Raw genomic sequence first — 57671 nt, forward strand, 5'->3', positions numbered from 1 at the left:
TCCGAGACTGAATCAATTGCGACGCCCAAGCTGGCCAGCGCGGAACCTTCCAAAGACGCAAGCGCGCCCGCATCGCCGGCCAAGATCGACGCGCGCGCGCTTGATACGACGCCCGTTGGATCCATAAGCGCAGCCCCGGCGGCCAGCGGCCCAACGGCAAAGTTCCTGTCGCCTGCCCCTGCCGACCTCGTGGCCTCAATCCCGGCCGCAGCGCCGCAAGCTTTGCACGACGCGGCCGCCGCCGGAGATCCGGCCGCGCAGTTCGAGCTTGCCTCCCGCCTCGCCGATGGGCGCAACATGACGCGCGACCCGCGTGCGGCCTTCCTATGGTTCGACAGGGCGGCGGCGCAGGGTCTCGCACCGGCGCAATACCGGCTGGGCTCCCTCTACGAAAAAGGCACAGGCGTCGGGCGCGACGCGCCGCTCGCCATGGCCTGGTATAAAAAAGCCGCTGAGGCGGGCAATGCGCGCGCCATGCACAATCTTGCGGTGCTCATCGCCGAGGGGGGCGGCAGCATCAAACCCGATTATTCCGAGGCGGCGAACTGGTTCCAGAAAGCGGCGCAACTGGGCGTCAAGGACAGCCAATATAATCTGGCGATCCTCTATGCGCGCGGAATGGGGCTCGCTCAGGATATCAACCAATCCTGGCTCTGGTTCTCTCTGGCGGCCCAGCAGGGCGATCTCGACGCGGCCAAGAAACGCGATGAAGTAGCCGCCAAGATGGACGCCAAGGCGCTCGCCGCTGACGCGGTCGCGCTGGCCAATTTCCATACGACGCCGCCCAACCCTGCGGCCAATGACGTTCCCGTTCCTCCCGGAGGCTGGGACCTCGGCAAGATAGGAGCGCCGCCCACGCCGCCGCAGGCGACCAATTCCGCGTCTCACGCGTCTCACGCGGCCGCCACGCCATTGTGACGAGACGCGGCCTCAACCGGCGCGCCTCGGCCGGATGGGGGCTGGGCGGAGGCAATTGACCAAACCGCGCCATTCGCCTCGACATATTTACAGGCGCCCCCTATGAAATGCCGCTGCGACGCCCGGGCGGTTTGATTTGCGCGGCCCGCAAAATCGAGGATGACATGCCGCCCTCTCCGGCCGCCGCCACGCCGCGCTTGCAGCTTCGCCTGATGGGCACCAGCGATCTTCACGCCAATATTTTCGCCTATGATTATTACCGCGACCGGCCCGACGACCGGGTTGGTCTCGCGCGGACCGCGGGCCTCATCGCTACGGCGCGCGCGGAAGCGGAAAATTCGCTCCTGCTCGACAATGGCGACATCATCCAAGGCACGCCGCTGGGCGATTATGTCGCGCTATCCAAAGGCCTGAAAAAGGGCGACATTCATCCGATGATCGCCGCCATGAATGTGCTTGGCTATGCCGCCTGCACGCTTGGCAATCATGAGTTCAACTACGGGCTTGATTTCCTCGACGTCGCTCTGGCGGGCGCGAACTTCCCAGCCGTCTGTTGCAACATATTCAAGCAGGACGGAACGTTCTACGTTCAACCCTGGCTCGTGCTCGAACGCGCCTTCCGCGATGAGTCGGGCGTCGAACAAAAGCTGCGCGTCGGAATCATCGGCTTCACGCCGCCGCAAATCATGCAGTGGGATCAGAGCCATCTTGCCGGCCGCGTGACGACGACGGGTATTGCTGAAGCCGCGCGGCTCTACGTGCCGCAGCTCCGCGCGCGTGCGGATATTGTCGTCGCGCTGTGCCATTCCGGCATATCGCGCAAAAGCCCGCCTCAGCCCGGCGAAGAAAATGCCGCGCTCGCGCTCGCGCGGGTTCCCGGCGTCGACGCGATTTTCTTGGGCCACCAGCACCTGCTGCTGCCCGGCGCGGATTTTGCCGGCATCGAGGGCGTCGATGTCGCGGCGGGCGCGCTCTATGGCGTTCCCGCCTTCATGCCGGGCTTCTGGGGCAGCCACCTCGGCCTCATCGATCTTACTCTCGAGCGGCAGGATTCAGGCTGGCGCGTCGTCGCCGCCAAGGTCGAGGCGCGTCCTATCTACGCGCGCGATGACCGCGCCGTAACGCCACTGGCCGTCGCCGACCCGAAAGTGCTCGCCGCCGCGCAGCAGGCCCATGACGAGACGCTCGCCTATGTGCGCTCGCCGGTGGGCGACATCGCTTCGCCGATCCAATCGTTCTTCGCGCTCGTCGCCGACGATCCTTCCGTCCAGATCGTCAATTCGGCGCAAAGCTGGTACATCCGGCGCCTCGCAGCGACCATGCCGGCGCTGAAGGGTCTCGCTATTCTTTCGGCGGCGGCGCCGTTCAAATCGGGCGGACGCGGCGGCCCGGACTATTATACGGACGTTAAAGCGGGCGCGATCGCGATCAAGGATGTCGCGGACATCTATCTTTATCCCAACACCATGCGCGCGGTGAAGGTCGACGGCGCGACGTTGCGCGAATGGCTGGAGCGCTCGGCCGGAATCTTCCGGCGCATCGATCCGGCCTCGGTCGTCGAGCAGCCTTTGATCGATCCCACCTTCGCTTCCTATAATTTCGACGTGATTGACGGCGTGACTTACGCGATCGACGTGACGCAGCCCTCTCGCTACGATTTCGAAGGCGCGCTGGTCGCGCCGCAAGCCCATCGGATCGTCGATCTCAATTTCGAGGGCAAGCCGATCGATGAGGCTCAGCTTTTCATCGTCGTCACCAACAATTACCGCGCCAGCGGCGGCGGCAATTTCCCCGGCTGCGACGGATCGACCGTCGTGCTTGAGGCGCCTGACGCCAATCGCGAAGCGCTGGTGCGCTATATCGTCGAGACCCGGCATGTCGAGCCCAAGGCCGACGGCAACTGGCGCTTTGCGCCCTGGCCGAAGAATGTCGTGGCGACATTCGAGACCTCGCCCGCCGCGGCCGCCGCCGCCGCGCCTGCCGGCGTCAAGCTCACGCCGATGGGCGCCGCGCCTGGCGGCTTCGTCAAATATCGCGTCGAGCTGGCCTGAGAGGTCATTTTCCGCTTTCCCGGCCTCCGGCGATTTTAGCGGCGGTCCGATCCGCGATGAGACGCGCCAGACGCGGTCCGATGAGAAGGATGACGACAAAACGGGCCGTCTGCAGCGCCATGACGAAGGAGATGTCGACTTTGCTCGATGCGGCGATGATCGCGATCGAATCCATCCCGCCGGGACTTGTCGCGAGATAGGCGGTCAGGGGGTCGATGCCCAGCGTTTTCACAAGAAGGAGGGCGAGGCCGCAGCAAAAGGCGATCAGCGCGAGGATGGAGAGAACGATTTGCGGCAGTGCGCGCGAGGCATGGCGAAGGATGCGCCGGGTGAAGCCGAGGCCGATATTCCAGCCGATCAACGCATAGCTTATCGCGAGCAGCCATGGCGGCAGTTCGATCTGGACAAGCCCCGAAATATGCAACGCGGCGCCGGCCGCCATCGGCAGGAGGAGTGCGCCGGCGGGAATGCGCAGGGCCTGCCCGAGAAAGACGCCGACCACGGCGATGGCGAAGGTCTCCAGGAAGGGCAGCCAATCGATCGGCGGAAACCAGGCGATTGTGGGAGCGGCCGCCCCGGAAACGTTTATCCAGAGCCGCGCGATCGCCGAAGCGGCGATCGCGACGAACACCACACGCAGATATTGCATGAGGGCGACGAGTTGCGCATCCGCGCCATAGGCTTCGGCCATCAACATCATCGCGGTGGCCGCGCCTGGCGATGAGCCCCAGACCGCCGTCGTTCCCGGCAACACGCGCCATCGGCTCATCAACCAGCCCAGCACGCTGCTCGCGGCGATGACGACGAGCACAATCCCGAAAAACAGCGGCCACTGCTTGAGGAAAGCCTGAATGATCTGCGGCGAGATGACGCTGGCGATCAGGCAGCCGACGATTCCCTGCGCGCCGAGATAGGGCGTCCGCGGCACTCGGATCGCTCCGCCGTTCACGCCGAGCACGATGCCGGCGATCATCGGACCCAGCAAGCGCGCAGCGGGAATGCCGGCTATCTCCAGGAGAACGGACAACGTGACGGATAGGGCGACGAGGAGGCTCCAGAGCGCGACGATCGGAAGCCGCGTCAGCAGCCCTGCCGTGGAAGCGTCAGGCTGTGCGCTCATAAGGCATGGTCCAGGTTAGGCTCACTGAAGCGAAAGCGTGGCCGACGAAGCGACCCTGCCGATGCGGGGAATAATTTTTTCGATCGAGAAAGCATGCATTTCCGCTGACAGGCTTGCTACGGCGTCTTCCACGAGGACGAGATCATAACCGTGTTCCCACGCTTGTCGCGCGGTCGATTCCACGCCGAAGTTCGTCGCAATGCCGCCAAGGACAATCGTCCTCACGCCACGACGTCGCAATTGGAGATCCAGTTCCGTTCCATGGAAAGCGCCCGATTGTCGCTTGACGATGAGGATGTCGCCGGGACCGGCGAGGCCTTCGGCTAGATCGCTCCATCCCGCGGGCAAGCCGTCGGCTGGGCGCGGCATTGACTGGTCGACCAGCCGGCGCAGGGCGTCAGCAGAATCAGGCGACCAGTCGACCCGCACCAGAACAACGAGGGCGCCCGCAGCTCGAAAACGGCGGGCGAGCTCACTCCCTCCGGCGAGAACCTCCGCCCCGGTACGAGGCGCGAGCGGCACGCCGACAATCCCATTCTGAAGATCAATGAGCACAAGAGCGGTGGTTTGCGGATTGAGCGTGATCACCGGGGATGCTTTTCAGAGTCGATCGTCCCGCCCCCCTGCGTCGCGGGTGCGTTATCCGGCCAGGACTGTTATATGAGGATAGATTCGTAAAACGGATATATGAGGATGCCCTCACAAAAGTCAAGCGCCCCTTCGATCGCCCGCGAGCCTCAGCGTGACCGCGGCAGGCTGAGAGTCGCGACGCTGATCGAGGCGGCGGCCGCCGTATTTGCCGAGAAAGGCTTCGACGGCGCGACAATGACCGAGATCGCCGCGCGCGCGGCGACCGCGATTGGTTCGCTCTACCAATTTTTCCCGAATAAGGAGGTCTTGGCGGATGCGGTGCTCGCTCGCCACGGCGAATTGCTCGACGCATCGCTTGGCGAAATCGAAGCGCGCGTGAAGAGCCTTTCTGCAGTCGCTTTGGCCGATGCGCTTTTCGATCTCATGCTTGAACGCAAGGCCGAGCGGGCCGCCGCCATCGTCTTGTTAGACGCGCGAGACGACGCGGCGATTCAGCGCGCAGAACTGCGCGAGCGGATGCGTCGGGGCATCGCGGGCCTTTTGCGCGCGGCCGCGCCCCGGCTTTCCGCCGATCAGGCCAGGACCATGGCGATCGCCCTGTTGCAGACGCTCAAAGGGGTTTCGGCGCTGTCGCGTGAACTGGAGGGAGAAAAGCGATCCGCCGCATTGGCCGAATTGCGCGACATGGTCCGGCTCTATGTCTCGAACAAGCTTGGCGGTTGACGCCTGACGGCGGTGCGCTAATCGCGAATCCATTGGATTTAGGACGTCACCTCGCGATTCGGGAATTGTCCGCCGCCCGCATTTGCGCCCATTCAGGGCGCAGGATCGACATGACCAGTTCGTCGCGATTGACGCCGTTAAAGTATGCGCTGCCCCGTGATACACCCTCCACCTGGAAGCCGCTGTTCTCATAGACGCGGCGCGCGCGCGCGTTTTCAGGAAACAGCCCGAGCGAAAGCCGATAGGCGCTTGTCTGGGCGAACACGGCGTCCATCACCGCGCGCAGCAAAGGCTTGCCGAGCCCCTGGCCAGGCCGCACGACAGCGAAGCGTTTGATATGCGTGACCCGTTCGGGCGCCCCCCAATCGCGTAGGATCGTAAAGCCGATAGCCTCGCCGCCGAGCTTGCCGATGAAATAGGCGAAGCGCGCGTCGCCGAGCGCGGCGCGATGCCAAACCTCGTCCGAGCGCCCGAGCAGAAGCTCATAACCTTCGATGCGCTCTGTGGCCATGATGAAGGGGATATCGGCGGCGGTCGGGCGGATGAGTTGCACAGACGCAGCGGTCAATGTCGCGTCCCTCTCACTGCGCCAACGTGTCAGCCGGCAATTGAATGGCTCTTCCGGCCGTGGCGCCGAGAGAAGCCGCCTGATCCTTAAGTGTTTCGCGCGTACCTGAATCGAAAATAGATACCGGCGCAGAGACCGCCAACACGGCCGCTTTCCCGACAGTGTCGGTTGCGCCCTCAACAACGCCGCCGAGGCGCTCGCCCAATGTTTGTTTGGAATCATTGAGCCTTTGCCCAGAGGCGAGCCGCAGCCCGATCGCCTTGACAACCTCGCTTTGGGAAAACTTGCCATGATTCAAGGGATCGTCCGAACTCAGAGCGGTCAGATCGACCACGTCGACATGCGCCTTTGCAAGCATTGAGCGATAGGGCTCGGCGCCCGGGTCCACCGCGCCAAGGCGCGGTTCGCCGCCGGCGAACTTTCGCGACAGATCGAGCGCGTGGTCGTCCTGCGAAACGAACAGCGTGATGGGGACGCTCCGGGCCGAGGCTTCGATTTCGGCGACATCGCGGCGGAAGACGTCCACGTCGATGTCGGGCGCCGCGAGCATGATGTCCTTAATTTTGGGAGAGAGGGCGCGATTGCGGATCGCCATCTGCCGTATCGCCTCGATCGCGACGAAATTGCCCATCGAATGGGCGAGGATCGAGATCGATGCGACATTCGCGTCCTTCACCATCCCCTGCAACACCGCTTCGAGCGCATCGCGCGAATAGGTGGCGCTCTCGCGGTCATAGGCGTAGTCGAACAGTTTTCCGCGCGACGGCCACGTGAAGAGAACGGGCACGACGGGCGCGCCCGCGTCGTGCGCGATCTGCGCGAAGCGATAGACCGCCTCCTCGAAGCGCGTATTGTAGCCATGCACGAACAGCAGCACATGGCGCGTCGGACTCGCGTGCAGGCGATTGTCGAACGCAGCAGTCGCCTGTTTGAGATCGAGCCGGTCGGCGCGCAGCGTGACGAAGTCATGTGCGGCATCGCCAGGGATCGTGGACGGCCATTGCACTTCGCCGATTTTTCTGGCCGCGTCCGGCGGAATCGAAATGGCGATGTCGGCGAACGAGAGGCCATGTCCACGCTCTCCGCCGAACATGACGCCGGCAGGCGCGGCGTCATCGGAGCGCGTCGTCGCGACCAGCATATCGACCGAGCTTGCCCCCGGCGCGCTGGCGGACACCGCGATCAGATTCCCGCTCGGCCGGCTCGCGCAGCCCATCAGCGTGAAGACAACGATCGCCGCCGCCGCGAGTGGAAAGGCCTTGGTCAAAACATCTCCGTAAGCCACCGGCGAAAGTTAGTGCGGCGCACATCGTAGAGCAATGACGCAAAAATAGAACGCCTTGGCGGCGCTGCGAAGCGTTAAATAAGGACCGCCAGGCGAGAACGCCACTTCAGATCGCGCGCCAAACCGCAGCCTTCGCTAGTACGAAGGCTGCCTTTTCTGGGCGAATGCAAAGCATTCGCCGCTCGGGTTTTGCGGAAGAGAGGATGCCGTGTCGGCGCACGTTCCGCTGGAATCGGGTTCAACCGGCGGCCAGCGCCTCGCGTCCCATCGCGTAATGGATCGTGATGGGCGCTTGGGCGGCGGGCTTGGCGTCCTTCTTCATGGCGACGAACCAGTAGATCGCTGCGAGTATGATCAGCACGATGACAACGATCGCCCACATGGGAAAGCCACTCGAAGCTCCGGCGGCGCGCGCCTGGGTGACGGCGGCGCCAGCCGCGCTCGACGCCATAGCCGCCCCTGCGGCGCCCAGCCCCTGCAAAAGGCCTGAGGAGCTAAGCGACTTTACCAGATCAGCGGGCATCGCCGCCGATATCGCGCTTTTCTGGCTCGCGAGCAGGTTGCCGATGGCGCCGCCATCTGACCATGTCGATGGGTCCTGCTGGCCAAGCGCGCCAATCAGCGCGTGAGTGACTGCGCCAATCGCCAATTGGGCGTTCGCCGGCGTGGCGCCCGAATGCTGGCTGAGCGCGGCGGCAAGGCTCGAGAGCCCGCTCCCACCGATCAGGGCGCTGAGCTTGCCCGCGCCGTCAGTCAATAACTGGCTTTGACCCGATCCGAGCGCACTCGTCAGTTTCGTCGTCAAATCAGGGTCGGCGTTAGAGACGGCGTCGGCGATTTTCTGAGCGCCGCCAGGCGACGACGCGGCGCTAGCCAGTGACGCGACGACAGAGGGCACGGCGCCTCCGACAAGCTCCTCCGCCGTCGTTTGATCGAGGCCGGTCATGCCAGCGATCTGGCTGATCATTTGCGGCGTGACAGATTGAGAAACGAGACCGATGAGATCGACAGCCATTTTGAACTCCTGTCAATGAAAGCGGAGACGCCGATGTCTCTCCTAATCGATAGATTGATGAAAATATGTGACGCCGGCGCAAATGCGCGCCGCCTGCATCTAACGACGCAGGGGGACTCTAAACGAACAATGCGACAATCGCAGCTGGAAAATATCGACGCTCGCGACCGATGATTCGCCCGCGCGGCCGGTTCACGCCGCCCGCCGCTCCCAAAGCACGATGCTTGTATAGGCGAACACCTCCGCCCCATGCTGATTGAGGCCTGTATGGCGGCTCGTCACCAGACCCCATTGCGGGCGCTTCGTTTCACGCATGGTCTCGACGCGGCTCGAATAGGCCACCGTGTCGCCGGCGCGCACGGGGGCTGGCCAACGCATATCGCGAAAGCCCGGCGACACCCCGAGCTTGGGCAATTGTTGGCCCAAAGCCGCATGACTCGCGCGCGCGCGATCGCGCCAATCGATCAGAAGTCGCATGCACACGCTGGCTGTATGCCAGCCCGATGCGATCAGCGAGCCGTACATCGACGCCTTGCCGCCTTCCTCGCTCAAATGAAAGGGCTGCGGATCATAGAGCACGGCAAAGGCGATGATCCCTTCGCGCGTGAATGTATGAGCGCCCAGCGTGCTGACGTCGCCAATTCTTATGTCGTCATAGAACAGGCTCATGCCGCCGCCTCTTCGCCTACCGGGCGGCGTTTGAACAGGATGACGTTCTTCTGCGTCATGGTGACTTCGCCGAGCTGGTTGAGAACTTCGAACGAAAAATCGACGATGCCAAGTTTCGGCTTCGACGCGGAAGGGCGCGCGCTGACCGTCGTGCGCCGCACGGAGAGCCTGTCGCCAGGGCGAACGGGTTTGAGCCAATTCACTTCGGCGATGCCCGGCGATCCCTCGCCCGCCGAGCGATTGAGGAAATAGTCGCAGCTCATGCGCATCAACATGCCTGCTGTATGCCAGCCGGACGCGATAAGTCCGCCGGCCATCGTCTCGCGTCCGGCGGCGTCATCGAGATGAAACGGCTGCGGGTCGAACTGCTCGGCAAAGGCGACAATCCGTGCGGCGGAGACTTCCATGTCGCCATATTGGACGATTTCGCCGGGCGGAAAATCCTCGAAATACAGCAGGTCCATCGTTTGTCTCCTGGCCTGGTCAGTTAGCGAATCTAAAATGCAACACATCGCCGTCGGCGACGATATAATCTTTGCCCTCCAGCCGGAACTTGCCGGCTTCGCGCGCGCCCGATTCTCCTCTGCCGCTGACATAATCATCATAGGCGATAGTTTCCGAGCGGATGAAGCCTTTCTCGAAATCGGTGTGGATGACGCCCGCCGCCCGCGGCGCCCTGGAGCCCTTTTCGACTGTCCACGCACGGGCCTCTTTAGGGCCCACGGTGAAGAAGGTCACGAGATGCAGGAGCGCATAGCCCGCGCGGATCACGCGGTTGAGGCCGGGTTCGGCAAGTCCGACCGCGTCGAGATAATCCTTCTGGTCCGCCTGCGGCAGTACGGCGATTTCACTCTCGATCTTGGCCGAGACGACCACCGCCACCGCGCCCTCCTTGGCCGCCTGCTCGCGCACCTTATCGGAAAAGGCGTTGCCTTTATCCGCGCAGGCTTCCTCGACATTGCAGACATAAAGCACCGGCTTGGAGGAGAGCAAGCCGAGCGATTGAAACAGGCTCCGCTCTTCGGGGCCGACGCCCGCCAGCCGCGCGGGGCGGCCCTCGCGCAACTCGGCGAGGCAACGCTGGACGAGCGCGAGCGTCTCTTTGGCTTCCTTGTCGGCGCCCTTGGCCTTTTTCTCGAACTGCACGACACGCCGCTCAAGGCTGTCGAGATCGGCGAGCATCAGCTCGGTCTCGATCGTCTCGATGTCGGAGAGCGGATCGATGCGGCCCTCGACATGGGTGATGTCGCCGTCCTCGAAACAGCGCACGACATGGGCGATGGCGTCGCATTCCCTGATATTGGCGAGGAACTGATTGCCTAAGCCCTCGCCTTTCGAAGCGCCGCGCACGAGACCGGCGATATCGACGAAGGTGAGTCGTGTCGGGATAATCTCCTTCGAGCCCGCGATTTCGGCGAGGGTCGCCAGCCGCGCATCCGGCACCGCGACATCGCCGACATTGGGCTCAATGGTGCAGAAGGGATAATTGGCCGCCTGCGCCGCCGCCGTCTGCGTCAGCGCATTGAAAAGCGTCGACTTGCCCACATTGGGAAGGCCAACAATGCCGCATTTGAAGCCCATAGCCGGGTGCTCTTGAAGGTTGTGCCGCGTTCAGGCCGCGCTATGCGGGGCGGCGGCGAAAAAGGCAAGGGGAGGGCGCGCGAGCCGCCGCCGCGCCCGTCATCATGGCCGATTGGCCGTGCTGTCCTACATAAGTCCGGCTCAGCCAAAACTTGCGCCCCAGCGTCTCGCCCTCTATAAGCCGCAGCCTCGCGCCCAATCCGACACCCCTGGAGGCAGGGCGCGGTCAACTCTAAAAAGGAATGTTCGACATGGCAGCGACGAAGCAACTCGCGGCCGTGGCGCGCAACGGGATCGGCAAGGGGGCCGCCCGTTCTGTTCGCCGCGAAGGCCGCGTACCCGGTGTAATCTATGGCGGCGGCGAGGCGCCCGAGCCGATCTCGGTCGACTATAAGGACCTCAACAAACTAGTCTATGCCGGCCATTTTCTGACGACGATTTTCGAACTTGACCTCGCGGGCCGCAAGGAGCGTGTTCTGCCGCGCGACTATCAGCTTGACGTCGTCAGCGACAGGCCGCTGCATGTCGATTTTCTGCGGCTCAAGGCCGGTTCGCGCGTGCGTATCCAGACGCCCGTCCATGTCATCAATCAGGATCAGTCGCCCGGCATAAAGAAGGGCGGCGCCGTCAATCTGGTGCTGCATTCGCTTGAGCTTTGGGCGCCGGCGGATGCGATTCCCGATTCCGTCACGATCAGTCTGGCTGGTCTCGATTTTCACGATTCGGTGCATATTTCGACGGTCAAGCTCCCCGAGGGTTGCAAGCCGGTCAACACCAAGACCGACCTGACGGTCGTCACGATCGTGCCGCCGACCGTTTACCAGGACGATACGCCGGCGCCGGTCGCCGCCGTCACCTCGGGTGCGCCCGCAGCGGGAGCCGCCGCGCCTGCCGCTGGCGCTGCGCCTGCCAAGGGCGCCGCCGCTGCTGCGCCCGCTAAGGGAGCCGCGGCCGCGCCGGCCAAGGCGCCCGCCGCCAAGAAATAAGGGCGGCTTTAACTCGCCCTTCCTTTCAAGGCCCGTCCGCCCTCAAGCGGGCGGGCCTTTTCTCTAAAGGCCGCCCATGCTGCTTATCGCAGGCCTCGGCAATCCCGGCGCGCGCTACGCCCGTAACCGTCATAATATCGGCTTCATGGCGATCGAGGCGATCGCCGCCGAGCATCGCATCGGCCCGTTCAGAGCACGCTTTCAAGGCGCGGTCGCCGAAGGGTTGATCGGCTCGGAGCGCGTTGCGCTGCTCGCGCCGCAGACCTTCATGAATGAATCGGGCCGCAGCGTCGGCGAAGCCATGCGCTTTCACAAAATCGGCCTCGATGCGGTCGTCATCTTGCATGACGAACTCGATCTCGCGCCCGCCAAGGTTCGTGTGAAGGTCGGCGGCGGCAATGCCGGCCACAATGGCTTGCGCTCGATCAGCGCCCATATCGGCAATGATTACAAACGCGTTCGTCTCGGCATCGGCCATCCCGGCGACAAGGCGCTCGTCTATCAATTCGTCCTGAGCGATTTCGGCAAGGCCGAGATGGCCTGGGTCGGCGCTGTTTGCGATTCCGTGGCGCGTTTCGCGCCATTGCTCGCCCAGGGGCAGGATGCGAGCTTCCAGAACAAGGTCCATCTCGCCGTCGACGCGGTAGGTTTTGGCGACAAGAAGGACGAGGCCTGACGGTCGGATCGTTTTGAACAGCGCTGCTTGGCGCCGCCCACGGTTCGTGCTTTTTACCCGCTTGCCTCACGCCTCAACCGGATGATCCCATGCCGACCGCAGACCGCCTCCTCGTTCTCGTGCGCCACGGCCAGAGCGACTGGAACCTCAAGAACCTGTTCACAGGATGGAAGGATCCCGATCTTTCTCCCAAGGGCGTCGAGGAGGCGACAGCGGCGGGGCAAAGGCTGAAAGCGCAAGGACTCTCGTTCGATCTCGCCTTCACTTCGGCGCTCATCCGCGCGCAAAATACGCTGAAACTCGTGCTCGGCGAGCTTGGTCAGCCGAATCTTGCGACCACCGCCGATCAGGCTCTGAACGAGCGCGATTACGGCGATCTGTCCGGCCTCAACAAGGACGATGCGCGCAAACGCTGGGGGGAGGAACAGGTGCACATCTGGCGGCGTAGCTATGACGTCGCGCCGCCAGCGGGCGAGAGCCTCAAGGACACGGTCGCGCGCGTGCTGCCCTATTATTGCCAGCACATCCTGCCGCCCGTGCTGGATGGCCGACGCGTTCTCGTCGCCGCTCATGGCAACAGCCTGCGCGCGTTGGTGATGGTGCTCGACCGGTTGACGCCGAAGACGATTCCCTCGATGGAGCTCGATACCGGCGTGCCGCTGGTCTATCGGCTGAAAGCCGATTCGACGGTGGAATCGAAAGTCGTGCTCGGGGCGTGAAGGAAGCCGTGCCCGCTTCCATCGAGATTGTTCCGGGCATCGCTCATTATCCCGGTTATCTCGATCGGGCCGCTCAGGAGGCCTTGCGCGACGCGTTGCGGGAAATCGTGCGCGCCGCCCCTTTGTTTCAGCCGCGCACGCCACGCACCGGCAAGGCGTTTTCGGTGCGCATGACCAATTGTGGACCGCTGGGTTGGGTTTCCGACGTCGCCGGCTATCGCTATCAGCCCCATCATCCCGACACCGGCGCGCCTTGGCCCGATATGCCGGAGATCGTCGTGCAGGCCTGGGCGGAATTGGCGGCTGACGCACCGCGGCCGGAGGCGTGTCTTGTCAATTTCTACGACCAGGGCGCGCGCATGGGGCTACATCAAGATCGCGACGAGCAGGATCTGTCCGCGCCTGTGCTCTCGTTGTCGCTCGGCGATTCCTGCCTCTTTCGGGTTGGCGGAATCCAGCGCGCCGCGCCGACGCGCTCGTTCCGTCTGCAATCAGGCGACGCGCTGACGTTGGCCGGCCCCGCGCGCCTTGCTTTTCACGGCGTCGATCGGATCATGCCAGGCACATCGACGCTTCTGACGCCAGGCGGGAGAATCAATCTGACGCTGCGGCGGGTGACGCGGATTGGCTAAGACGTCGGCGGTCTCCGGGAGGCAAAAAAACATCGTGGCATAAACGCCCAAAGCCTACCCCTGACGGCATTTAGCCGCCCGGGTTCGACAAAAAGCCGGCCTATCGACGTTCCGCATAGCCATTACAAATGACAAAATATGTCACTATAAAGATCAATTTTATGTGCTGCTGGGGAGTGTATGATTTGCGCATTGATGATCTAACCGGCTGATATTAGGTTGAACTCTCGAATGACGAAGCAAGCTCCAGGGCGAAAGCGCCGGCTTCTTGATCGAAAGTCCGACTTGAACTCGTCGCATTGTTGAAGTGAAAGCTGGAACAGAACCTGGCGAATTCCGTGGGCGGGATGGCCGCCCCAAAACAAGGATTTTGAGGCTCATGGCGCGTAAGAAGATTGCTTTGATCGGGGCGGGACAGATCGGCGGCACGCTGGCCCATTTGGCGGCGCTGAAGGAATTGGGCGACATCGTTCTGTTCGATATCGTCGATGGCGTTCCTCAAGGCAAGGCGCTCGACCTTGCCGAATCCGCGCCGGTCGACGGCTTCAACGCGAAGATTTCGGGCGCCAGTTCCTATGCCGATATCGCGGGCGCCGATGTCGTCATTGTCACCGCCGGCGTGCCGCGCAAGCCCGGCATGAGCCGCGACGATCTGCTCGGCATCAATCTCAAGGTTATGGATTCGGTTGGCGCCGGCCTTAAGGCCCATGCGCCCGACGCTTTCGTCATCTGCATCACCAATCCGCTCGACGCCATGGTCTGGGCGCTGCAGAAGGCGTCCGGCCTGCCCGCCAAGAAGGTTGTCGGCATGGCCGGCGTGCTCGATTCCTCGCGCTTCCGCCATTTCCTCGCCGACGAATTCAAAGTTTCGGTTGAGGATGTCACCGCTTTCGTGCTCGGCGGCCATGGCGACGACATGGTGCCATCCGTCCGCTATTCGACAGTGGCCGGCATTCCGCTGCCCGATCTCATCAAAATGGGCTGGACCACGCAGGAGCGGCTTGACGCGATGGTCGAGCGCACCCGCAAAGGCGGCGGCGAAATCGTCAATCTGCTTAAGACCGGCTCGGCCTTCTATGCGCCCGCCGCCTCCGCCATCGCTATGGCCGAGTCCTATCTCAAGGATCAGCGCCGCGTCCTGCCCTGCGCGGCGCAATTGTCCGGCCAATACGGCGTCAAAGATATGTATGTTGGCGTTCCCGTCGTGATCGGCGCCGGCGGCGTCGAGCGCATTGTCGAAATCGCTCTCGACGATGCGGAAAAGGCGATGTTCGCCAAATCGGTCGCCTCGGTGAAGACGCTGGTCGACGCCTGCAAAACGATCAACCCGGCTTTTGCCGTCTAAACGCCGGCAGCCCAAGGCAAAGCCGGCGACGTAAATCCTTCCCACCCGAGCGCTTCTCATGAACATCCATGAATATCAGGCCAAAGCGGTCTTGCGCGAGTTTGGCGCGCCGCTCTCCAAGGGTAAGCCAGCCTTCACCCCTGACGAGGCGGTCGCCGCCGCCAATGAGCTTGGCGGCTCGCTCTGGGTGGTCAAGAGCCAGATTCATGCGGGCGGGCGCGGCAAGGGTCGCTTTAAGGAAGCCTCGGCGGGCGAAAAAGGCGGCGTGCGCCTCGCTCGTTCGATCGACGAGGTCAAGAGCTTCGCCAAGGAAATGCTCGGCGCGACGCTGGTGACGGTGCAAACCGGTCCGGCGGGCAAACAGGTCAATCGCCTCTATATCGAAGAAGGCGCCGCGATCGATAAGGAGTTCTATCTCTCAGCCTTGGTCGACCGGGTCACGGCGCGCGTCGCCTTCGTGCTGTCTACCGAAGGCGGCGTCAATATCGAGGACGTCGCGCATCACACGCCGGAGAAGATACATTCCTTCTCGATCGATCCGGCGACCGGCGCGATGCCCCATCACGGGCGTGCGGCGGCGCGGGCTCTGGGCCTGACCGGTGATCTCGCCAAACAGACGGAAAAGCTGATCGCGCAGCTCTATGGCGCCTTCATCGCCAAGGACATGGCGATGTTGGAAATCAATCCGCTGATCGTCACGGCGCAGGGCCAGCTCAAGGTGCTCGACGCCAAGGTCTCGTTCGACGACAATTCGCTCTACCGTCATCCCGACATCGTCGCGCTGCGCGATGAAAGCGAGGAGGACGCCAAGGAGATCGAGGCGTCCAAGCACGAACTCAATTACATCACGCTCGACGGTTCGATCGGCTGCATGGTTAATGGCGCCGGCCTCGCCATGGCGACGATGGACATCATCAAGCTCTACGGCGAAAGCCCCGCGAACTTTCTCGACGTCGGCGGCGGCGCCTCCAAGGATCGTGTGACGGCGGCGTTCAAGATCATCACCGCCGATCCGCATGTGAAGGGCATTCTGATCAATATTTTCGGCGGCATCATGAAATGCGACGTGATCGCCGAAGGCGTGATCGCGGCGGTCAAGGAAGTCGGCCTGCAAGTCCCGTTGGTCGTGCGGCTGGAGGGCACCAATGTCGAGCTCGGCAAGAAGATCATCCGCGAATCCGGACTGAACGTCATCTCGGCTGATGATCTCGACGACGCTGCGCAGAAGATTGTGAAAGCGGTTCAGGCCGCTCGTAAGGGAGCGGCCTGATGTCCGTTTTGATCGACAAGAACACTCGCGTCCTTACGCAAGGCTTCACCGGCAAGAATGGCACGTTCCATTCCGAACAGGCGCTTGCCTATGGCACGAAAGTCGTCGGCGGCACGTCGCCAGGCAAAGGCGGCTCGACGCATCTTGGCCTGCCGGTTTTCGACACCGTCGCCGAAGCGCGGGAGAAAACGGGCGCCGACGCTTCTGTTATTTATGTGCCCCCGCCCGGCGCGGCGGACGCAATCTGCGAGGCGATATCGGCCGAAATCCCGCTAATCGTTTGCATCACCGAGGGTATTCCGGTCCTTGACATGGTGAAGGTCAAGCGCGCCCTGCAGGGATCGAAATCGATCCTCGTTGGCCCCAATTGTCCCGGCGTCATGACGGCGGGCGAATGCAAGATCGGCATCATGCCCGGTAATATTTTCAAGCGCGGCAATGTCGGCATTGTCTCGCGCTCGGGCACGCTTACCTATGAAGCAGTGTTTCAGACGACTCAGGAAGGCCTCGGGCAGACGACGGCGGTAGGCATCGGGGGCGATCCCGTCAAGGGTATGGAATTCATCGATGCGCTGGCGCTGTTTCTCGCCGATCCCGAGACAAAGTCGATTGTCATGATCGGCGAAATCGGCGGCCAGGCGGAAGAAGACGCCGCGCAATTCCTGAAGGATGAGGCAAAACGCGGCCGCGCCAAACCAATCGTCGGCTTCATCGCCGGGCGCACGGCCCCTCCGGGACGCCGGATGGGTCATGCCGGCGCCATAATTTCGGGCGGTAAGGGCGGCGCCGAAGATAAGATCGCGGCGATGGAAAGCGCCGGCATTCGCGTTTCCCCCTCGCCGGCGCGGTTGGGCAAAACGCTCGTCGATTTGTTGAACGGCAAATGATCGGGCGGCCGACAAGGCCGCGACGAAGGATCGGATAATTCTGCGATGACCAGGCAAGATTTCAATCAGGCGTTGTTGCAAACCTCGTTCCTCTATGGCGCTAATTCGGCCTATATCGAGGAACTCCAGGCCAAATACGAAAAGGATCCGGCCTCGGTCGAGCCAGACTGGCGCGACTTTTTCGCGGCCCTTGGCGACGATCCCGCCAGCGTCGAAAAGACAGCGCAAGGCGCGTCATGGAAAAAGGCCAACTGGCCGCTGACGCCCAAGGGCGATCTCATTTCCGCGCTCGACGGCGACTGGCCGGCGGCCGAAAAGATTATTGGCGAGAAGTTGCGCGCCAAAGCGCCGTCGACGGCCGGCGAAGACGCTCTGTCTGAGGCCGACCTGCAGCGCGCCACGCGCGAGAGCGTGCGCGCGCTGATGATGATCCGCGCCTTCCGCATGCGCGGTCATTTGCACGCCAACCTCGATCCGCTCGGCCTTGAGGCGCAAAAGGATCACGAGGAGTTGCATCCTTCGAACTATGGCTTTGCCGAAGCCGACTATGGCCGCAAGATTTTCATCGACAATGTGCTGGGGCTCGAATACGCGACGATCCCGGAAATGCTTGCCATTCTGCGCCGCACTTATTGCGGGACGATTGGCTATGAGTTCATGCACATTTCCGATCCCGCCGAGAAGGCCTGGATGCAGGAGCGCATCGAGGGGCCGGACAAGGAGATTACCTTCACCAGGGAAGGCAAGCGCGCCATCCTTAACAAGCTCGTCGAAGCGGAAGGTTTCGAGAAATTCTTTGACATAAAATATACCGGCGCCAAGCGTTTCGGCCTCGACGGCGCCGAGGCGATGATTCCCGCGCTCGAGCAGATCATCAAGCGCGGCGGTGCGCTGGGCCTCAAGGAAATCGCTTTTGGCATGGCCCATCGCGGGCGTCTCAATGTGCTCAGCCAGGTGATGGGCAAGCCTCACCGCGTAATCTTCCACGAATTCAAGGGCGGATCGGCTTCCCCCGACGAAGTCGACGGCTCAGGCGACGTCAAATATCATCTGGGCGCCTCGTCGGATCGCGAGTTCGACGGCAACAAGGTGCATTTGTCGCTGACGGCCAATCCGTCGCATCTCGAAATCGTCGATCCCGTCGTGCTCGGCAAAGTGCGCGCCAAGCAGGACCAACTCAACGATTACATCGAGCGCGTGAAAGTCCTGCCCTTGCTGATCCATGGCGACGCGGCTTTCGCGGGTCAGGGCGTCGTCGCCGAATGTTTTGGCCTCTCGGGCCTGCGCGGCCACCGTACCGGCGGCTCGGTCCATTTCATTGTCAACAATCAGATCGGCTTCACCACCTATCCCCGCTATTCTAGATCCTCGCCCTATCCTTCCGATGTCGCCAAACTCGTCGAGGCGCCGATTTTCCACGTCAACGGCGACGATCCCGAAGCGGTCGTCCATTGCGCCAAAATCGCGATCGAATACCGGCAGAAATTCCATAAGCCTGTCGTCATCGACATGTTCTGCTATCGGCGCTTTGGCCATAATGAAGGCGACGAGCCGGGCTTCACGCAACCACTGATGTATCGGATCATCCGCTCACATCCGACGACTCTCGAGATATACGCGAAAAAGCTGATTGGCGAAGGGCTCGTCACCGAAGGCGAAGTCGACAAATTGCGCGGCGATTGGCGCCATCGGCTGGAGGCGGAACTTGAAGCCGGTCAGGGCTACAAGGCCAATAAGGCCGATTGGCTCGACGGGCGCTGGGCCGGCCTCAAGGCGGCGCAGGACATGATCGACGACGACCGGCGCGGTCTTACCGGCGTCGACATCGAGAAGATCAAGCAGATCGCGGTGCGCATCACGACGACGCCGGCGGGCTTCAGCGTCCACAAGACGATCCAGCGCTTTCTCGACAATCGCCGTCAAGCGATCGAGACGGGCGAGGGCCTCGATTGGGCGACGGGCGAGGCGCTCGCCTTCGGCTGTCTGCTTGACGAGGGCTATCCCGTCCGCCTGTCGGGCCAGGACAGCGAGCGTGGCACATTCTCGCAGCGCCATTCCGTCCTGATCGATCAGCAGACGGAAGCGCGCTACATCCCGCTCAATCATATTCGCGACGGTCAGGGCCGCTTCGAAGTCATCAATTCGATGCTTTCGGAAGAAGCCGTGCTCGGCTTCGAATATGGATATTCGCTGGCCGAGCCGAAGGCTTTGACTCTGTGGGAAGCGCAGTTCGGCGACTTCGCCAATGGCGCGCAAGTCGTCTTCGATCAGTTCATCTCGTCGGGCGAGCGCAAATGGTTGCGCATGTCCGGCCTCGTCTGTCTGCTGCCGCATGGTTATGAAGGGCAGGGCCCCGAGCATTCCTCGGCTAGACTTGAGCGCTTTCTGCAAATGTGCGCCGAGGACAATATGCAGGTGGTCAATTGTACGACGCCCGCCAATTATTTTCATGTGCTGCGCCGGCAGTTGAAGCGCGAAATCCGCAAACCGCTGATTGTGATGACGCCCAAATCGCTGCTGCGCCATAAACGCGCGGTGTCGATGACGAGCGAAATCGCCGCCGGCACGTCGTTCCATCGTCTGCTTTGGGATGGCGCGGAATCGCATAAGGGCGAGAAGATCAAGCTCGCCAAAGACGAGAAAATCCGGCGCGTCGTGCTGTGCTCCGGTAAGGTTTATTACGACCTCTATGAGGATCGCGAGAAGCGCGGCGTCGACGATGTCTATCTTCTGCGCGTCGAGCAAATCTATCCCTTCCCATTGAAAGCCCTGGTCAAGGAATTGTCGCGCTTCAAAAAGGCCGAGATTGTCTGGTGCCAGGAAGAGCCCAAGAACATGGGCTCGTGGAGTTTCGTCGAGCCCTATCTCGAATGGGTGTTGGGACAGGTCGGCGGCAAATCGAAACGCGCGCGCTATGCTGGACGTCCCGCTTCCGCCGCGACAGCGACCGGCCTCATGTCCAAGCATCTGGCGCAGCTGAAGGCCTTCCTCGACGAATGTTTCGCTGAGTGAGGATTTTCCAGGAACGAACTGCCTTGTCGGCGATCTAACCTTCCAACAGGAGCCGCTTGGCGGCTAAAGTGATGAAATGGCGACTGAAATCCGCGTTCCGACCCTTGGCGAATCGATCACCGAGGCGACCGTCGGCAAATGGTTCAAAAAGGCCGGCGATGCGATCAAGGCCGATGAACCGCTCGTCGAACTCGAGACGGATAAGGTGACGCTGGAGGTCAATGCGCCGGCATCGGGCGTCCTCTCCGAAATTGCCGTGCCGACCGGCGAGACGGTCGCAGTCGGCGCTTTGCTTGGTATGGTCGGAGCGTCGGGCGCCGCCCCGGCGCCGAAGCCCGCTGCGGCTGCGCCCAAGGACGTCAATGGCGTTGCGCCCAAGGATGTGAACGGCGTCGCGCCCAAAGCGCCAGCGCCTGTCGCGACGGCGATGCCGCCCGCGCCCTCCGCCGCCAAAATCGCCGCCGAACAAGGCGTCGATCTTAGCGCGGTCGCCGGCAGCGGTAAACGCGGGCAAGTCCTCAAAGGCGATGTGCTCGCCGCGCTCGCCAGTTCCGCGCCGGCCGTCCCCATAGCGGCGCCAGCGGCTCCCGCACCTATCGCGGCGCGTGCGTCGATTCCCGACGACGCCGCGCGCGAAGAGCGCGTGCGCTTGACCAAATTGCGACAGACCATCGCTCGTCGCCTCAAGGAGGCGCAGAACAACGCCGCCATGTTGACGACCTTCAACGAGGTCGACATGAGCGAAGTGATGGCCTTGCGCGCAAAATACAAAGAGGTCTTCGAGAAGAAGCACGGCGCCAAGCTCGGCTTCATGGGCTTCTTCGTGAAGGCCTGCGTCCAGGCGCTCAAGGACGTCCCCGCCGTCAATGCGGAGATCGACGGCGCCGATCTTGTGTTCAAGAATTATTATCACCTCGGCATTGCAGTTGGCACGGACAAAGGACTCGTCGTGCCGGTCGTTCGCGACGCCGACCGCCTCGGCATAGCGGGAATCGAAAAGGCGATTGCCGACTTCGGCAAGCGCGCACGCGACGGCCAGCTCAAGATCGACGAATTGCAAGGCGGCACTTTCACGATCACCAATGGCGGCATCTATGGCTCGTTGATGTCGACGCCGATCCTGAACGCGCCGCAGTCGGGCATCCTAGGCATGCATAAAATTCAAGAGCGGCCCATGGTCGTCAATGGCAAGATCGAGGCGCGGCCGATGATGTATCTCGCGCTGTCTTACGATCACCGGGTCGTTGACGGCAAGGAGGCTGTGACCTTCCTGGTTCGCGTCAAGGAAGCGCTCGAAGACCCCGCTCGGCTCGTGTTAGACTTATAGAGCGCCGTCGCAATGGCGTCCGACAAGGAGGGGGAACGTCATGTCTTCGATTGAACTGATCTGCCTGGAACTCAGCGTTCTGCTTTTCATCGCGCATGTCGTTTGTCAGGCCGTCCTCGCACAGGGTGAGTTCGGCCAGCCGTTTCTCTTCAGCCCGCGCGACAATCCGCCTGCGCCCACTGGCGTCGCGATCGGCCGGGCGACACGCGCCCTTGCCAATTTTGTCGAAAATTATGGCGCTTTCGTCGCCATGGATCTGGCGCTGATTGTCACCGGACATACCGGCGGCTGGGGCGCGGTCGTTTGGATCGCCGCACGCATCGTCTACCTCCCGCTCTACCTTGTCGGCATTCCAGTCGTGCGCACTTTGTGCTGGACCGTCTCGATTATCGGTCTTCTCATGATGGTCGCGCGGCTCGCATTTTCATAAAACCGGCGGGTGGGCGCACTACGGCGTTTGACCTTATCCAAGTCAGCCAAGATCGAACGCAACGCTCAACCCTCCCTCTCGCCCTTTGAACAGCAGAAAGCACCTATGGCTTACGATCTTGTCGTCATCGGCTCGGGACCTGGCGGTTATGTCTGCGCCATCCGCGCCGCTCAGCTTGGGCTGAAGGTCGCCGTCGTCGAGAAGCAAAAAACCTTTGGCGGAACCTGCCTCAATATCGGCTGCATCCCATCGAAGGCTTTGCTCTACGCGTCGGAAATGTTCGAGGAAGCCGCGCATGGCATGGCGGCGCTCGGTGTGGTCGTCGGCGCACCCAAGCTCGATCTACCCGCGATGATGAAGCACAAGAGCGATACGGTGACCGCGAACGTCAACGGTGTCGCTTTTCTGTTTAAGAAAAACAAGATCGAGGCGTTCATCGGCGTGGGCCGAATCGTTGCCGCGGGCAGCGTCGAAGTCAAAGGCGCCGACAGCAAGACGACGATGCTGGAGACCAAGGCGATCGTCATCGCCACGGGCTCGGATGTGGCCCGGTTGCCCGGCGTCGAGATCGATGAAAAAATAATCGTGTCATCGACCGGCGCGTTGAGCTTGTCGAAGACGCCGGCCAAAATGCTCGTCGTTGGCGCGGGCGTCATCGGCCTCGAACTCGGGTCGGTCTGGGCGCGTCTCGGCGCCGACGTCACCGTCGTCGAATATCTCGATCGTATCTTGCCGGGCATGGACGGCGAGGTCGCCAAGCAATTTCAGCGCCTGCTGGAAAAGCAGGGATTCAAGTTTCACCTCGGCCATAAGGTCGCGAGCGTTGCGAAGACGGCGACTGGCGCCAAAGCAATCATTGAGCCTGCCAAGGGCGGCGAGGCGCAAACGCTGGAGGCCGATATCGTGTTGGTGGCGATCGGCCGGCGGCCGTACACCGAGGGGCTTGGTCTCGAGGGCGTCGGCGTCGCGCTGGAGCGAGGCCAAGTCGTGATCGATAATCATTTTCAGACCAATGTGCCGGGCATTTATGCGATCGGCGATGTCGTGCGCGGTCCGATGCTTGCCCATAAGGGCGAGGACGAGGGCGTGGCGGTCGCCGAAATTCTCGCCGGTCAGGCTGGCCATGTGAACTATGAGGCGATTCCGGCCGTCGTTTATACGTCGCCGGAAGTCGCCGTCGTCGGCAAGACCGAGGAAGAGCTCAAGGCGGCCGGGATCGCCTATAACGTTGGGAAATTTCCCTTCACCGCCAATGGCCGCGCCCGCGCGATGCGCCACACCGAAGGCTTCGTCAAAGTACTCGCCGACGCCGCGACCGACCGGGTCCTTGGCGTCCATATCTTAGGGTTTGGCGCGGGAGAGATGATCCATGAAGCGGTGGTGCTGATGGAGTTCGGCGGCTCCGCGGAAGATCTGGCCCGTTGCACCCACGCGCATCCCACGATGTCTGAGGTGATCAAGGAGGCGGCGATGGCGGTCGCCAAGCGGGCGATCCATATCTGACGGACGGGCCGATGAGCGCGCGCCTTCGACCGATCGCAACTTCGCGGGCTGCGCTATGGGCGGCCATAGCGGTTGCGGGCCTTATCATCGCGACGGCGACACTGGCGGTGCGCGCGGCCGATCGCTTGGTTCTGTGGCGCATCGTCCATGAAAAATGCGTCGTCGACCAGAGGGCCAATGGCGCGCCGGCGCCCTGCGCCTTGGTCGATATTTCCGGCGGCGAGGACAATGGCGTCGCGATTCTCAAGGACATCAACGGAATCGCTCAGCATCTGGCGATTCCGACCCGGCGCATCGCAGGCGTCGAAAGCCCAGACATTCTAGACGCTTCTTTGCCCAATTACTGGCGCGCCGCCTGGGCGGCCCGCTCCTATCTTAACGCGCGTCTCCCCCATGAATTGCCGCGCGACGCTATCGGGATGGCCATCAACGCGGCGAGCCGGCGTAGCCAGGACCAGTTGCACATTCACATCGATTGCGTCGCGCCCGACGTTCGCGACGCGCTTGGCGCCTACAACGGGCGCCTGAGCGCCGACTGGCATGTCCTGCCCTTCTTGCTCAAAGGGCGCCGCTATTGGGCGCGCCGGCTCGATTCGGTCGATCTGTCGGATGCGGCGCCCTTCCGGCTGCTGGCGGAGGGGGTCGAGGGCGCGAAAAACGATATGGCGCAGGAAACGCTGGTCGCCATCGGGGCGACCTTCGCGCCCGCCAGTCCCGGCTTTATCCTTCTGGCCGACCGCGCCGACCCCGGCGCCGGCGGCCATGGCGAGGACCTGCTCGACGCACGCTGCGCCATCGCCGGCGCGGCCTGACCACGGTTCATGGCAAGGTTTCTGGGCTCCGTTAACGATTTGAGGCGCAACTGTGCAGCAATCGTGGCTTGATTGTGGCGCCGCGCTTGCTTAGACTTTTGTAAGGGCGCGCTCGCTATTGCCGATGTGCCGGAATGGCGCAAGCGCCGCCCGCGTTCTGTTTGCGAGTTGCGTCATGCGTTCATTTCAGAGAGTTCTGCTGTCTCTTTTTGCGCTTTTTGCGATGTCGAGCCTCGCCCATGCGATGGTCAGGATCGACGTCGATCTTTCGTCCCAGACCATGAATGTCACGTCGGGCGACGGCGCCAACTACACTTGGCCGATTTCATCGGGGCGAGCGGGCCATTTGACGCCGCACGGCCAGTTTCGACCGCAACGGCTTTACGTGATGGTCCATTCAGCGAAATATAATAACGCGCCGATGCCGCATTCGATTTTCTTCTACGGCCAATATGCGATCCACGGAACGACCGCGGTCGGCGCCCTCGGTCGCCCGGCCTCGCACGGCTGCATTCGTCTGGCGCCCGCCAATGCGGCGACGCTTTTTGCGATGGTCCAGTCGCAAGGCGCGGCGATTTCGATTGTCGGCGCAATTCCGGGGGGCGGGGCGATGGCCCAACTGCATCATACCCATCGCAACGTCGCGGCGCTGGCTTATGCGCCCCACCACCGGGCGCGCTCGCTGAAGGAATGGGCTCGCGATCCCCTCGGCAACCGCTAAATCTCAAAAATCCGGTCCCGACGCCTGTCCGGCGTTGGGCCAATCGTCTTGACACGCAGGCCTTGAACTTCCCGCGTCGCTCTCCGCAATTGTCGTTACAATATCGCACCGCGAATCATCTGTCGCGTTTTGGCGCATTATGGGCTATCAGGCCGGGCGACCGCGCTTTACGTGATCCTATTGAGGAGGCCTTCGGTGCAAAGACGTAACTTCCTGGCCGGGACGGCCGGGCTTTTGGTTGGCGCGCTGGCGTCGCGCTTGGCGATGGCCGATGATGCGCCGGCCCCGGCTGCGGCGGCCCCCGCCGCCCCGGCGACTCCGGTAGCGCCCGCCGCTCCGGCGGCGCCTGCGACTCCTCCGGCCAAAGTGTTGCCAACGCCCTTCACCTTCGACCTCGCGCCGCCGACGGACAGCCGCGAAAAGTTCGTCGCCTGGGGCGTCGCCCAGCGCGAAGAGGATCCAAAATATCTTGGCGAACGGTTCGACCGCTTCGGCGCGCTCGTGCGCAACGAAGATCTCTGGGACGACCGCAACAAGAACGCGTTTCTGCTGACGCCGCGCGAAAAATTCGTGCGCGCGCCGAATCTCCCACGCGCCTATGAGCACGCCTTCCTCGACATCGGCTTTGGCGTCACTATTTCCGGGCCCCATATCGTCGGGCGCATGACCAACACGATCGACGTCAAGAAGGGCGAGAAGGTGCTCGAAATCGGCACCGGATCGGGCTACCAATCGGCCTATCTGTCGCATCTGACCGACAAGGTCTTCACCATCGAGATCATTAAGCCGCTGGCTGAGCGAACGCGCGCCACTTATGACGAATTGATCGCAGCCGGCTACAGCGAATTCAAAGCGATCAGCAGCAAGAACGCCGACGGCTATTATGGTTGGGAGGACGCAGGACCTTTCGACAAGATCATCGTCACCTGCGGCATCGATCACATCCCGCCGCCCCTGCTGCAGCAGCTCAAGCCGAACGGCATTATGGTCATTCCCGTCGGGCCGCCGGGCGCCCAGCGCGTGCTCAAGGTCGTCAAGACCCAGGGCGCCGACGGATCCATCACCGTCGCCCGTTCCGACATCTACGGCGGCAAGATCGTGCCCTTCGTGCCCTTCACCAAACTTGAAGGCGACGCGATCAAGGGGACGCATAACAATTGATGGCCGCGGTGATCGCGTGTGGGAGAAGGGCGCGCATTCCGCTGCCGAGGGCGGCGCTATGAACGACGGCTTCGCCGCGCCCGATCCGCTCGCTCTGACCCCCGTCGCCACTGAAGACATCGTTCTCGACGGGCGCGGGCGCCTGGCGCTTTATCTCGCCGTCGGCCTTGCCGCCGGCGCAGTTATCGCGCTGCAAATCGATATCATGCGCGTCTTCTCAGTCGGCTCCTGGGCGCATTTTGGCTCGCTGGTCGTCAGCCTCGCTATGCTTGGCTTCGGTCTGACCAGCGCCGTGATGTGCGTCGCCAAGGAATGGTTCCAGCGCCATTGGCGCATCGCCGCCACCGTCGCACTCGCCTTGTTCGGGCCGCTCGCCGTCGGCGCCAATCTCTATGTCCAGCAGCTCGGCTTCAACGCGATATTTCTGGTCTCTGATCCCGCGCAGAAGTGGAAGCTGCTCCAAATATTTCTTGCCGACCTCACGCCGTTTCTCGCCGGCGCCGTGTTCCTCGGCTGTGTGTTTTTGAAAAGCAACCGCACGTTTGGGCGCGTCTATTTCGCCGATCTGGCGGGCTCGGGCCTGTGCGGCCTGGTGTTTCTGGCGGCGATGTATCTTCTCAAGCCGGAAGACCTGATCGCCGCGCCGCTTGCATTGTGGTTCGCCGCGGGCATTGCCTGGTCCGTCGGCCCAGGCGGCCTGCGCACGATCGTTCCGCTTGTCGTCCTCGCGGCTATCGCTTTTGGCGGCCATTTCATCGCCGCGCCGGCGCTCGGCTGGAGTCGGCTCGCTGTCAATGACTACAAAGGCGTCGCCTACGCCCGTAAATTTCCGGATGCACAACGCGTCTACGAGAGCGTTTCGCCGTTCGGCTATATCGAGGCCTATTCCAGCTCTTATCTGCATTTTGCGCCCGGCCTCTCCGACAACGCCGCATTCAACCTGCCGAACATTCCGGCCAACGCCTATCTCGCGATGTATATCGACAGCGACGGGCCGATCGGCATCATCCGCAACCTGCCGGACAAGGACACGGCCTATTTCCGTTTCCTGCCGATGTACTATCCCTACGTCATCAAGAAGAATCCAAAGACTTTCATCACGCAATTCGGCGGCGGCATATCGAGCGCGCTGGCCTTGCGTTCCGGCTCCAGCAGCGTGACAGTCGCCGAAGGCAATCGGGCGGTGCTCGCCGCCTTCCATGATCCAGTGATCAAGGATTTCACCGGCGACATTCTCTCAAAAGTGCGCGTCATCGATTATGAGGGCCGCCACTTCCTCGCCCATACCGACGAGCGCTTCGACATTGTCGACTTGAGTCTCGCCGATTCTGTCGGACTGTCTAATCCGGGCGGCTTTGCGATCGTCGAGAAGTTCTCCTACACGCGCGAGGCGATGGAAACCTATATGCGCGCGCTCAGCGACGGCGGCATATTGTCGGTCACGCTGTGGAACAAGGAAGAGCCGCCCAAATCGATCCTGAAGCTCTACGCTACGATGGCGGCCGCCGCCAAAAACGTCGATCCCGCTCATATGGCCGATTCGTTCTTTGTCTCGTCCTCCTATCTCTCGACGGCGACGGTTCTGTTCAAGCGCGGCGGATTTACCGCCGACGAAATCGACAAGTTGCGCAAGCATACGCACGACATGTCGTTCGATGAGATCTATTCGCCCGGCTTGTTCTATGACGGCACGCAGACCGATCGCACGTTGGACGGCTATGTCGCGCAGATTTTCTCCGGCGCCGCGGGTGGACCGGCTGCGCCGATCCCGGCGACCGATGCGCAAGCGGCCGCCGATCCGACCGGCCCCGCCGACTCCACCGGACCTGCCGATCCGACGGCGCCAAGCGACCAGCCTGGCGCGAATGCCGACAATGGCATCCTTCCCGCGACCGTCATGGGGCGCCTCGCGTGGCATTCGCTGATCAACGGCGAATGGCCTGGTATCGCCAAACGTTATGTCTTCGATACGCGCTTGCTGACCAACGACGCCCCTTATTTCGCCGCCTACGTGAAGACGGCCGATCTTCCCAGGATCACAGATCGGCTTGAATTGTTGCAAGACGAATGGGGCTATCTGCTGATATGGGCGACGCTGGGCGTCGCCTGCGTCACGGCGACCGTTCTGCTCGCCATTCCGGTTCTGTGGGGTTGGCGTACGATCTTCTCGAAATCTCGCGGTAAATTCCTCACCATCGTTTATTTCGCCTGTCTTGGCGCGGGATATATCATGGTCGAGGTCGGACTGATCGCGCATTTCGTGATGGCTTTGGGCAATCCAACCGTATCGGCCTCGGTGTTGATCACCGGCATGCTGGTCTTTTCGGGATTGGGCGCGCTTCTCTCCGAGCGCGTGTTGCCGCGCATGCGTACGATCATGCCAATCCTGTTTGTCGCCATTGGCGGGCTGTTGATCGGCTACGCCTTCTTCATCAACAATGCGCTCGACGCGATCGGCGCCTTTCCCTATGGCGTGCGCCTCCTGTTGTCGTTCGCCATCATTGCGCCGCCGGCCTTCCTGATGGGATTCCCGATGCCGACTGCGATGACCACGCTTGGGCGGTTGGGCAAGGAACACATGTTCATCTGGGCCTGGGGCGTCAACGGATGCTTCTCGGTGATCGGCGCGGCCGCGGCGCCGGTGATCGCCACCAATTTCGGGCTTGGCGCGGTGATCGAGATCGCCGGCTGCGCCTACCTTCTGGCCTTGCCGGCGTTCTTCGGCGTAATATCGGGCGGCTCGTCGCGCCGCGCTGCGTAATCCCGAGGGAAAGCGCTGACTTTTGAGTAAGGATTATGCGCTAGCAAATGACTGAATGGCTGACCAAGGGCCGTGCCTCCGTTTGCGATGGCGCGAGTGTTGAGTTGATCGGCTCGGAGCGACGCATGAGCGACAGTCGGCATGCATCTCGTCTTGCGAAAGCCGCAGCGGGATTGGCTTTGGCTCTTCTGGTTGCGAGCTGCGCCGGAGGGCCGCCTGTGACCAGGGAAGCCGGAACGCCGAACGGTTCTTTCGGGCCGCAATTCGCCAATGCCGGCGGCGTCAATGTCGCGATGCCGGAATTCCAGAATTCCGCCTTCCCTTATCACGGCCTGATCCCGGCGAGCGCCGACAATCCCGGCAAGGATCGTCCGTTCATGAACGTGGACGACAAAGGCCGGCTCGGCCATCAGTCGCCGCGCGGCGGCGTCTATTGGGAGGACGCGACTTATAGCGACCGTCACGTTCTGCTTGCAGCGTCGCAGAATTTCGACAGCCGCAATCCAGGCGATCTCGTGATATTTTTCCACGGCAATGAGGCGACGCTCTCCCGGGACGTGCTCGATCGCCAGCAGGCGCCGCGCCAGCTCGCCGATTCCGGCCTCAATGGCGTAATGATTGCGCCGCAGATGGCGGTCGATGCGATGGATTCAAGCGCCGGCCGTTTCTGGAAGCCCGGCGCGCTCGCCGAATTTCTGGATGAGGCGGAGGTCAAGCTGGCCGCGCTCTATCCCGGCGCTTCGCGCAGCACGTTCAGCCGCATGCCGGTCATCCTTGTCGCCTATAGCGGCGGGTATCTGCCGGCCGCCTTTGCGCTGGCGCAGGGGGGCGCTTCGGAACGCGTGCGCGGCGTCGTACTGCTGGACGCGCTCTACGGGGAGGAAGACAAGTTCGCCGACTGGATCGAGCGCGAGCACAATCGCGCTTTTTTCGTCAGCGCCTACTCGAAATCCTCGCATGATCAGAATGAGGCTCTGCGCCGCCGCCTCGCGCAAGCTGGCGTCAATGTGCAGGACGGGATGCCGGAAACACTAGGCCCCGGGGTCGTGGCCTTTATCGACGCTGGCGACGTGGATCACAACGGCTTCGTCAATAGCGCCTGGACGAGCAATCCGCTGCGCGACGTGCTGGCCAGGGTTGCGCAATAGCAAAGCGAGAAATCTCAGCGCGCGGGAATGCGCGCTGTCAGTTTGCCGCCATAGCGGGCGCTTCTCTCCGCCTCTCCGCCGATTTTGGATTCTGGAATGATGCGATAATCGCCTCGCACATGCGCACGAATTTTGCGCTTGGTCCTTCGACGCCAACGCTTTGCCGGCTCACGCGGGCGCCTTCGAGCAAAAGCGACAAGGTGTCAGCGAGAAGGTCAGCTTGCGCGATCCCCGCTTCCCTGCACAGATTCGCGAGGCGGTTGCGCTGTTTGGTCTTGATTTCTTCGATCACCCGCCGCGCGGGATGATCGGTTTCGGCCAATTCGACCGCGGCGTTCGCAAGGTCGCAGCCCCGGTCGTCGCCGAAAACGCATTCAGCGCAGCCCGCGATCCAGGCATGCAGTTGCGCCAGGGGATCGCCGGGGTGGTCCGTTTCGAGTTCGACCCACCAGTGTTCGGCCTCAAGCGCCACGTCGCGCAGACATTGAATGATCAAATCGTCCTTCGATCCGAAGTGACGGTAAAGAGTCATCTTGTTGGTGCCGGCCGCCTCCGCGATCGCGTCGACGCCGATGCCCCGTATCCCGTGCCTATGAAACAGGTCTCTGGCGGCGCCGGCAATCCGATCGCGTGGGCGAAGCCTTGTCGTGGCGCATTCCTCTACCAAGTGAGTGTCTCCTGCTCCCGAAATTTGTTTGTCGTGACTATTGACTAGGGTGTGACCGGTCTGTATCTTCCGTGCTGTTACTTACCGGTAACACCCGACGTTGCGTTAGTCAAGACCGCGCCTTGGTCTCGATCTTGCCGGGCGACGCGGACCGCTGGCGTCGCTGTTTGATTGGCGCAGCAACAAAAAGGATCAAACCCATGGATGCGACAAGCAGCTTTCTATCGGTTGCCGATGGGGATACGGATTTCAGGACCGCGCATTGTGCGGAGCCGACGCTTGAAGACCTTCTGGCGGATCCGCTAACGCGCGCTCTGATGAAAGCGGACCACGTCGATGTCGGAGCCTTCGAACAGATGCTGCATTCCCTCGCTGGCCGTTTCCAGGCTGGACGCGCGCCGACGCAGCCGATCGTAGCCTTGAAAACAGGCGCTAAATCCAGCCTGCCGATTCCCGACTATCTGCATTGGACGTCTCTCGATCGTCTTTCCGAATCGGCTACGGCGCGATCCGTGTCCGGGGCGCTTGCGGCGAAGGCTTCCGGAAACATCTGCGGAACGCATTGCTCATGGTGAATTTCTTCATCCAGCGGCCGATTTTCGCTTCGGCGATCGCTGTCGTTATGGTGCTCGCCGGAGCGATTTGTTATTTTCTGCTTCCGGTCTCGCAATTTCCAAACGTGACGCCGCCCCAGGTCGTGGTGAACGCCATTTATCCCGGCGCCAGCGCGCAAGTCGTCGCGGATACCGTGACCACGCCGCTCGAAGAGCAGATCAACGGCGTCGAAGGCATGACCTATATGTCGTCGGCGAGCTCCAACGACGGCTCGTCGACCATCACCATCACGTTCGAAGTCGGCTATCCCATCAATACCGCGGCCGTCGACGTCCAGAACCGCGTGTCCCAAGCCGCTTCGTCGCTGCCGGCGATCGTCAACCAGGGCGGCGTGACGATCAAGAAACAGAACCCCAATTTCGTCCTCATCGTCAATCTTGTCTCGCCCGACGGATCCGTCGATCCCGTTGCTCTCAGCAATTATGCCTATCTTCAGATCGCCGACCCGTTGAAGCGTCTGCCAGGCGTTGGCGACATCCAGATATTCGGCGAGCGCCGCTATTCGATGCGCGTCTGGCTCGATCCCGACAAGCTCGCCAATCTTGGCATTACCGCCGTCGACGTCCAGAACGCCGTCGCCGAGCAGAATCTGCAGGTTGCGGCGGGCAAAATCGGCCAGTCCCCGGCGCCGCCGGGCACGCCGTTCGAAATGCAGGTCAATGCCGTCGGCCGGTTGAGCGATGCGACGGAGTTCGGCGACATTGTCGTGCGCGCCAACGCAGCGGACGGCGCCGTGGTGCGCCTGCGCGACGTCGCGCGCATCGAGCTCGGCGCGTTGCAATATTCCTCCTCGGCCTTTTTCGGAGACAAGCCGAGTGTCGTGCTCGCGGTCTTCCAGGCGCCTGGCTCCAACGCGTTGGAACTGCAGCAGCGTGTCAAGGACAAGATGCAGGAATTGTCGAAGCGCTTCCCCGCCGGCATCGACTACGCCATGCATTACGACACGACGCGGTTTGTTTCCGCCTCGATGCATGACGTGGTGATCACGCTTACCGAAGCGCTCATCCTTGTCATCGCGGTCGTGTTCGTCTTCCTGCAGAGTTGGCGAACGACGATCATTCCGACGATCGCGATTCCGGTGTCGTTGATCGCAACGCTGATCGTCATGCAATTGCTCGGTTTCTCGCTAAATATGCTGAGCCTGCTCGGCATGGTGCTGGCGATCGGCCTTGTCGTGGACGACGCGATCGTCGTCGTCGAAAACGTCGAACGTCAGCTTGAAGCCGGCCTGCCGCCGCTCGCGGCGGCGCGCAAAGCGATGGGCGAGGTCACTGGCCCGATCATCGCGACGACCGCAGTGCTGATGGCGGTGTTCATTCCCGTCGCCTTCATCCCCGGCGTCGCCGGCCGCCTCTACAATCAGTTCGCGTTGACCGTAGCGATCTCAGTGGCGATCTCCGCGTTCAATTCGTTGACGCTGAGCCCCGCTCTGAGCGCCGCGTTGCTGCGCGAGCGCAAGCCCACCCATTTCGCGCCGTTCCGCTGGTTCAACGCAGGCTTTGAATGGCTTTCGCACGCCTATGCGCGCTCGGTTCGCGTTTTCATCCGCTGGCGCTGGGCGATGCTTGGATTGTTCGCGGCGGGGCTGGTTGCGACCTATGCGGTGTCGGAGCGGCTCAACTCGACTTTCTTGCCCGTGGAGGACCAAGGCTATTTCCTCATCATCGTGCAGCTCCCCGACGGCGCCTCTCTGCAGCGCACCGACGCGGTCGCCAAGCAGGTGCGCGATGTCCTTCAGAACACGCCGGGCGTCGACATTGCCGGCTCGATCAGCGGCCTCAACTTTCTGACCAACGCCCAGCAGTCGAATTCCGCGATCGAATTCGCGGTCCTCAGGCCTTGGGACGAACGCGGAACGGCGCTGAGCGTGGCGAACATCCTCGCGTCGGTGCGCCCGAAGCTGTTCATGATTCCCGACGCTTTCGTTTTGGCCATCGATCCGCCGTCGATCAACGGGCTGGGCACTACTGGAGGATTCGAATTCCAAGTGGAGGATCTCGCAGGCCGCGGCGCCGTCGCGCTCAATGACGCGACGCAAGCGCTGCTCGCCGAAGCCCGCAAGCAGCCGGAGCTGAGCCCGCAGCAGATGTTCAGCTCCTTCAGCACTTCGACGCCGCAGTTCACCTACGATCTCGATCGCAACAAGGCGAAGCTGCTCGGCCTCAGTCTGCCCGATGTGTTCAACACATTGCAGATTTATCTGGGCTCGCTCTACGTCAACGATTTCAATTTGTTCGGCCGCACTTTCCGCGTGACGATGCAAGCCGACAAGGATGCTCGCGCTTCCGCGACAGATATTTCGCGGCTCTATGTGCGCAATGCGACGGGCGGCATGGTGCCGCTGAACACGCTCGGCCAGTTGCGCCCAATCGTCGGTCCGGAAACCGTTCCTCACTATAACAATTATGGATCGGCCCTGATCAACGGCGCCGCCGCGCCAGGCTTCAGTTCTGGCCAGGCGGTGGCGGCGATGCAGCGAGCGGCGGCGACCGCCTTGCCCAACGATTTCGGTTACGAATGGACGGGCATTACGTTTCAGGAGCTCAAAGCGGGTTCGATCGCCACGGTGGTGTTCGGACTGGCGATCGTCTTCGTCTTCTTGATTCTCGCCGCCCAGTATGAAAGCTGGACCATGCCCTTCATGGTGCTGCTCGCCGTGCCGCTCGCCCTCTTTGGCGCGCTGCTGGCGCTATGGGTGCGCCAGATGCAGATTGACGTTTATTCGCAAATCGGCTTCGTCATGCTGATCGGCCTGGCCGCCAAGAACGCCATTCTGATCATCGAATTCGCCAGACGGCGGCGCGAAGAAGGGCTCGAAATCGTCGAGGCGGCGATGGAGGCGGGGCGTCTTCGCCTGCGTCCCATCCTGATGACCGCTTTCGCGTTCATCCTCGGCGTGCTGCCGCTGGTGTTCGCAACAGGCGCCGGCGCGGCGAGCCGGCAATCGATTGGAACGACGGTGTTTGGCGGCATGGTCGCCGCGACAATCTTGACCCTGATCTTCGTTCCAGTTTTCTACGCCGTCATCGAGCGGTTGCGCGAGCGTCGCCCCGCGAGCGCGCCTGTCCCGGCGTCGGCGTCATCGACTTATGGCCCCGAGGCGAACCCTCAGGCGGCGGAATGAATTTGGAGACGATGTGATGAGAGTTTGGAAAATTGTTCTTGGAGCCGGCGTCGTGTTTGCCGCGATCGCCGTCTGGCATGTGCTCGATCGCAATGCAAAAAATGTTGTCGCCGGCGCGGCGGGCGCCGCGACGCCAAGCCCCGCGATGATGGCGATGCCCGTGCCCGTGACGAAAATCGTCAAAAAAACGCTGCCTATTTATCTCGAATATTCGGCGCGGACCGAGTCGATCGGCAATGTGACGCTGCAGGCGAAAGTGTCGGGATATCTCAAGGAGCAACTTGCGCCCGATGGCGCCGACGTCAAACAGGGCGACCTGCTCTACAAAATCGATCCGCGCGATTTTCAGGCTTCGCTCGATCAGAGCAACGCCCAAGCCGAACGCGACGCCGCTTCGCTTGATTATCTGCGCTCCAATTTCAATCGTGGCACTGAGCTCGCAAAGACTGGCTTTCTCGCCAAGGATGCTTTCGACCAGCGCGGGAGCAATATGCGCCAGGCCGAGGCCGCGCTCTCTATGGATCAGGCCGCGATTCGCGGCGCGCAGTTGAATCTCGGCTATACCGAGATTCGCGCGCCCTTCGCGGGGCGGTTGGGACGCAATCAGGCGCCGATCGGGACGCTTGTCGGCGCTTCGGGCACCGTGCTGAACAATCTGGTTCAACTCGATCCGATCTACGTCACATTCAATCCCAGCGAGACGGATCTTATTGAACTTCAGAAGGCCCGCGCGGCAGGCAAGGTCGAAGCCGATATTCTTCTACCCGGCGAAACACAGCCGTCCCAAAAGGGCGAACTGACGTTCATCGACAATATGGTGGATCGCGCGACCGGCACGATCACTGCCCGCGCGACGATCGGCAATGCCGACTTTCATCTGCTGCCGGGCCAGTATGTCCGCATTCAGTTGCATATCCGCGAACAGCCCGATGCGCTGATGGCGCCGCAAATCGCGCTTGGATCAAGCCAGCTCGGCAAATATGTCTATGTCGTCGGCGCAGGCAATAAGGTCGACCAGCGTCTCGTCTCGCTCGGTCGGACGGACGGCGATCTCGTCGCCATTACCGGAGGCGTCGCCGAAGGCGACCAAGTCATCGTTGGCAATCTGCAGAAGATCGGCCCTGGAATGCCCATCCAGCCCATGCCAAGCAAGACGGAAACGAAATCGTAAAGGCGCGGCAATCGAAGTCGGCGCGCTCATTTCGCGACGTCGGCGCAGGACGCGCGACGATTCTGAAGGGGTTACGGCGCTTCCAGCGCCGCCATGCGTTCGCGCGCGGCGCCCATCCCGGCCGCCAACGCTTTGGCGTAATAGTCGCGCGCCTTGCCCGCATCGCCCTTGATGCCCAAAACGCCCATGCGGGCGAGCGTCATGGGATCGTAGCTCTCGCCAAGCACCATAAGAGCCCGGACATCTCCGGCCTCGGCTGCCCGTTCGAGATAGGGGCGGGCCCCGGCAATATCGCCGGCCGCCATCGCGACCAGCCCCTGTGCGCAAAGCCGCCTAGCGGTCTCGCTGACAGGCGACGAGGCGCCCGGAGCGGAGAGGGATAAGTTCACTGAACGCGTCGCCGCTGGACTCGCCGTAGTTGTCGTCGGATTCGCTTGCAGCGCAACTGTCAGTTTGGCTATCGCGGCGGCGTCGGTATTGGCGTCCGCCGCCGCAGCGGCCGGCGCCGGCTTCGCGGGCGTCGAACTGACGACGAAGACCGGTTGTGACACTACGGACTTACTCGATAGCGACGTCTTTTCCATCGGCGGCCAAAAGGCCAAGCCAAGCACCAAAGTCAACGCCGTGGCGCCCGCGCCCGCGCCTAGTCCAATCAGATTGGGCATTTACGGTCTCCCGTCATTGCGCCGCCCCGCTCAATTTCATCAAGCTCTCATAGAGTTTATCGGAATCTGCGCCGCCCGGCCCATCGCTGCCGCTCGCGGCCGTTTCCGCCGCGCCACGGAACGTATCGAGGGCGGCGTTTGGGGTCCCTTGGTTCTGATCGAGCCAAGCTTGCGTCGCGCCGAAGCGCGGCCAACCGAGGATTCTCGCGGCGAGATTGACATCGTTCCACCGGGAGCCGCGAAGAACGCCAACACTCTGGTCGAATTGCGCGAACAAACGGTCTGCGATCGGCGCGATCCGGGCGGTGCGCGGCGAATCTGGCGCCGCATCGATCGCCAGCAGCGCGGTAGGCACGCCGATCGTATCGACTTTGTCGTCAACGCCGATGAGATTGGCTTGATCGTGCGAAGTCAACCGCATGGGGCAGTAAAGCGCCTGCAGCGCGGGGGCATAAGGAATGGAGACGATGTGAAAGCGCCCATCCTTGCCAAAATCGGCCAAAGCCTTGGAATCGCCGCCGCCGACCACGAAGATCGCGTCGATCTCACCGCGCGCCAGATGTGAAAGCGCGTCCGACAGCGGTTCATTGGTCATCGTCGGCGCGATGTTCAGCCGCGAAAAGACAATAGCCGCACTTGCCGCCGTAGCGCCGTCCGCGGCGGCCACATTAACCTTACGACCAGCGAGCTGATGAATGTCGGCGATAGCGCGCGGCGCGATCAAAGCGATCGGTTCGTTGGCGAGCCGGACAACATAGGGCGCCCGTGCGCGCCAATCCGCGCCCTTGTCTGTCAACCCATTGCTGGAATCGCCCATGGCGTCCATCGGAACAACAGCGAGATCGGCTGAATCGGCGTCAACCACCTTGTCCAACGCGGCGGCCGAAGTTTTGCCGGCGATGGCCTTCACATGCAGACCGCCGCTTTGCATGGCTTGCGCGAATTCGGCGGCCATCCGCGTCGCCGACGCATCGGCCCCGTCCGCTAAAACAAGAATATCGCGCGTGCTGGCCGGCGCGGCGGCGTTCGATTCGGGTTTTGTCGCCGGCGCAGCGGCGGTTTCGCCGGCGCGTCCGCCATCACGCCATGCGCCGTGCCAAAGAACCCGGTGCCCGTTATGAAACACCGGCTTGTCATAGCGCACCATACCGCCATGCCTTAGCGAGGGCGTCTTTTCGGCAGAGGTCGGCGTGTTGTCGGACGCGGCGGCCGGCTCGGTCGCCGGTTGCGCTTCTTGCGCCTGCGGCGCAGCGCCACCGGCGGCGCGAGCCGCCGACGGCAGCGCGAACGCGGCCGCGATTACGAGGGTTGCGATGCTCGCCTCGCGCGATTTGCGGCGAAACGCACTCGCCCGCAAACCGCCCGCCGTCGTCCGCGAAATGTCCTTATACGCGCGCCAAAGCGGGTCGAGACGCTGAACTCTGATCGTCATACGAATAGCATTCCCTGCAAAATGCGACCTCTTCAAGGCAAAGCGCGCGCGCGTCAACTGTGGCGACAATATGAACATGGCAATTTTCATATTGTGGTCAAAAGTTTGGCGAGCGCTTGATCGAGCGCACCAGGGTCGATTTCCATAATATCGGGATTGTCGAGCCAGACGAGGAAAGCGCGCAACGGCCGCTTGGGATAGAGCGGGGCCAGAGCCGCGCGGTAAAGCGCGAGCTGCGCTAGATATTGAGGCGACGTCGGGCCGTGCGGCGCGCCGCTCTTGAAATCGGCGATCAGCACGCCCTCTTCGTCAATCGCGATCCGGTCGATGCGCCCCGCGAATGGCGCTGACGCGCTGCCAGGCCGCGGGGTGTTCGCCGCGATCGCGACCTCCGCTCGCGAATTGACGCCGAACAGCGAGACCAGGCGCTCATCCTCGATCACGCTCAGCACGCGCTCGATGATGGCCCGATATTCCTCAACCGGCGTCTCCAAGCCGCGTCTGGCCAAAAACCGCATTGCGGCGTCGCGCCGCTGCTCTGCGGCTATGTCGGGGAGATATTGCAGGAGAGAATGACTGAGACGCCCCGCTTCAAGCCGGCTCTTGCGCGCCGGGCCAATGACCATCGTCGAGGGGGCTACAGCCGCGCGCGATGGGTTGAGCGCAGTCGGCGCCCTTTCAGGCGTCGCACGGACGCGTAACCAAGGCGGCGCCGGTTCTCGGTCACTGACCGTTTCGGCGCGCAAGCCGCCCGTTGCGACCGAGGCGTGGCCGAGGCGCCAGATTTGCTCATCGCCGCTCCAGGGCGAGGGGGAGGGGTTCATGGCGCCATCGAGCCCGGCGCGCGCCATGTCGTACCAGCAATCCCTGGCCTTGCCGCGCGGTCCGTGAAAGCCTGCGATGACGAGCCGCTCGGCGGCGCGCGTCATCGCGACATAAAGCAAGCGCCGGTGTTCGCCAGCCGCCGCTTCGCGCACGACCGCGCGGGCTTGCGCGACGCCGGAGGGATCGCTCGCTTCACGCGGCGACCAGGCGATCAGTGGCGGGTCGCCCGGATTTATCGCATCGAGCGTAAACAATTTGGGATCATGGCGCCCGCTTGGGCCGCCGCATGTGTCGGGCAGGAAGACGATGCTCGCCTCCAGTCCCTTGGCGGCGTGGATGGTCATCACGCGAACGCTGTCGCCGCTCGCCTCCATGTCGCGCTTGACGGAAACGTCGGCGCCTTCGATCTCCTGGAGAAAGTTGAGCAGCGATGGCGCATTGCTTTGCTCGAAAGCGAGGGCCAGCGAAAGGAATTCGTCGATCGCGTCTCCGGCTTCCGGCCCCAGACGCGACAGAATCGCGCGGCGGCCGCCATCTTCGCTTAGAAGGCGAGCATAGAAGGCGAACGGCGAGAGATGGCGGGCCCGTTCGCGCCAGATTTCCAGCCGTCGATGCGTCTGCGCGAATCGCTCGTCCGAGGCCTCGGCGAGCGCCTGCGTCAGCGATCCCTCGCGCAATGGCGCAAGCGCGATCAGGTCCGTGTCGCCGAGCCCGATCAATGGCGATTTGAGGACGCAGGCGAGCGCCAGATCGTCGTCGGGCGAGAGCGCCGCGCGCCCCACGGCGACAAGATCCATCGTCGCGATATGCTCGCCCAAAGCCAGGCGATCGGCGCCCGCCGCTTTCACGTCCGCCTCTTTGAGGGCGCGGATCATCGCTTCGAAGAAAGCGCCGCGCGAACGCACAAGAATCATGATGTCGCCGGGCGCGATCGGCCGGGAGCCGCCGCTTCGCGCATCATGCACGCGTTCATGCGAACCGGGCGACAGCCAGCCGCCGATGACGCTGGCGATGCGTTGGGCGAGCTGCACGGCGGGGTCTTGACTGGAGGGCGCGTCAATGGGCATCAGCCAATTGTCTGGGACCGCTTCGCTTGTCCCCTCGATCGGCTCCCAGACTTCGACAAGGCCCGGCAAAGCGCTGCGAAACGCGATATGCGGCGGCGCCTTCTCCTCATCCGCCGCCATGCCGCGCCAAGTCTGCGCGACGCTGAACGTCTTGTCGACGCCCTCGAGCACCGTCGCGGCGGAACGGAACGAAAGGTGCAGCGGCACTTCGGCGAAATCGAGTTCGGCGCGCTTGTGGCGCATCGCGAATTCCCTGCGCATCTCCGCGAACATTTTCGGCGCGGCGCCCTGGAATGAATAGATCGACTGCTTTTCGTCGCCTACTGCAAAGAAGGTCCGGATTATTTCCCGCGCGCCTTTGCCTGAAGTGAAGTCCTCGGCCAGTCGTTTGAGGATTTCCCATTGCTCTTTCGACGTGTCCTGCGCTTCGTCGACGAGGATGTGATCGATGCCGGAATCGAGCTTGTAGAGCACCCAGGCGGCGTCCGACCGACTGAGCAACGACAAAGTTCGCTCGATCAGATCGTCGAAATCGAGCAGGCCGCGTTGCGCTTTTTGCCGCGCATAGGCGGAGAGAATCGCAGCGGCAAGTTCGATCAAAATGAGACTGCGCGCGAGCGTTTGCGCCGCCTTGAGTTTTTCGCGCAAGGCGATGAGGCGCTCCTGCTCGGCCTGCAGGCGCGCAAGCAGGCCAGGGAAGCGCGCTTCGAGCGGTTTGGTGATGAGCTTGCGATCGCCGCCGCCGCGCGGCTCATCCGCCTTGGTGAAGAAGACGGAGAGATAGGATTTGAGGGTGAACTCGCGGTCGCTTGCATCGACAGCCTCGCGCAGCGCGGCCGCTAAATCATTATCTTTCTTGCTGCCTTGATCGAATTGGACAGCAATATTGACCCAATTGGCCCGCCCGCCGAGGCCCGTCAGCATCGCGCTTTCGAGCGTGGCGACATCCTCGCCCGGCTCCAGCCCGAGGCGCTCCGCCAAAGCCTCGCCATATCCGGTCGAATCGCCGCAAAAGGCCATCGACTCGACGATTTCGGCGCGCAGCCCGAGCGCTTCGCGCAGCAATTTGTCGAATCCGTCGGCGCCCGCCTCGCGCGCCACGGCGGCCAGCCGTTGCTCCCCTTCGACATTGCGCACCGCTGCTGTGAGCGCTTCGGCCCGTGCGCGCTCCAGCAGCAGCGCGGCGTCGCGCTCCTCCACGACGCGAAAGCCGGCCGCGACATTGGCTTCGAAAGGGAACAGATGCAGCAACCGCTCGCAGAAGGCGTGGATCGTCTGGATCTTCAGGCCGCCGGGCGTCTCGATCGTGCGCGCGAACAGGCGCCGCGCGAAGCTGAGCCGCGCCGCGTCAGGCGTTCCGGCGCCGACTTCGACGATCGCCGCGCGCAAAGCGTCGTCCGAAAGCTGCGTCCATCGCGCGAGCGTCTTGAACACGCGATCCGCCATGTTGGCCGCGGCCGCCTTGGTGAAGGTCAGGCACAGAATGCGCGAGGGCGGCGCGCCGCCGAGCAGCAGGCGCAGCACCCGTTGCGCGAGCACATGCGTCTTGCCCGAACCCGCATTGGCCGAAACCCAGGCCGAGGCGCGCGGATCGGAGGCGCGCGCCTGCGCCACGCGCGCGCCCGGCGGGATCTCAGGCCGCCCTGCCGCTGGCGCGCTCATGAGCCGCCTCCGTCGCCGTCGCTCAGGCCGCCCGTCGCCGACCATTCCTTGACGCGGGCCAGATGATCGTAGGCGCCGAAGCGGCTGGCGAATTTCGGATAGGGGCGCGACAGATAGGGTGTTTCAACTTTCGCAAATTGTTCAAGCAAGACGATCAATTCACCGAAATGCTTTTCGACGATTTCGGCGAAACTCGCGTCCTTGAATACGAGCTCGCGCGTTTCGCCGCCTTTGGCGCCGCCCAATTTCAAATAGAGCGCGCCGATCGCCTTGACGCCATGGGCCGCGGGAAACGCCCCCCGCGCAAGCATCGCGGCCTCCAGTGTGAGCTGCGGCGCAAAGCCGACCTGCACTTCGCCGACGCCGGGCGGCGCTCCGGTCTTGTAATCGATCAGCACCGCGCCGCCGCCCTTGATGAGATCGATGCGGTCGGCCCGGGCGGTGAGCTTGAAGGATGCGCCCGTCGCCAGCGGAATCGCCAGCGATCCATTCTTCTCGACCAGAATGCGCTCGACGATCGCGCGTTGCGCGCGATCAAAGTCGAGGAAATAATCGAGCCCGCGCTCGACGCGCGGCCAGGTCAGCGCGCGGAAAGAAGGGTCGGCCAGCATGGACGCAAATTGCTCGCGGGCGATGCGCGCCAAGACATCGCGCGCGTCGCCCGGCATTTCGCCGCCGGGGAAATGCGCGGAAAAGGCGCTCAGCGCCTCGTGCCATTGCGTGCCGATTTCGCGAGCGCCTTGAACCATGCCGATCGGCTCCAGCGGCTGCAGCCGCAGGATGCGCTCGGCATAGATCGCGTAAGGGTCGCGTCGCAAAACCTCGATGCGCGTGACGCTGAGGCTTTTGGGGCGCAATTCCAGCGCCGGACGCGGCTCGGGTCGCCTGATCGGCGCGATGGCGGCGGGCGCGTCGATGTCTCGCGCCAGCGCAAGCCAGGCCTCGCCCCGCGCGCCGGCCGTGGCATAGGCGGCCTCGCCCGCGACCGCGCCCATGCGCTGCAAGAAGCGCGAGGCGACGGTCGGCGCGCCGCCCCGTTTTTTGGCTCGGCTGAGGATCGCCTCAGGCGCGCCGAGCGCGGCGACAAAATCATGTGCGGTCTGGCCGATGCGCCGCTCCGGCGCCGACAGGCCGAGCGCGGCGCGCATCGGGCGGTTGAGGAACGAATCGGTTTGCGCCTGCGGCGGCCAGACCGTTTCGTCGAGGCCGGCGACCAAGGTCAGATCGAACGACAGCAGCCGCGCTTCCAGAAGGCCGAAAATGTGCAGCCGGGGATGCGCGGCGCCCGCATCCGGCGCGCGTTGCTGGGCCGCGACCGCATCGAACAAAGCGATGTAATCGATGCGCTCGCAGGCAAAACCATGCTGTGCGGCCTCAATCCATTCCTCCATCAGCGCGATCAGCGTCTCGCCGCCGGACGCTTCGACCAGCGCATCGCTCTCGGTCAATCGGTCGAGCGTCGCCGCGTGCGCGGCGACGAAATCGGCGAGCGGCGCGTTCGCTGGCAAATCGCGCAAAGGCGCGAGCGCGGCGCGCGCATCGCGCAGCAGACGTTCGGCGGCGTTCCATTCTGCCGCGCTCAATCGCCTGCGCGCGTCATGCGCATGGGGATCGCTCGCCGATTTCTTCGCGGCTTCGAACAAGGCCTCGACATTGTCGAGACCCCCCGCCGGCAGAACGCCGCGCAAGGCGCCGATCTCCAATGCGCGCGCCGCCGCTTCGACTTCGTGGCGCGGACGCGCCAGAAGCGCGAGCGGATGGGCGAGCAGGGCGAGGAGATCGAGCGCACGCCCCTCGAACGCCGCGCCAAGGATGAGCCGCGCAAAAGCGCCGGCGGCGGTCTGGCCAAGCTTTTCACCGGCCGAATCCTCGACCTCGACGCCCCAGCGCGCGAGTTCCGCCTTGACGCGCCGGCTGATCTGCAGGTCGGGCGAAATCAGCGCCGCCGTCTTTCCCGGAACCTCGAGCGCGGCGCGCATCGCAATGGCGAGCGCGAGCGCCTCTTCGATTTCGTCGTTTGCTTCGATAATGGTGACGCCTTCCAGCGCTTCGTCGACGCCCTCCGCGCGAATCGCGCCCTGGGCTTGCCAAAGGTCGGTGGAATCGGCAGGGCGCAACGCCTCGCTCAAGAAACGGGCGCGGCTTTGCAGCGTGGGCGCGACATGCCCCAATGGCCGCACGTCGTCCCGTTCGGCTTTGACAATGCTGAGCAGGCGGAACAGGGCGGCTTGCGGATGGCCGGCGATTGTCTCGCCATCGGCGCCGATCATCCGCCATGAAGGCTCGTCCAGCCTGCAATCGAGATCAGGCAGCACCACCGCGCCTTGCGGCGCGCGCGCGATCGCCGCGATCAGGTGCGCCGTCGCACGGTTCGTTCCGGTCGACCCCGCTATGACGACGGGCCCTTTCATCGCGCCGGCGGCGAGCCGGGCAATCTCCTGCTCCACCAGCAGCGCGCCGCGCGCCGCCTGGTCGACGAGGCCCCGCTCGGCGAGCCACGCCGGCCATTGCGCGATGGCGATCTTGAGAAAATCGAGCGTGATGCGCCAATAGGCGTCGAAATCGCCCGGCGCGAGGCTGTCGAGCCGCTCCCACGGCACGCCCTCGATGATCATGTCGTCGATCAGTGCGCCAAGATCGCCGGCCAGAAAAAAAGCCTGCGCTGGACTGGCGGCGACCAGCGGCGCCTCATGGGGGTGGAACAGCAATTGCCCATCGACGTCGATCCGGGCGATAGCGCCGCGCAAAGCCTGCCCCCAGGCGCGCGTCAACCGCGCCAGGATCATCCGCCGCATCAGTTCGGATACGGCGTCCGGCGCCTCCGTGATGAGATCGCTTGGCTCCTCGAACAGCAGGCCATCTTGCGTCGCCTCGAAAGCGCCGAGCGGCGCGATGCGCGGCAGGATCAGGCTGGCGCCGCCGCTGGCGTTGACCAGCGCTTGGCTCAGCGCGCGCGCCGCGCGCTGCGTTGGCACGTAGATGGTGGCGCGCGCGAGAGCGAGCGGGCCCGCGTCGCCGGGAAAGCCCTCGACCAGCGCGCCATCGAGTAGGGCGCGGCTGAGCGTTGCGAGAAAGGGCGCGCCGGCGGGGATGGAGAAGAGGTTAGGGCTGCGCAGAGGAGGCTCGCTTTGGCGCGGGAGGATTCCCGGTCGAAAAGGCTCAGCCGTCATTGCGAGCGGCGCGAAGCCATCCAGAAATCGTGACGCCGGGCGGTTCGCACGCCGGTGCGTCGGGACCAACCCTTAAGCGGGACCTCCGCGACGACACTAATCACCGGACGTCACGACCTCTGGATGGCTTCGCTCCGCTCGCAATGACGATCAACGGCTCGACCATAAATCATCACGCGCTGTGCAGGAAGGCGGGGCAGCGAACCCTGCGGGCCCAGTTCCCCGGGCGATCGTGGATCGGCCTCATCGTCCAAAATCGAACGGGCGGAAAGCTCGCTGCTTCCGCTTTCCGCTGTGCAAGCGCGCATATCGTCGATGCCAACGCAGACCGACTTCGGCTAGTTTGCGCGCGACCAGGAGAAAAGAGCGCAATGAACTTGTCCGGTATTTTCGCACGCAGCGGTTGCGCTGCCGGGGGCGCTTTCCGCATTTTTCAACTCACGCGCGGACCGGGCGGAAAGGGATGAGCAAATTCCTTATGGCGCCGAGTCTTCGGGAGACGAATCGCGACATCAAAACAGGAGCTAATAGCGATGCGGCGCCATTCGTCGAAGCACTTCGTCTTTCAGGGCGTAATGATGGATGAGCGCGGCCACCGCATGCAAAAACGCGAGGCCGAGCAAGATATTGGCGGCGAGTCCATGCCAATGGGTTATAGGTCGGCGCAAAGCCGAGTCGCCAAGCTGCGGCACATTGACAATATCGAAAAGGCTGGAACCCCGAACAAACGCGTTGACGACGCCGAGCGCTACGACTGTCAGAAGCAGGGCGTAAAGCAAACAATGCGTCGCTTCGGCAAGGAAATGGAGAATGCCGGAATCGGCGGCGGGCAGCCGTCGTCCGCCAAGGCTGCGCCATAGGATTCGCCACGCCAGCACAAAAGCGAGGGCAAAGCCGAGCAGGACATGTATTGACCAATAATCAGTTTTGACCGCGCCGCGAGGAAGCCAATCTGCGGTTTGACCGATGATCCAAAGCACGACGACCAGCGCCGCCGTGGACCAGTGCAGCGCGATCGTGGTTGTATCGTATTTCAGGTGGGTTTCATTTGTCATAAGTCTCAATCTGCCTTCTTCCTTCGCGTGGTCAAGCGCGCGGGGATGGTGTAATTCGAATTCATGCGCGCGCAGCCTATTATTGCTGTCTGCGCTATCACCGTTATAGCTTGGAATGCCTGGCCGTCGCGGGCCGCCCTCAACATCCAACGCGTCGACCGCGTAGAAAACTCCCGGCCCCTGCTTCCGGCTGTGCAAGCGCGCATATCGTCGGTTCCAACGCAGGCCCGCTTCGGCTAGTTTGCGCGCGACCCAGGAGAAAGAGTGCAATGAGCTTGTCCGGTATTTTCGCACGCATCGTCGCGCTGATTGGCGCTGTCATGGTTGTCTTGCGGCGGCTGCAGGGCGGCGCGCACGAGCCTGCGTTGGGCGGCGCTCCGGCGATCCCGGCGGCAAAGCCGCAGGGCGCGCTTCCGACGCTCAAGATGCCGACGGCGAGGGGATGGACGACAGGACAGACGCCGGTCGCGGCGCCCGGGCTCAAGGTCAATGCGTTCGCAGCCGGTCTCAAGCATCCCCGCTGGATTCACGCGCTGCCCAATGGCGACGTGCTCGTCGCCGAGGCGCTGACCCAGGCCGGCCCCATCAAGACCGCGTTCGACTATGCCATGTTCAGCACGATGAAACGCGCCGCCGCTGTCGGCGACAGCCCGAATCGCATCACGCTGCTTCGTGACGCGGATGGCGATGGCGTCGCCGAAATCCGGGAGACGTTTCTGGAAGGGCTGAACCAGCCGTTCGGCATGGCGCTGCTGGGCGATACGTTTTATGTCGGCAATACCGATGGCGTGGTGGCCTTCCCATATGCCGCGGGGGCCAGCCGCATTACCGCGCCGGGGCGGAAGCTGACCACATTCAAGCCTGGCGGCCATTGGACGCGAAGCTTGCTGGCGAGCCCCGACGGGTCGAAACTTTTCGTCGGCGTCGGCTCGCTCACCAATATCGCCGACGACGGCATGGACGTGGAGGAGGGCCGCGCGGCCATCTACGAGCTTGATCTGGCGAGCGGCGCGAGCCGCGTTTTCGCCGGCGGTCTGCGCAATCCTGTGGGCCTCGCATGGGAGCCGCATACCGGTGCGCTTTGGACGGTGGTCAACGAGCGCGACGGCCTCGGCGACGAGACGCCGCCCGATTATCTGACCTCGGTGCGCGACGGCGGCTTTTATGGCTGGCCCTATTGCTATTGGGGACAGACGGTCGACGACCGGGTGCCGCAGGACGCGGCCGCGGTCGCCAAAGCTGTCACGCCGGACTATGCGCTGGGCGGCCATACCGCGTCGCTGGGCCTCTGCTGGCTGCCCGCCGGCACGCTTCCGGGCTTTCCGGACGGCATGGCCATCGGGCAGCACGGCTCCTGGAATCGCAGCACGTTAAGCGGTTACAGGGTCGTCTTCGTGCCGTTTGTGGATGGACGCCCGGCCGGGCCGCCGCGCGATATTCTGACGGGGTTCCTGGCGCCAGACGAGCGGGCGTCCTACGGACGACCTGTCGGCGTGACGATCGGGCCCGATGGCTCCGTGCTGGTGGCGGACGATGTGGGCGATGTGATCTGGCGCGTGACGGGCGAGGGGCAGAGCTGAGCCAGCCGCCGAGTTGCGATCGAAGCGCATCCTCAGTCTTGCCGGACCCTCGTTCTATCCCCCGCCAATGCCGTGGCGGAATGGGTCCGCGGGGTCCTGCCAGAGGTTCGTCTCGCTGCAGATGAAAGCCCGACCGCCGATGCGTGGAATGATTCCGCCGCGCTCGCCCGGCCGATAGTGCGCCTCGAAGCGGCTGCCGATGATGCTCTCCTGAATCCAGCGCTCGCCTGGGCCAAGCTTGCCGTCCGCGGCAAGGCAGGCGAGCTTGGCGCTGGTTCCGGTTCCGCAGGGCGAACGGTCATAGGCGCCGCCGGGGCAAAGCACGAAATTGCGGCTGGCGGCCTCCGGCGAGCGAGGCGCGCCGAAGATTTCGATATGGTCGATTTCCGCGCCGCCTGCTCCGGTGACCCCTTGCGCCTTGAGCGCATACTGGATGGCTTGCGCCGCTTGCGTCAGCGTCGGAATATTGCCGATGACCAGCGGACATGGGGCGAATTCCGTCAGGAAGAACCAATTGCCGCCCCAGGCGACGTCGCCTATGACGATCCCCAGACCATCGATCTCGACGCGAACCGCCTTCAAATGCCGATAACTTTCGACGTTCTCAACGGCCGCTTCATTTCTGCCGGTCAATTCGACAGAGACGATTCCGACCGGCGTCTCGAAGCGATGGGCGCCGAGGCCGATACGCCCGAGATGGGCAAGCGTCACCGCCGCGCCGATCATGGCGTGGCCGCACATGCCGAGATAGCCGACATTGTTGAAGAATATCAGGCCGGCGGTGCAGGTCGGGTCTTCCGGTTCGCACAGCAACGCCCCCACAAGGGCGTCATAGCCGCGGGGCTCGTTGACGGCAAAACGCCTAACATGGTCGAATGTGTCGGCGAAAAGCTGGCGGCGCTCGGCAAGCGGGCCGCGGCCGAGCGGCGGCCCGCCGTCGATGATGAGCCGCGTGGGCTCGCCCTCCGTATGGGAGTCGATGACGCGCATGGGTCTTAGCGCTCCGCGCGACGCCAATCGGTATACCAGGATTTGAAGAGCTTCAATTGCGTCTCGGCGAAGCGCTGCTGGCTCGCGCTCAGGACGTCGGATGCGTTGAAGTGCAGCGCATATTCCGCGTCGCCTTCCAGCACCATCAAATGCTTGTAATAGAGGACGAGATCGACCCCTTCGTCGAAGCTGGAGAGAACCACCAACGCGCTTTCGAGTTCGAGCGCCCGCCGCCGTGCTGTGGCATCGCCCTTTGCGGTGCGTTCGCAAAGAGCGACGAGATGCAACACTTGTTCAGGCAATATGTTGCCGATGCCGGTGATCGCGCCGCTGGCCCCGCAATTGACGAAACCGTGGAACACTTGTGTGTCGACGCCGACCATCAACGTGATGTCGGGCGACTGCCCGGCGATGTGTTCGGCCGCGTAGCTTAGTGATTTTGCGCCGCCAAATTCCTTGAAGCCGACGAGGTGCGAATATTGGCGGCGCAGTTCGAAGAAGAGCTCGGCCCGGGTTTCGAAGCCATAATAGGGGCTATTATAGATGACGGAGGGAAGATCGACGGCGGCTTCAAGCACGTCGGAGAAATGCGCGCGCTGGGCGGCCGCCGATCCGCCGCGCGACAAGACGCGCGGGATAATCATCAGCCCCTTCGCGCCGACCTTCTTGGCGTGGCCGGCGAGCGCGGCGGCGCGGCCGGAGTTCTGCGCGCCCGTGCCGACGATGACCGGGACGGCCGCCTTGACGAGCGCCTCGACGCCTTCCATGCGCTGCTCGTCGGTGAGCAAAGGCCAATCGCCCATCGAGCCGCAATAGACCACGGCCGACATGCCCGCTTCGATCAATTGTCGTCCTTTGCGTGCGAGCGCGTCGAAATCGGGCGTGCGATCGGATTTGCAAGGCGTCATCAGAGCGGGAATGACGCCCTTGAATATATTTGAGGCCATGGCGGAGGCTCCTGTCTCTGTCCGGCGAGGACGGAATTGGCTGATGGCGCGCAGCTTCCCACGGATGGCCGTTCCGATCTTGTCTGAAACACTGGCGGAAAATCGAGAACCTGCACAATATCTGCGCCGATGAGATCGCACGGCGACTGCCGACAGGATTTTCTGAATACGCTTGGGCGCCCGTTCCTGGGCGAGGAATTGTTCGACCGCATCGCCGACACGGTCTTCTTCCTCAAGGACCGGGATGCGCGCTATGTCGCGGTCAATGACGCGCTGGTTCGCCGCTGCGCTCTTGCCAGCAAAGCCGACCTCATCGGGCGGACGGCGCGCGAAGTTTTTCCTGCTCCCCTTGGCGAACGCTTCGACGATCAGGATCGGCGCGTGCTGAAGGAGGGACTGTCAATCAATGGGCGGCTCGAACTGCACCTTTATCCCGACAGGCGGCAGGGATGGTGCCTGACCTGGAAAGAGCCGTTATCGGGCCGTGACGGGAAAATCGTCGGGCTCTCGGGCATTTCGCGCGACGTTCCCACATTGACCAGCCCGCAACCCGATGTGACCGCGCTTTCCTCCGTGCTCGGCTATATCCACGACCATCTCGACGCTTCGCTACGGCTGCCGGATCTGGCGGCGCGGGCGCGACTGTCGGTATTCCAGTTCGATCAGCGCATCAAGGCGCTGTTCGGCCTCTCCGCCGGGCAATATCTGACGCGGGCGCGGATAGAACGCGCCTGCAATCGCCTGCGCCAGACCGATGATCCGATCAGCATCGTCGCGCAGGAATGCGGCTATGCCGATCAGGCCGCCTTCACCCGCCAGTTCCATAAATCCGCCGGGCTCACGCCGAAAGCCTATAGGAGCGCGATGACACGGGATCGCCGTCAGGCGCCGGGGCAGGTTCAAAGAACGTGAAAGCGTTGGAAGACCTGCGCCGCCCGCCCCTCATGCGGGGGGAAATGGCGCGCGAGCAGGTCGCCGCAATGGGTCGCGGCGCCAATCAGTGCGTCGCCCGTTGCGCCTGTCTTCATCGCGTTTGTCAGCTTGTCGACAATGGCGCGCCATTGGCTCTGGTCGATGGCTTTGGCGGCGCCGTCGTCGGCGACGATGCGCGCATAACGTTCGGCAAGCGATACGTAGATGAGAATTCCGTTGCGTTCGGCGCAATGGGTCGCGCCGCGCAGGACGAATTGTTCGAGGGCGGCGCGATGGGCGTTGGCGCGGCGCACGCTGCGCGGGGTGAGGAGCAAGCGGAGGCTCGGCAACGACAGGACGGCCAGCGTGACAAGAAAGATCGCGAGTTGCGCGATGAAAATGCGCTCCGCCGACAATTCGGTGAAAAACAGCAGCGGCAATGGCGTCGCCAGAGCGATGAGGGCGCTCCAGATCAATGGCATGATCTCGTAATGGGCGGAGGCGCGCGCAAGAACGCAGACGATCTGGCCGCTTGAGCGCGCCTGGGCCGCGCGCAGCGCCGCCTCGATCCGGACCGCTTCTTCATGCGCCAGCACCATCACCAACTCCCCGAGGCGCCGCCGCCGCCCGACGATCCGCCGCCGCCCGAGAAGCCGCCTCCGCCTCCATCCGAGAAACCGCCGCCTCCGCCGCCTCCGAAAGAAGAACCGCCTCGACCGCCGCCGCTCAGCAGAACATTCATCAAAATATACATAAGGGCGCGGCCGACGCCGCCTTGTTGGCGGACGGTGCCGACGATGATGAAAATAAAGATCGCAATGAAAAGAAGAAGCAGGACAGGCGCCGCCCAGCTCTCAGAATCCTCGGGGCGCATCTGCTGCGCCGGCTTCTGCCATTCCGACGAATCGGTCGTCAGCGTGGTGATGATGTCGTCGACGCCGCGCGATATGCCGCCGTTGAAATCTCCGGCCTTGAAGCGCGGCGCGACGGCATTGGCGATGATGATCTTCGAAGTCGCGTCGGTCAGCGTTCCTTCGAGCCCGTAGCCGACTTCGACACGCACCTTGTGTTCCTTGGGTGCGATGAGAAACAACACGCCGTTGTTCTTCTTCTCTTCGCCGAGCTTCCAGGTGCGGAAAAGCTGGTTGGCGTAGGGTTCGATTTCCTGGCCTTCGAGCGAGGAAACGGTCGCCACGACAAGCTGGATGCCGGATTTGTCCTCGAGCGCCTTCAGCTTGCCTTCGAGGGAAGCGCGTTGTTCAGGGGAAATGACGTTTGCCTGGTCGACCACCCGTCCCGTGAGCGCGGGAAAGGCTGGGTCCGCCTGAGCGGCAAGCGTCAAACCGAACAAGACGACCAGAAGCGCGCAAAAGCGCCCCGGAGAGATCGCGGAGAGAAGAGCGCTCAGAATTTCACCTTCGGCGCGGCCTGTGCGTCGTCCGTCGCCGTGAATTCGGCCATCGGCTTATTGCCGCTGAAAAAGGTCGACGCCCAGATCACGCTCGGGAACGTCCGCAAGGCGACGTTATAGGCGCGCACCGCGTCGATATAATCCTTGCGCGCGACGGCGATGCGATTTTCCGTGCCCTCGAGCTGCGACTGCAGCGCGAGGAAATTCTGGTTGGACTTGAGATCGGGATAGTTCTCGCTAACGGAAAGCAGGCGCCCGAGGGCGCCGGACAGCGTATTCTGCGCGTCCTGCAATTGCTTCACCTTGACGGGGTCGGTGAGATCGGCGGCGTCGACATGGATCGCGGTGGCTTTGGCGCGCGCCTCGGTGACGGCCGTCAGCACATCTTTTTCCTGCTTGGCGTAGCCCTGTACGGTCGAGACCAGATTGGGGATGAGATCGGAGCGGCGCTGATACTGGTTCTGGACTTGCGCCCATTGCGCCTTGGCGGCCTCTTCGAGCGTCGGAATGGTGTTGTAGCCGCAGGCCGAAACGCTCAAACCGAGAAGGACGGCGGCGGCTATGGCGCGTAGGCGCGAAAAGCTGGCGGACAATGGCGATCCCCTCGGTGTTCGATTTCAGCCGCCAGCATAGAACCGAAGCCGCGCTTCGCAAAGAGCGGCGCGGGATCGGCCCGCGCGTTTACTCCTTGTGCTGCGCCGATCGCCACTCGGCCCAGGCGGCGCGAAAGCGCGGGGACGCTATGGCGAGGGCGAGTTGAGCAAGCGCGATCGCCAGATTGAGGTCGGCTGGCGGCCCAGCGCGGCGGCGGCGCGCCATATGGCTGGCGAGTGCGTCGATTGTCATTGCATCGGCTCCGCGAACGATCCGCGCAACCCGCCATGGCTGGGCAATAAGGACGCGGCCGCCGGCCTCGATGATCGAGGCGACGGCGTCGGAAGCAAGCGCCGCGGGATTCTGTGCGGCGGCATGGGAGGATATTGGATTGTTGAGCATGCGTCATTTCTGTAAAATAGAAAATAACACATAAATATCTAATTATCCAGAATTTTCATCTATGTCGGCGTAGGGGCCGTTTCTCTCTCTGGCGGGCGGCGATCGAAAACAACGCCGCCGCGCGGGCACGGCGTGCTTGATCGGCGCCCGGCTTTTCCCTAAGAAACGCTCAGCCGACCCGGGCGCTCCGGGCTCGACCCGTTTCAAATCCAAAAAAGCGTTAGGAAACGCCAGCGAAGGACCTGATATGCGCGTCTATTACGATCGTGATGCCGATCTCAATCTCATCAAGGGCAAAAAAGTCGCGGTCGTCGGCTATGGCAGCCAGGGTCACGCCCATGTGCTCAATATGCGCGACAGCGGCGTTAAGGACATAGCGGTCGCGCTGCGTCCGGGCTCGGCTTCCGCCAAGAAGGCGGAGGCGGAAAAGGTGAAAGTGCTCGACGTCGCCGCCGCGGCCAAATGGGCCGACATCGTGATGATGCTGACGCCGGACGAGCTGCAGGCCGACATCTATCGCGCCGAACTCGCGCCCAATATGAAAAAGGGCGCTGCGCTGATGTTCGCGCATGGCCTCAATGTGCATTTCAACTTGATCGAGCCGCGCGCCGATCTCGATGTGCTGATGGTCGCCCCCAAAGGTCCCGGTCATACCGTGCGCTCCGAATATGTGCGCGGCGGCGGCGTGCCTTGCCTGATCGCGATCCATCAGGACGCCAGCGGCAATGCGCATGACCTCGGCCTGTCCTACGCCTGCGCTATCGGCGGCGGGCGCGCCGGCATCATCGAGACGAGCTTTCGCGAGGAATGCGAGACCGATCTGTTCGGCGAGCAGGTGGTGCTGTGCGGCGGTCTGGTCGAACTGATCCGCGGCGGATTCGAGACGCTGGTCGAGGCCGGCTATGCGCCGGAGATGGCCTATTTCGAATGCCTGCATGAGGTGAAGCTGATCGTCGACCTGATTTATGAGGGCGGCATCGCCAATATGAACTATTCGATCTCCAACACCGCCGAATATGGCGAATATGTCTCCGGCCCGCGCATCATCACATCCGACACCAAGGCGGAAATGAAACGCGTGCTGACCGACATCCAGTCCGGTAAATTCACGCGCGACTGGATGCTGGAGAACAAGGTCAACCAGACCTCGTTCAAGGCGACGCGCGCCAGGAACAACGCGCATCAGATCGAGGCGGTCGGCGAAAAGCTGCGCGCGATGATGCCCTGGATCGGCAAGAACAAGCTGGTCGACAAGGCGCGCAACTAGAATCTCGCGCCGGCGCCCCGTCGCGCTTCATTTCGAAGCTGGACAGGGCGCCGCGCCTTTGCTACACCCCCGGCCTCGCGACGGCCTGGGGTCATCGCTTTCGATGGGCGCATAGCTCAGTTGGTAGAGCAGCTGACTCTTAATCAGCGGGTCCAAGGTTCGAGCCCTTGTGCGCCCACCATCGAAATCAAGGACTTATCAAAATTCACCGTTTGAGGCACGCCGACTCAAACGGCTTTTCAAACGGTGTTTTCTGGCGCGGCGGTTCACAGAGATGTGAATGGCTGCCATCTCCTAAAGCGCCAGATGCTACCTTAGCGGCGGGGTTTTGGCGCATGGCCGATCCAAGGGCCACAACTTTGCCAAGGTGGGATCGAGGGTTCGAATCCCTTCGCCTGCTCCAAGTTTCGGGTGTGTTGGCGAATCTTAACTGCCGTTGAAACCCAAGCTTCGCCATACATCTATGAACGGATGCCGCTCAGCGGGTTAATGCTCCCATTGAACTTCGGTGGCGAGGTATTCCGAAAGGACGGACCGCACCCTCGGGCCGCCGTCCTGCTGGACGGAATAGCGGTAGATTCCTTCTTGGACGACGACCCATTCGCCTTCCGTGTCCTCGCCCGTAAGTAGGCGTGTCAGCATGCGGCTCCCGACCTCCGGCCACGCCGCGAGGCTTCCTGGGCCGCTTAGCCCCTCAAAGTCCTGGCGCTCCTCCGTCGTCATACATTCCAGCGGGATCATCGACATGTGGGCCGGAGCATCCAACATCGGTTCGCCGTACTCGAAATAAGCGTGCCCACGCGCATTCTTCAGCACCACACGCGCGACGCGACTCGAATCCGGTTTCCATAAGACACGTGTCTCGCCACCGCGCGTCACATATTCTGTTCGCGATCGCTCGATCCGCGCGCGCAAAGCAGCGCTATCGGCCAGAGCACGCGCCGCGCTCGCGTTCGACTGTTTCTCCGGGTCGGTCGAACCTGCCAGGACACAACTCAGGAACGTCACCACGTATTGCTCATCCAACGAAAAGCTGGTGTTGCACTCCTTGCAGATTGTCACGATCGGCAGGTGGTGTGGGCGTGGCTTTGCCAAGAGGCTCTTTGACGGGACGTGATCCTCGTTGGTTTCAAGGCCCGCGAGCGGCCTCGCGCAGTGGATGCACCACGACTTCTGCCGTTCGTCGACGAATTCCTCGATCTTGTGCAATGCTGGCTTCCTATCGATCGAACCTACGGAAATCGACGGCACAAGCAATCATAGCGCGGCTCATGGTGTGCGTTCCTCCGTTGCCGAGGAATCATCGCCGCCCGGCGTTGCTAAGACCGCGTCATCTGGTCGTTGCTGGTGGGCTTCCAATTCCGCAGTAAGTTCGCCCAGCCGTGTTCTGAGGGCGACCCTATCGACTGGCGCGACCGGCATCGATGCGCCAGGCGCGCCCGACAACACGGCAACGATCTGATCTCGTTCATCCTCAAGCTCCCGAACCTTCGCCCGTGTCTCGATTGCCTCCGCTACCTCGCTCTGTCTCCGACGAGCACGCTCGTCGTCCTGCAAGCTCTTCTCCACCTGATCGACACCGGCTTGGATTTCTGGGAAGCGCTCCGCCGCGAACCGCAAGAACTGGCCGAACTCATAGATGTGAAAATCCTGGTCGGACCCTGCTCGAAACTCCTCAATCAGCTCCGGGCGAGGACCGAGCTTCCGGCCTTTATGGATCCACCACCAGTCTTCCTTGGCATCGTCGGATATAAATATTATAGGCCGCTTGTCGGATTTGGCCTTCGCGATCATGTCTTTCCAGATAATGAGGTCACCGAATTTGTCGATCTCTCCACCGTCTTTCTTGGCATCCTTGTATCCAGGTGGAACCTTCTTCGAATACCGATCCTCGCCCTCTTTCTTCACCGCAGCGAGTTGCTCGGGCTTCCACTTGTCACCAATTCGCCCGTCCAAGAGTTGTGTGAGCCTGGCGACGGCGGCGGCGATTTCCTCAACCGGGTGCGCTGCCTGCGCCGCAATCATTCGGCCGCGAAAGTCTCCGGCGAACATATCTAGCGCCGCCAGTTCCTTAGCAACGCTGATCGTCGGGTGGGCGCGGAGCTGACGCAGCCTCTCGCGCGCTTTCTCAAGAACCGCCTCCTGATCCTTTATCAATGCCTCATAGGCATCCTGCGCACCCAGTTCGACATCTAGGCGGTTGCGATGAAACTCAAGCCCAACTTGGTACGGAATCCACAACGACCCCCTTAGCGCATCGAACAGTCGCAGAAGCTCTTCACGTACTGCGGCGGGGTGACGGAGGCAGTGCAACAGAACGTTTGCATCGGGGACAAAAATCGCGTTGTCCCACAACGCCGAAGCCTCCGTTGCCGACTTTGGATACCAGCCCGGATACTTGTCCCTCATGATCACTCCAGCCAGGCTAATTTCTCGATACCAAGTCGTTGCGCGGCTTCTCGAACAAGTCCACGGGATCGTTCGGCCTCAGTCTTCCCGCTCTCCAATAGGACAACACCAAACGAAGAAAAGGATCTGTGCGCCCGGCCGCGCTCGAAAACCGCCATTAAGACGGATTTCCAATCTCGGCTGCGGCCCCATCCGATTACTCGGCCATCCTCGGTCCTGCGTCCATGAGGCTTGATATAGATGTGGACCGCCCGGTCCCTGCTCGTGAGCCCGAGTAATCGCCAGACCTCCGCTTCGTTCAGTGATAATCGCGCCCGGACATAGGGCTTCACCAACGAATCCTTGATGTACACGCGTACCTTTCGCGCATCCATCACATGGGCCAACTGCCCGCCGATCGAGGCATCGCGCGTCCAAAGCTCGTAGTAACGCGCGCGTTCTGTGTCGGGTAGCGACATCCATCCGAGGTCATCGCACTGTGCCCAGAGCCTGTCCCTCAACGCATCGCGTACCGTTGTTGGAATCGCCGTCATTGAATGCCGCCTCTGCTATGAGGGGCTGGGAAATCGAAAGCGGGCAGCTCAAGCGTTGGATCGCCTTCGCGGGTGAATAAATCGGCTTGGTCCTTCATCCAATCCAGCATGAAGCTCCCGGCGCCCTCGTCACGGAATTGGATGACGCCAGGCAGACGCAACCGCTCGACATCGCCTCGCACGGCTTTCTCAAGTTCGACGACCTCAGCGAGGCGGCGCAGATCGCTAACGAAGTCGAGAACGACGACCTTCTTTTTCCTGGGGCTGATACGTAGCCCCCGGCCCAGTTGCTGCACGAAGATCCGCCGGCTGTGCGTGACCCGCATGAAAACGATCATGTCAACGTCGGGGACATCGACGCCCTCGTTGAACAAGTCACGGGTCGTTACGACGTCTAACGACCCTTTCCGAAAGGCCACCATCGTGCGATCTCGTTCCCGAGGCGTCATGTCGCCGGTGATTGGCTCGGCGCGAAAACCGAACAGCCTCAGCATGGCCGCGAAGCTTTTCGCGTGAGTAACCGACGAACAGAAGATTATCGCCGAGCGTCGAGCCTCCTTGTCGAAGGTGTCCCGGATCGCGCGTGCCGCTTCCTCATCGCGCGTCGGGAGCAACAACAGCTTGTTCAGCTGTGTGATCGAATAGCTGTTGCGTGAGTGCGATCGAACGAATGACCAATCGATATTGTCCGCTAGTAGGCGGTAGTCCGCCTCACAAAGGAATCCCCGCCGGAGACCTTCCGCGATCCCAATTCGCACGACCGGAGGGCCCAGCAGGTGGTCAATGTCATAGCCGTCGCCACGCCATGGGGTCGCTGTGACACCCCCAATCATCGCTTCAGCCATCTTGTCGGTTACTCGGCGGAAGGTATCGGACCCCACATGATGCGCCTCGTCGATCAGGACGACCCCAAAGTCAGGCAACTGGTCGAGCCGCGACACGGCGCTTTGAACAGTCGCGAACGTGATCCCATTCCATTCGGGGGGAAATTCGCCGCCAATCAAGCGATGGGTCGGAACCCACTTCGGAAGCTGGTCCCAAAACGCTCTCTGCAGCTGATCGACCAATTCCCTCGTGCCGGCGAGCACCAACGCCCGACCGCCAGGTACCGCCTCGTCGCGAAAAAGCTGGGCGACGCTCTCGGCAAGTACAACTGTCTTTCCGAGTCCTGTCGCAAGGACCACTTGTCCCCGACCCGTTTCGCGCAGGGATCCAACGAACCGATCAACGGCATCGAGCTGATAGTCGCGAAGATCGCGTCT

The 57671-nt window shown here is 62.8% G+C and carries 49 protein-coding genes and 1 tRNA gene (2 of these 50 only partly in view); 26 read left to right on the forward strand and 24 right to left on the reverse strand.

Translation table 11 applies throughout. From position 1 onward, the window contains the following. Together GSQ90_RS13240 and GSQ90_RS13245 are read left to right on the forward strand one after the other, a co-directional pair. Positions 1 to 918, forward strand: partial view of an SEL1-like repeat protein gene (locus GSQ90_RS13240; RefSeq protein ID WP_158815306.1) — the final stretch only. Its footprint begins 2970 nt before the window's first position; the window shows 918 of its 3888 coding nt (coding positions 2971-3888); its start codon lies off the left edge, out of view; the stop codon is at positions 916 to 918. Positions 919 to 1082: 164 nt separating this feature from the next. Then, positions 1083 to 2969: a bifunctional 2',3'-cyclic-nucleotide 2'-phosphodiesterase/3'-nucleotidase gene (locus tag GSQ90_RS13245; RefSeq protein ID WP_210254892.1), complete on the forward strand. Its 1887-nt coding sequence runs from the start codon at positions 1083 to 1085 to the stop codon at positions 2967 to 2969. A gap of 4 nt (positions 2970 to 2973) precedes the next feature. Here the strand turns inward: GSQ90_RS13245 and GSQ90_RS13250 are convergent, their stop codons facing one another. Both GSQ90_RS13250 and GSQ90_RS13255 read right to left on the reverse strand, forming a co-directional pair. Continuing rightward, positions 2974 to 4089: an AbrB family transcriptional regulator gene (locus tag GSQ90_RS13250; RefSeq protein WP_158815308.1), complete on the reverse strand. Its 1116-nt coding sequence runs from the start codon at positions 4087 to 4089 to the stop codon at positions 2974 to 2976. Positions 4090 to 4110: 21 nt separating this feature from the next. Continuing rightward, entirely contained in the window at positions 4111 to 4677 is a 567-nt protein-coding gene (locus GSQ90_RS13255) for a hydrolase (RefSeq protein ID WP_158815309.1), read from the reverse strand. A 105-nt stretch (positions 4678 to 4782) separates the two neighbouring features. On the opposite strand from GSQ90_RS13255, the gene GSQ90_RS13260 reads away from it, so the two are divergent. Further along, positions 4783 to 5403: a TetR/AcrR family transcriptional regulator gene (locus GSQ90_RS13260; RefSeq protein ID WP_158815310.1), complete on the forward strand. Its 621-nt coding sequence runs from the start codon at positions 4783 to 4785 to the stop codon at positions 5401 to 5403. Positions 5404 to 5449: 46 nt separating this feature from the next. Here GSQ90_RS13260 and GSQ90_RS13265 read toward each other — a convergent pair whose 3' ends face one another. The 6 genes from GSQ90_RS13265 to ychF form a co-directional block, all read right to left on the reverse strand. Further along, on the reverse strand, positions 5450 to 5971 hold the full coding sequence (locus GSQ90_RS13265) for a GNAT family N-acetyltransferase (RefSeq protein ID WP_246731585.1): 522 nt from the start codon (positions 5969 to 5971) through the stop codon (positions 5450 to 5452). Between the two features lie 13 nt (positions 5972 to 5984). After that, the gene (locus tag GSQ90_RS13270) at positions 5985 to 7238 is read right to left on the reverse strand and encodes an alpha/beta hydrolase (protein WP_246731586.1); all 1254 of its coding nucleotides are present in this window, start codon (positions 7236 to 7238) and stop codon (positions 5985 to 5987) included. Between the two features lie 256 nt (positions 7239 to 7494). Next, positions 7495 to 8271: a DUF937 domain-containing protein gene (locus GSQ90_RS13275; RefSeq protein ID WP_158815311.1), complete on the reverse strand. Its 777-nt coding sequence runs from the start codon at positions 8269 to 8271 to the stop codon at positions 7495 to 7497. Positions 8272 to 8463: 192 nt separating this feature from the next. Beyond that, positions 8464 to 8940, reverse strand: coding sequence for a MaoC family dehydratase (locus GSQ90_RS13280; protein WP_158815312.1), 477 nt, complete (start codon positions 8938 to 8940; stop codon positions 8464 to 8466). Next, the gene (locus GSQ90_RS13285) at positions 8937 to 9404 is read right to left on the reverse strand and encodes a MaoC family dehydratase (RefSeq protein WP_210254893.1); all 468 of its coding nucleotides are present in this window, start codon (positions 9402 to 9404) and stop codon (positions 8937 to 8939) included. The genes GSQ90_RS13280 and GSQ90_RS13285 overlap by 4 nt, the downstream gene beginning before the upstream one ends. A gap of 19 nt (positions 9405 to 9423) precedes the next feature. Next, positions 9424 to 10521, reverse strand: coding sequence for a redox-regulated ATPase YchF (gene ychF, locus GSQ90_RS13290; protein WP_158815313.1), 1098 nt, complete (start codon positions 10519 to 10521; stop codon positions 9424 to 9426). A 251-nt stretch (positions 10522 to 10772) separates the two neighbouring features. Here ychF and GSQ90_RS13295 point away from each other — a divergent pair, with 251 nt between their 5' ends. From GSQ90_RS13295 to GSQ90_RS13370, 16 genes are all read left to right on the forward strand, one after another. Then, positions 10773 to 11507: a 50S ribosomal protein L25/general stress protein Ctc gene (locus tag GSQ90_RS13295; protein ID WP_158815314.1), complete on the forward strand. Its 735-nt coding sequence runs from the start codon at positions 10773 to 10775 to the stop codon at positions 11505 to 11507. Between the two features lie 76 nt (positions 11508 to 11583). After that, on the forward strand, positions 11584 to 12183 hold the full coding sequence (gene pth / locus GSQ90_RS13300; RefSeq protein WP_158815315.1) for an aminoacyl-tRNA hydrolase: 600 nt from the start codon (positions 11584 to 11586) through the stop codon (positions 12181 to 12183). An 89-nt stretch (positions 12184 to 12272) separates the two neighbouring features. Continuing rightward, positions 12273 to 12902 carry a 2,3-bisphosphoglycerate-dependent phosphoglycerate mutase gene (locus tag GSQ90_RS13305; RefSeq protein WP_158815316.1) on the forward strand — a complete coding sequence of 210 codons (630 nt, stop codon included), beginning with the start codon at positions 12273 to 12275 and terminating at the stop codon, positions 12900 to 12902. 8 nt (positions 12903 to 12910) lie between these two features. After that, positions 12911 to 13534, forward strand: coding sequence for an alpha-ketoglutarate-dependent dioxygenase AlkB (locus GSQ90_RS13310; RefSeq protein ID WP_158815317.1), 624 nt, complete (start codon positions 12911 to 12913; stop codon positions 13532 to 13534). A 379-nt stretch (positions 13535 to 13913) separates the two neighbouring features. After that, positions 13914 to 14879, forward strand: a complete 966-nt coding sequence (gene mdh, locus GSQ90_RS13315; protein ID WP_158815318.1) for a malate dehydrogenase — start codon at positions 13914 to 13916, stop codon at positions 14877 to 14879. Between the two features lie 58 nt (positions 14880 to 14937). After that, on the forward strand, positions 14938 to 16149 hold the full coding sequence (gene sucC, locus GSQ90_RS13320) for an ADP-forming succinate--CoA ligase subunit beta (protein ID WP_158815319.1): 1212 nt from the start codon (positions 14938 to 14940) through the stop codon (positions 16147 to 16149). Continuing rightward, positions 16149 to 17036, forward strand: a complete 888-nt coding sequence (gene sucD, locus GSQ90_RS13325; protein ID WP_158815320.1) for a succinate--CoA ligase subunit alpha — start codon at positions 16149 to 16151, stop codon at positions 17034 to 17036. The genes sucC and sucD overlap by 1 nt, the downstream gene beginning before the upstream one ends. 45 nt (positions 17037 to 17081) lie before the next feature. Beyond that, a complete protein-coding gene (locus tag GSQ90_RS13330; protein ID WP_158815321.1) occupies positions 17082 to 20048 on the forward strand; it encodes a 2-oxoglutarate dehydrogenase E1 component in 2967 nt (988 codons plus the stop codon). A 76-nt stretch (positions 20049 to 20124) separates the two neighbouring features. Further along, entirely contained in the window at positions 20125 to 21375 is a 1251-nt protein-coding gene (gene odhB / locus GSQ90_RS13335) for a 2-oxoglutarate dehydrogenase complex dihydrolipoyllysine-residue succinyltransferase (RefSeq protein WP_158815322.1), read from the forward strand. Positions 21376 to 21415: 40 nt separating this feature from the next. Next, a complete protein-coding gene (locus GSQ90_RS13340; RefSeq protein WP_158815323.1) occupies positions 21416 to 21805 on the forward strand; it encodes an MAPEG family protein in 390 nt (129 codons plus the stop codon). 105 nt (positions 21806 to 21910) lie between these two features. Beyond that, positions 21911 to 23308 (forward strand): dihydrolipoyl dehydrogenase, encoded by a 1398-nt coding sequence (gene lpdA / locus GSQ90_RS13345; RefSeq protein ID WP_158815324.1) that lies wholly within the window; start codon positions 21911 to 21913, stop codon positions 23306 to 23308. Between the two features lie 11 nt (positions 23309 to 23319). Next, positions 23320 to 24120: a CDP-diacylglycerol diphosphatase gene (locus tag GSQ90_RS13350; RefSeq protein WP_158815325.1), complete on the forward strand. Its 801-nt coding sequence runs from the start codon at positions 23320 to 23322 to the stop codon at positions 24118 to 24120. A gap of 175 nt (positions 24121 to 24295) precedes the next feature. Next, on the forward strand, positions 24296 to 24841 hold the full coding sequence (locus tag GSQ90_RS13355; RefSeq protein WP_158815326.1) for a L,D-transpeptidase: 546 nt from the start codon (positions 24296 to 24298) through the stop codon (positions 24839 to 24841). Positions 24842 to 25036: 195 nt separating this feature from the next. Continuing rightward, the gene (locus GSQ90_RS13360; protein ID WP_246731587.1) at positions 25037 to 26002 is read left to right on the forward strand and encodes a protein-L-isoaspartate O-methyltransferase; all 966 of its coding nucleotides are present in this window, start codon (positions 25037 to 25039) and stop codon (positions 26000 to 26002) included. Between the two features lie 58 nt (positions 26003 to 26060). Continuing rightward, a complete protein-coding gene (locus GSQ90_RS13365) occupies positions 26061 to 28763 on the forward strand; it encodes a hypothetical protein (protein WP_246731588.1) in 2703 nt (900 codons plus the stop codon). 125 nt (positions 28764 to 28888) lie between these two features. Further along, entirely contained in the window at positions 28889 to 29911 is a 1023-nt protein-coding gene (locus tag GSQ90_RS13370) for an alpha/beta hydrolase (RefSeq protein WP_158815327.1), read from the forward strand. A gap of 37 nt (positions 29912 to 29948) precedes the next feature. On the opposite strand, the gene GSQ90_RS13375 is transcribed toward GSQ90_RS13370, so the two are convergent. After that, complete coding sequence (locus GSQ90_RS13375) at positions 29949 to 30578, reverse strand: TetR/AcrR family transcriptional regulator (protein WP_158815328.1); 630 nt, start codon at positions 30576 to 30578, stop codon at positions 29949 to 29951. Between the two features lie 200 nt (positions 30579 to 30778). Here GSQ90_RS13375 and GSQ90_RS13380 point away from each other — a divergent pair, with 200 nt between their 5' ends. The 3 genes from GSQ90_RS13380 to GSQ90_RS13390 are packed head-to-tail and all read left to right on the forward strand — an operon-like array spanning position 30779 to position 35488. Beyond that, positions 30779 to 31153 (forward strand): hypothetical protein, encoded by a 375-nt coding sequence (locus GSQ90_RS13380; RefSeq protein WP_158815329.1) that lies wholly within the window; start codon positions 30779 to 30781, stop codon positions 31151 to 31153. Beyond that, positions 31147 to 34317: an efflux RND transporter permease subunit gene (locus GSQ90_RS13385; protein WP_158815330.1), complete on the forward strand. Its 3171-nt coding sequence runs from the start codon at positions 31147 to 31149 to the stop codon at positions 34315 to 34317. Before GSQ90_RS13380 ends, GSQ90_RS13385 begins: the two co-directional genes overlap by 7 nt. A gap of 16 nt (positions 34318 to 34333) precedes the next feature. Beyond that, positions 34334 to 35488, forward strand: coding sequence for an efflux RND transporter periplasmic adaptor subunit (locus tag GSQ90_RS13390; protein WP_158815331.1), 1155 nt, complete (start codon positions 34334 to 34336; stop codon positions 35486 to 35488). 71 nt (positions 35489 to 35559) lie between these two features. On the opposite strand, the gene GSQ90_RS13395 is transcribed toward GSQ90_RS13390, so the two are convergent. The 5 genes from GSQ90_RS13395 to GSQ90_RS13415 all read right to left on the reverse strand — a co-directional run bounded on the left by GSQ90_RS13395 (position 35560) and on the right by GSQ90_RS13415 (position 45364). Next, positions 35560 to 36153: a hypothetical protein gene (locus GSQ90_RS13395; RefSeq protein WP_158815332.1), complete on the reverse strand. Its 594-nt coding sequence runs from the start codon at positions 36151 to 36153 to the stop codon at positions 35560 to 35562. 13 nt (positions 36154 to 36166) lie between these two features. After that, a complete protein-coding gene (locus GSQ90_RS13400) occupies positions 36167 to 37585 on the reverse strand; it encodes a TAXI family TRAP transporter solute-binding subunit (protein ID WP_158815333.1) in 1419 nt (472 codons plus the stop codon). Between the two features lie 86 nt (positions 37586 to 37671). Beyond that, complete coding sequence (addA, locus tag GSQ90_RS13405; protein WP_158815334.1) at positions 37672 to 41139, reverse strand: double-strand break repair helicase AddA; 3468 nt, start codon at positions 41137 to 41139, stop codon at positions 37672 to 37674. Beyond that, positions 41136 to 44309, reverse strand: coding sequence for a double-strand break repair protein AddB (gene addB, locus GSQ90_RS13410; protein ID WP_158815335.1), 3174 nt, complete (start codon positions 44307 to 44309; stop codon positions 41136 to 41138). Before addB ends, addA begins: the two co-directional genes overlap by 4 nt. Positions 44310 to 44833: 524 nt before the next feature. Continuing rightward, positions 44834 to 45364 (reverse strand): cytochrome b, encoded by a 531-nt coding sequence (locus GSQ90_RS13415; protein ID WP_158815336.1) that lies wholly within the window; start codon positions 45362 to 45364, stop codon positions 44834 to 44836. Positions 45365 to 45633: 269 nt separating this feature from the next. On the opposite strand from GSQ90_RS13415, the gene GSQ90_RS13420 reads away from it, so the two are divergent. Next, positions 45634 to 46944 (forward strand): sorbosone dehydrogenase family protein, encoded by a 1311-nt coding sequence (locus GSQ90_RS13420; protein ID WP_158815337.1) that lies wholly within the window; start codon positions 45634 to 45636, stop codon positions 46942 to 46944. Positions 46945 to 46998: 54 nt separating this feature from the next. On the opposite strand, the gene GSQ90_RS13425 is transcribed toward GSQ90_RS13420, so the two are convergent. Both GSQ90_RS13425 and GSQ90_RS13430 read right to left on the reverse strand, forming a co-directional pair. Further along, a complete protein-coding gene (locus GSQ90_RS13425; protein ID WP_158815338.1) occupies positions 46999 to 47934 on the reverse strand; it encodes a proline racemase family protein in 936 nt (311 codons plus the stop codon). A gap of 5 nt (positions 47935 to 47939) precedes the next feature. After that, positions 47940 to 48881 (reverse strand): dihydrodipicolinate synthase family protein, encoded by a 942-nt coding sequence (locus tag GSQ90_RS13430; protein WP_158815339.1) that lies wholly within the window; start codon positions 48879 to 48881, stop codon positions 47940 to 47942. A 129-nt stretch (positions 48882 to 49010) separates the two neighbouring features. On the opposite strand from GSQ90_RS13430, the gene GSQ90_RS13435 reads away from it, so the two are divergent. Continuing rightward, positions 49011 to 49793 (forward strand): AraC family transcriptional regulator, encoded by a 783-nt coding sequence (locus tag GSQ90_RS13435; protein ID WP_158815340.1) that lies wholly within the window; start codon positions 49011 to 49013, stop codon positions 49791 to 49793. Here the strand turns inward: GSQ90_RS13435 and GSQ90_RS13440 are convergent. The 4 genes from GSQ90_RS13440 to GSQ90_RS13455 all read right to left on the reverse strand — a co-directional run bounded on the left by GSQ90_RS13440 (position 49781) and on the right by GSQ90_RS13455 (position 52200). After that, positions 49781 to 50392, reverse strand: coding sequence for a TPM domain-containing protein (locus tag GSQ90_RS13440; protein WP_158815341.1), 612 nt, complete (start codon positions 50390 to 50392; stop codon positions 49781 to 49783). The genes GSQ90_RS13435 and GSQ90_RS13440 overlap by 13 nt on opposite strands. Continuing rightward, on the reverse strand, positions 50392 to 51144 hold the full coding sequence (locus tag GSQ90_RS13445; protein ID WP_246731589.1) for a YgcG family protein: 753 nt from the start codon (positions 51142 to 51144) through the stop codon (positions 50392 to 50394). Before GSQ90_RS13445 ends, GSQ90_RS13440 begins: the two co-directional genes overlap by 1 nt. Positions 51145 to 51197: 53 nt before the next feature. Further along, positions 51198 to 51797, reverse strand: a complete 600-nt coding sequence (locus tag GSQ90_RS13450; protein ID WP_158815342.1) for a LemA family protein — start codon at positions 51795 to 51797, stop codon at positions 51198 to 51200. Positions 51798 to 51885: 88 nt separating this feature from the next. After that, positions 51886 to 52200 carry a hypothetical protein gene (locus tag GSQ90_RS13455; protein ID WP_158815343.1) on the reverse strand — a complete coding sequence of 105 codons (315 nt, stop codon included), beginning with the start codon at positions 52198 to 52200 and terminating at the stop codon, positions 51886 to 51888. 247 nt (positions 52201 to 52447) lie between these two features. Here GSQ90_RS13455 and ilvC point away from each other — a divergent pair, with 247 nt between their 5' ends. Both ilvC and GSQ90_RS13465 read left to right on the forward strand, forming a co-directional pair. Further along, positions 52448 to 53467 (forward strand): ketol-acid reductoisomerase, encoded by a 1020-nt coding sequence (gene ilvC / locus GSQ90_RS13460; protein ID WP_158815344.1) that lies wholly within the window; start codon positions 52448 to 52450, stop codon positions 53465 to 53467. A gap of 105 nt (positions 53468 to 53572) precedes the next feature. Continuing rightward, positions 53573 to 53648: transfer RNA gene (locus GSQ90_RS13465), tRNA-Lys, on the forward strand. Between the two features lie 305 nt (positions 53649 to 53953). Here the strand turns inward: GSQ90_RS13465 and GSQ90_RS13470 are convergent. The 4 genes in view from GSQ90_RS13470 to GSQ90_RS13485 are tightly spaced (at most 60 nt apart) and all read right to left on the reverse strand, a layout consistent with a single transcriptional unit that may run on beyond the window. Then, positions 53954 to 54676, reverse strand: a complete 723-nt coding sequence (locus GSQ90_RS13470) for a hypothetical protein (protein ID WP_158815345.1) — start codon at positions 54674 to 54676, stop codon at positions 53954 to 53956. Between the two features lie 60 nt (positions 54677 to 54736). Beyond that, positions 54737 to 55876, reverse strand: coding sequence for a PIN-like domain-containing protein (locus GSQ90_RS13475; protein ID WP_158815346.1), 1140 nt, complete (start codon positions 55874 to 55876; stop codon positions 54737 to 54739). Positions 55877 to 55878: 2 nt separating this feature from the next. Then, entirely contained in the window at positions 55879 to 56409 is a 531-nt protein-coding gene (locus tag GSQ90_RS13480; protein ID WP_158815347.1) for a hypothetical protein, read from the reverse strand. Further along, positions 56406 to 57671: the 3' portion of a DEAD/DEAH box helicase family protein gene (locus GSQ90_RS13485; protein WP_158815348.1), read on the reverse strand. It continues 411 nt past the right edge of the window; the window shows 1266 of its 1677 coding nt (coding positions 412-1677); its start codon lies beyond the right edge, outside the window; it ends in the stop codon at positions 56406 to 56408. The genes GSQ90_RS13480 and GSQ90_RS13485 overlap by 4 nt, the downstream gene beginning before the upstream one ends.

Origin of the sequence: Methylocapsa sp. S129, assembly GCF_009765995.1 — a bacterium.
In the GTDB taxonomy this organism is placed as follows: domain Bacteria; phylum Pseudomonadota; class Alphaproteobacteria; order Rhizobiales; family Beijerinckiaceae; genus Roseiarcus.

Excerpts from the sequence above, each read along its gene's own strand:
- GSQ90_RS13365 (WP_246731588.1), top strand. The coding sequence starts at position 26,061 with ATGAACGACGGCTTCGCCGCGCCCGATCCGCTCGCTCTGACCCCCGTC.
- GSQ90_RS13440 (WP_158815341.1), bottom strand. The coding sequence starts at position 50,392 with ATGGTGCTGGCGCATGAAGAAGCGGTCCGGATCGAGGCGGCGCTGCGC.
- ilvC (WP_158815344.1), top strand. The coding sequence starts at position 52,448 with ATGCGCGTCTATTACGATCGTGATGCCGATCTCAATCTCATCAAGGGC.
- GSQ90_RS13260 (WP_158815310.1), top strand. The coding sequence starts at position 4,783 with ATGCCCTCACAAAAGTCAAGCGCCCCTTCGATCGCCCGCGAGCCTCAG.
- GSQ90_RS13435 (WP_158815340.1), top strand. The coding sequence starts at position 49,011 with ATGAGATCGCACGGCGACTGCCGACAGGATTTTCTGAATACGCTTGGG.
- GSQ90_RS13280 (WP_158815312.1), bottom strand. The coding sequence starts at position 8,940 with ATGAGCCTGTTCTATGACGACATAAGAATTGGCGACGTCAGCACGCTG.
- mdh (WP_158815318.1), top strand. The coding sequence starts at position 13,914 with ATGGCGCGTAAGAAGATTGCTTTGATCGGGGCGGGACAGATCGGCGGC.
- GSQ90_RS13340 (WP_158815323.1), top strand. The coding sequence starts at position 21,416 with ATGTCTTCGATTGAACTGATCTGCCTGGAACTCAGCGTTCTGCTTTTC.
- GSQ90_RS13355 (WP_158815326.1), top strand. The coding sequence starts at position 24,296 with ATGCGTTCATTTCAGAGAGTTCTGCTGTCTCTTTTTGCGCTTTTTGCG.
- GSQ90_RS13250 (WP_158815308.1), bottom strand. The coding sequence starts at position 4,089 with ATGAGCGCACAGCCTGACGCTTCCACGGCAGGGCTGCTGACGCGGCTT.
- pth (WP_158815315.1), top strand. The coding sequence starts at position 11,584 with ATGCTGCTTATCGCAGGCCTCGGCAATCCCGGCGCGCGCTACGCCCGT.
- GSQ90_RS13395 (WP_158815332.1), bottom strand. The coding sequence starts at position 36,153 with ATGCCCAATCTGATTGGACTAGGCGCGGGCGCGGGCGCCACGGCGTTG.
- GSQ90_RS13285 (WP_210254893.1), bottom strand. The coding sequence starts at position 9,404 with ATGGACCTGCTGTATTTCGAGGATTTTCCGCCCGGCGAAATCGTCCAA.
- GSQ90_RS13370 (WP_158815327.1), top strand. The coding sequence starts at position 28,889 with ATGAGCGACAGTCGGCATGCATCTCGTCTTGCGAAAGCCGCAGCGGGA.
- GSQ90_RS13425 (WP_158815338.1), bottom strand. The coding sequence starts at position 47,934 with ATGCGCGTCATCGACTCCCATACGGAGGGCGAGCCCACGCGGCTCATC.
- odhB (WP_158815322.1), top strand. The coding sequence starts at position 20,125 with ATGGCGACTGAAATCCGCGTTCCGACCCTTGGCGAATCGATCACCGAG.
- GSQ90_RS13455 (WP_158815343.1), bottom strand. The coding sequence starts at position 52,200 with ATGCTCAACAATCCAATATCCTCCCATGCCGCCGCACAGAATCCCGCG.
- GSQ90_RS13475 (WP_158815346.1), bottom strand. The coding sequence starts at position 55,876 with ATGAGGGACAAGTATCCGGGCTGGTATCCAAAGTCGGCAACGGAGGCT.
- GSQ90_RS13330 (WP_158815321.1), top strand. The coding sequence starts at position 17,082 with ATGACCAGGCAAGATTTCAATCAGGCGTTGTTGCAAACCTCGTTCCTC.
- GSQ90_RS13390 (WP_158815331.1), top strand. The coding sequence starts at position 34,334 with ATGAGAGTTTGGAAAATTGTTCTTGGAGCCGGCGTCGTGTTTGCCGCG.
- lpdA (WP_158815324.1), top strand. The coding sequence starts at position 21,911 with ATGGCTTACGATCTTGTCGTCATCGGCTCGGGACCTGGCGGTTATGTC.
- GSQ90_RS13275 (WP_158815311.1), bottom strand. The coding sequence starts at position 8,271 with ATGGCTGTCGATCTCATCGGTCTCGTTTCTCAATCTGTCACGCCGCAA.
- GSQ90_RS13245 (WP_210254892.1), top strand. The coding sequence starts at position 1,083 with ATGCCGCCCTCTCCGGCCGCCGCCACGCCGCGCTTGCAGCTTCGCCTG.
- GSQ90_RS13420 (WP_158815337.1), top strand. The coding sequence starts at position 45,634 with ATGAGCTTGTCCGGTATTTTCGCACGCATCGTCGCGCTGATTGGCGCT.
- sucC (WP_158815319.1), top strand. The coding sequence starts at position 14,938 with ATGAACATCCATGAATATCAGGCCAAAGCGGTCTTGCGCGAGTTTGGC.
- GSQ90_RS13350 (WP_158815325.1), top strand. The coding sequence starts at position 23,320 with ATGAGCGCGCGCCTTCGACCGATCGCAACTTCGCGGGCTGCGCTATGG.
- GSQ90_RS13400 (WP_158815333.1), bottom strand. The coding sequence starts at position 37,585 with ATGACGATCAGAGTTCAGCGTCTCGACCCGCTTTGGCGCGCGTATAAG.
- sucD (WP_158815320.1), top strand. The coding sequence starts at position 16,149 with ATGTCCGTTTTGATCGACAAGAACACTCGCGTCCTTACGCAAGGCTTC.
- addA (WP_158815334.1), bottom strand. The coding sequence starts at position 41,139 with ATGAGCGCGCCAGCGGCAGGGCGGCCTGAGATCCCGCCGGGCGCGCGC.
- GSQ90_RS13385 (WP_158815330.1), top strand. The coding sequence starts at position 31,147 with ATGGTGAATTTCTTCATCCAGCGGCCGATTTTCGCTTCGGCGATCGCT.
- GSQ90_RS13480 (WP_158815347.1), bottom strand. The coding sequence starts at position 56,409 with ATGACGGCGATTCCAACAACGGTACGCGATGCGTTGAGGGACAGGCTC.
- GSQ90_RS13380 (WP_158815329.1), top strand. The coding sequence starts at position 30,779 with ATGGATGCGACAAGCAGCTTTCTATCGGTTGCCGATGGGGATACGGAT.
- GSQ90_RS13295 (WP_158815314.1), top strand. The coding sequence starts at position 10,773 with ATGGCAGCGACGAAGCAACTCGCGGCCGTGGCGCGCAACGGGATCGGC.
- ychF (WP_158815313.1), bottom strand. The coding sequence starts at position 10,521 with ATGGGCTTCAAATGCGGCATTGTTGGCCTTCCCAATGTGGGCAAGTCG.
- GSQ90_RS13430 (WP_158815339.1), bottom strand. The coding sequence starts at position 48,881 with ATGGCCTCAAATATATTCAAGGGCGTCATTCCCGCTCTGATGACGCCT.
- addB (WP_158815335.1), bottom strand. The coding sequence starts at position 44,309 with ATGACGGCTGAGCCTTTTCGACCGGGAATCCTCCCGCGCCAAAGCGAG.
- GSQ90_RS13415 (WP_158815336.1), bottom strand. The coding sequence starts at position 45,364 with ATGACAAATGAAACCCACCTGAAATACGATACAACCACGATCGCGCTG.
- GSQ90_RS13305 (WP_158815316.1), top strand. The coding sequence starts at position 12,273 with ATGCCGACCGCAGACCGCCTCCTCGTTCTCGTGCGCCACGGCCAGAGC.